Source organism: Nocardia sp. NPDC020380 (assembly GCF_044386975.1).
Taxonomy (GTDB): domain Bacteria; phylum Actinomycetota; class Actinomycetes; order Mycobacteriales; family Mycobacteriaceae; genus Nocardia.
In genome coordinates this window covers 172,034-227,733 of record NZ_JBIRVQ010000005.1, presented here as the reverse complement: position 1 = coordinate 227,733, position 55,700 = coordinate 172,034, and the positions used below count along the sequence as shown (strand labels likewise).

Annotated in this window: 58 protein-coding genes (2 of these 58 running past the window's edge); 32 read left to right on the top strand and 26 right to left on the bottom strand. The window is 67.6% G+C overall.

Annotation, left to right across the window (positions count from 1 at the left end):
- The 4 genes from cysS to carD form a co-directional block, all read right to left on the bottom strand.
- Positions 1 to 929 carry the 5' portion of a cysteine--tRNA ligase gene (gene cysS / locus ACH438_RS14985; RefSeq protein WP_397005296.1) on the bottom strand. The gene continues 472 nt to the left of window position 1, outside the view, so the window shows 929 of its 1,401 coding nt (coding positions 1–929); its start codon is at positions 927 to 929; its stop codon lies off the left edge, out of view.
- A gap of 110 nt (positions 930 to 1,039) precedes the next feature.
- Complete coding sequence (ispF, locus tag ACH438_RS14980) at positions 1,040 to 1,507, bottom strand: 2-C-methyl-D-erythritol 2,4-cyclodiphosphate synthase (RefSeq protein WP_397006005.1); 468 nt, start codon at positions 1,505 to 1,507, stop codon at positions 1,040 to 1,042.
- A 14-nt stretch (positions 1,508 to 1,521) separates the two neighbouring features.
- Positions 1,522 to 2,265, bottom strand: a complete 744-nt coding sequence (gene ispD, locus ACH438_RS14975; RefSeq protein WP_397005294.1) for a 2-C-methyl-D-erythritol 4-phosphate cytidylyltransferase — start codon at positions 2,263 to 2,265, stop codon at positions 1,522 to 1,524.
- A gap of 2 nt (positions 2,266 to 2,267) precedes the next feature.
- Positions 2,268 to 2,756, bottom strand: a complete 489-nt coding sequence (gene carD, locus ACH438_RS14970) for an RNA polymerase-binding transcription factor CarD (protein WP_019931623.1) — start codon at positions 2,754 to 2,756, stop codon at positions 2,268 to 2,270.
- Between the two features lie 463 nt (positions 2,757 to 3,219).
- On the opposite strand from carD, the gene ACH438_RS14965 reads away from it, so the two are divergent.
- The 3 genes from ACH438_RS14965 (at position 3,220) to disA (ending at position 6,673) form a co-directional block, all read left to right on the top strand.
- Positions 3,220 to 3,864: a hypothetical protein gene (locus ACH438_RS14965; protein ID WP_397005291.1), complete on the top strand. Its 645-nt coding sequence runs from the start codon at positions 3,220 to 3,222 to the stop codon at positions 3,862 to 3,864.
- Positions 3,865 to 4,139: 275 nt separating this feature from the next.
- On the top strand, positions 4,140 to 5,540 hold the full coding sequence (gene radA, locus ACH438_RS14960; RefSeq protein WP_397005289.1) for a DNA repair protein RadA: 1,401 nt from the start codon (positions 4,140 to 4,142) through the stop codon (positions 5,538 to 5,540).
- Between the two features lie 14 nt (positions 5,541 to 5,554).
- Positions 5,555 to 6,673: a DNA integrity scanning diadenylate cyclase DisA gene (gene disA / locus ACH438_RS14955; protein ID WP_397005287.1), complete on the top strand. Its 1,119-nt coding sequence runs from the start codon at positions 5,555 to 5,557 to the stop codon at positions 6,671 to 6,673.
- Positions 6,674 to 6,679: 6 nt separating this feature from the next.
- Here disA and ACH438_RS14950 read toward each other — a convergent pair whose 3' ends face one another.
- Both ACH438_RS14950 and ACH438_RS14945 read right to left on the bottom strand, forming a co-directional pair.
- Positions 6,680 to 7,345, bottom strand: coding sequence for a hypothetical protein (locus ACH438_RS14950; RefSeq protein ID WP_397005285.1), 666 nt, complete (start codon positions 7,343 to 7,345; stop codon positions 6,680 to 6,682).
- A 296-nt stretch (positions 7,346 to 7,641) separates the two neighbouring features.
- Entirely contained in the window at positions 7,642 to 8,265 is a 624-nt protein-coding gene (locus ACH438_RS14945; RefSeq protein WP_397005283.1) for a carbonic anhydrase, read from the bottom strand.
- Positions 8,266 to 8,457: 192 nt separating this feature from the next.
- On the opposite strand from ACH438_RS14945, the gene ACH438_RS14940 reads away from it, so the two are divergent.
- A complete protein-coding gene (locus tag ACH438_RS14940) occupies positions 8,458 to 9,324 on the top strand; it encodes an A/G-specific adenine glycosylase (RefSeq protein ID WP_397005281.1) in 867 nt (288 codons plus the stop codon).
- A 13-nt stretch (positions 9,325 to 9,337) separates the two neighbouring features.
- On the opposite strand, the gene ACH438_RS14935 is transcribed toward ACH438_RS14940, so the two are convergent.
- The 5 genes from ACH438_RS14935 to kstR all read right to left on the bottom strand — a co-directional run bounded on the left by ACH438_RS14935 (position 9,338) and on the right by kstR (position 15,638).
- Positions 9,338 to 10,216 (bottom strand): metal ABC transporter permease, encoded by an 879-nt coding sequence (locus ACH438_RS14935; protein WP_397005279.1) that lies wholly within the window; start codon positions 10,214 to 10,216, stop codon positions 9,338 to 9,340.
- Positions 10,213 to 11,079: a metal ABC transporter ATP-binding protein gene (locus ACH438_RS14930; RefSeq protein WP_397005277.1), complete on the bottom strand. Its 867-nt coding sequence runs from the start codon at positions 11,077 to 11,079 to the stop codon at positions 10,213 to 10,215. The genes ACH438_RS14935 and ACH438_RS14930 overlap by 4 nt, the downstream gene beginning before the upstream one ends.
- Positions 11,076 to 11,966 (bottom strand): metal ABC transporter solute-binding protein, Zn/Mn family, encoded by an 891-nt coding sequence (locus ACH438_RS14925; RefSeq protein WP_397005275.1) that lies wholly within the window; start codon positions 11,964 to 11,966, stop codon positions 11,076 to 11,078. Before ACH438_RS14925 ends, ACH438_RS14930 begins: the two co-directional genes overlap by 4 nt.
- Before the next feature lie 164 nt (positions 11,967 to 12,130).
- Complete coding sequence (gene otsB / locus ACH438_RS14920; protein ID WP_397005273.1) at positions 12,131 to 14,701, bottom strand: trehalose-phosphatase; 2,571 nt, start codon at positions 14,699 to 14,701, stop codon at positions 12,131 to 12,133.
- Between the two features lie 283 nt (positions 14,702 to 14,984).
- On the bottom strand, positions 14,985 to 15,638 hold the full coding sequence (kstR, locus tag ACH438_RS14915) for a cholesterol catabolism transcriptional regulator KstR (protein ID WP_397005270.1): 654 nt from the start codon (positions 15,636 to 15,638) through the stop codon (positions 14,985 to 14,987).
- A gap of 122 nt (positions 15,639 to 15,760) precedes the next feature.
- Here kstR and ACH438_RS14910 point away from each other — a divergent pair, with 122 nt between their 5' ends.
- Genes ACH438_RS14910 through ACH438_RS14880 form a run of 7 tightly spaced genes read left to right on the top strand, consistent with a single transcriptional unit; the run spans position 15,761 to position 23,135 of the window.
- Entirely contained in the window at positions 15,761 to 17,920 is a 2,160-nt protein-coding gene (locus ACH438_RS14910; protein ID WP_397005268.1) for an acyl-CoA dehydrogenase, read from the top strand.
- Between the two features lie 26 nt (positions 17,921 to 17,946).
- Entirely contained in the window at positions 17,947 to 19,032 is a 1,086-nt protein-coding gene (locus ACH438_RS14905; protein WP_397005266.1) for an acyl-CoA dehydrogenase family protein, read from the top strand.
- Positions 19,017 to 20,186, top strand: coding sequence for an acyl-CoA dehydrogenase family protein (locus tag ACH438_RS14900; protein ID WP_397005264.1), 1,170 nt, complete (start codon positions 19,017 to 19,019; stop codon positions 20,184 to 20,186). Before ACH438_RS14905 ends, ACH438_RS14900 begins: the two co-directional genes overlap by 16 nt.
- 9 nt (positions 20,187 to 20,195) lie before the next feature.
- A complete protein-coding gene (locus tag ACH438_RS14895; protein WP_397005262.1) occupies positions 20,196 to 21,143 on the top strand; it encodes a bifunctional MaoC family dehydratase N-terminal/OB-fold nucleic acid binding domain-containing protein in 948 nt (315 codons plus the stop codon).
- Complete coding sequence (locus ACH438_RS14890; protein WP_397005260.1) at positions 21,140 to 21,592, top strand: MaoC family dehydratase; 453 nt, start codon at positions 21,140 to 21,142, stop codon at positions 21,590 to 21,592. The genes ACH438_RS14895 and ACH438_RS14890 overlap by 4 nt, the downstream gene beginning before the upstream one ends.
- Positions 21,589 to 22,776, top strand: coding sequence for a lipid-transfer protein (locus ACH438_RS14885; RefSeq protein ID WP_397005258.1), 1,188 nt, complete (start codon positions 21,589 to 21,591; stop codon positions 22,774 to 22,776). Before ACH438_RS14890 ends, ACH438_RS14885 begins: the two co-directional genes overlap by 4 nt.
- Before the next feature lie 47 nt (positions 22,777 to 22,823).
- Complete coding sequence (locus ACH438_RS14880; protein WP_397005256.1) at positions 22,824 to 23,135, top strand: hypothetical protein; 312 nt, start codon at positions 22,824 to 22,826, stop codon at positions 23,133 to 23,135.
- Between the two features lie 241 nt (positions 23,136 to 23,376).
- Here the strand turns inward: ACH438_RS14880 and ACH438_RS14875 are convergent, their stop codons facing one another.
- Both ACH438_RS14875 and ACH438_RS14870 read right to left on the bottom strand, forming a co-directional pair.
- Positions 23,377 to 23,811 (bottom strand): PIN domain nuclease, encoded by a 435-nt coding sequence (locus ACH438_RS14875; protein ID WP_397005254.1) that lies wholly within the window; start codon positions 23,809 to 23,811, stop codon positions 23,377 to 23,379.
- A complete protein-coding gene (locus tag ACH438_RS14870; RefSeq protein WP_397005252.1) occupies positions 23,808 to 24,017 on the bottom strand; it encodes a type II toxin-antitoxin system VapB family antitoxin in 210 nt (69 codons plus the stop codon). Before ACH438_RS14870 ends, ACH438_RS14875 begins: the two co-directional genes overlap by 4 nt.
- A gap of 136 nt (positions 24,018 to 24,153) precedes the next feature.
- On the opposite strand from ACH438_RS14870, the gene zapE reads away from it, so the two are divergent.
- The 8 genes from zapE (at position 24,154) to ACH438_RS14830 (ending at position 31,989) form a co-directional block, all read left to right on the top strand.
- Entirely contained in the window at positions 24,154 to 24,648 is a 495-nt protein-coding gene (gene zapE / locus ACH438_RS14865) for an AFG1/ZapE family ATPase (protein ID WP_397006003.1), read from the top strand.
- A gap of 295 nt (positions 24,649 to 24,943) precedes the next feature.
- Entirely contained in the window at positions 24,944 to 26,047 is a 1,104-nt protein-coding gene (locus tag ACH438_RS14860) for a glycosyltransferase family 4 protein (protein WP_397005250.1), read from the top strand.
- Positions 26,047 to 27,525 (top strand): UDP-glucose dehydrogenase family protein, encoded by a 1,479-nt coding sequence (locus ACH438_RS14855; RefSeq protein WP_397005248.1) that lies wholly within the window; start codon positions 26,047 to 26,049, stop codon positions 27,523 to 27,525. The genes ACH438_RS14860 and ACH438_RS14855 overlap by 1 nt, the downstream gene beginning before the upstream one ends.
- Before the next feature lie 312 nt (positions 27,526 to 27,837).
- Positions 27,838 to 28,755, top strand: a complete 918-nt coding sequence (locus ACH438_RS14850; protein WP_397005246.1) for a DUF4129 domain-containing protein — start codon at positions 27,838 to 27,840, stop codon at positions 28,753 to 28,755.
- A gap of 49 nt (positions 28,756 to 28,804) precedes the next feature.
- The gene (locus ACH438_RS14845) at positions 28,805 to 29,308 is read left to right on the top strand and encodes a hypothetical protein (RefSeq protein ID WP_397005244.1); all 504 of its coding nucleotides are present in this window, start codon (positions 28,805 to 28,807) and stop codon (positions 29,306 to 29,308) included.
- A gap of 20 nt (positions 29,309 to 29,328) precedes the next feature.
- On the top strand, positions 29,329 to 30,291 hold the full coding sequence (locus tag ACH438_RS14840) for an AAA family ATPase (protein WP_397005242.1): 963 nt from the start codon (positions 29,329 to 29,331) through the stop codon (positions 30,289 to 30,291).
- A 7-nt stretch (positions 30,292 to 30,298) separates the two neighbouring features.
- Entirely contained in the window at positions 30,299 to 31,573 is a 1,275-nt protein-coding gene (locus ACH438_RS14835) for a DUF58 domain-containing protein (RefSeq protein WP_397005240.1), read from the top strand.
- Complete coding sequence (locus ACH438_RS14830) at positions 31,570 to 31,989, top strand: hypothetical protein (protein ID WP_397005238.1); 420 nt, start codon at positions 31,570 to 31,572, stop codon at positions 31,987 to 31,989. The genes ACH438_RS14835 and ACH438_RS14830 overlap by 4 nt, the downstream gene beginning before the upstream one ends.
- 445 nt (positions 31,990 to 32,434) lie before the next feature.
- Here the strand turns inward: ACH438_RS14830 and ACH438_RS14825 are convergent, their stop codons facing one another.
- Positions 32,435 to 32,806 carry a hypothetical protein gene (locus tag ACH438_RS14825; protein ID WP_397005236.1) on the bottom strand — a complete coding sequence of 124 codons (372 nt, stop codon included), beginning with the start codon at positions 32,804 to 32,806 and terminating at the stop codon, positions 32,435 to 32,437.
- 196 nt (positions 32,807 to 33,002) lie between these two features.
- On the opposite strand from ACH438_RS14825, the gene ACH438_RS14820 reads away from it, so the two are divergent.
- Positions 33,003 to 34,037 (top strand): AraC family transcriptional regulator, encoded by a 1,035-nt coding sequence (locus ACH438_RS14820; protein WP_397005234.1) that lies wholly within the window; start codon positions 33,003 to 33,005, stop codon positions 34,035 to 34,037.
- A gap of 158 nt (positions 34,038 to 34,195) precedes the next feature.
- Here ACH438_RS14820 and ACH438_RS14815 read toward each other — a convergent pair whose 3' ends face one another.
- Both ACH438_RS14815 and kstD read right to left on the bottom strand, forming a co-directional pair.
- Entirely contained in the window at positions 34,196 to 35,059 is an 864-nt protein-coding gene (locus tag ACH438_RS14815) for a MaoC/PaaZ C-terminal domain-containing protein (protein WP_397005232.1), read from the bottom strand.
- A gap of 372 nt (positions 35,060 to 35,431) precedes the next feature.
- Positions 35,432 to 37,123, bottom strand: coding sequence for a 3-oxosteroid 1-dehydrogenase (gene kstD / locus ACH438_RS14810; protein WP_397005230.1), 1,692 nt, complete (start codon positions 37,121 to 37,123; stop codon positions 35,432 to 35,434).
- Positions 37,124 to 37,290: 167 nt separating this feature from the next.
- Between kstD and ACH438_RS14805 the strand changes: the two genes are divergently transcribed.
- The 3 genes from ACH438_RS14805 to dmpG are packed head-to-tail and all read left to right on the top strand — an operon-like array spanning position 37,291 to position 40,097.
- Complete coding sequence (locus ACH438_RS14805) at positions 37,291 to 38,076, top strand: 2-keto-4-pentenoate hydratase (RefSeq protein WP_397005228.1); 786 nt, start codon at positions 37,291 to 37,293, stop codon at positions 38,074 to 38,076.
- A gap of 46 nt (positions 38,077 to 38,122) precedes the next feature.
- Complete coding sequence (locus tag ACH438_RS14800; RefSeq protein ID WP_397005226.1) at positions 38,123 to 39,031, top strand: acetaldehyde dehydrogenase (acetylating); 909 nt, start codon at positions 38,123 to 38,125, stop codon at positions 39,029 to 39,031.
- A gap of 13 nt (positions 39,032 to 39,044) precedes the next feature.
- Positions 39,045 to 40,097, top strand: coding sequence for a 4-hydroxy-2-oxovalerate aldolase (gene dmpG, locus ACH438_RS14795; protein ID WP_397005224.1), 1,053 nt, complete (start codon positions 39,045 to 39,047; stop codon positions 40,095 to 40,097).
- Here the strand turns inward: dmpG and ACH438_RS14790 are convergent.
- Entirely contained in the window at positions 40,087 to 40,377 is a 291-nt protein-coding gene (locus tag ACH438_RS14790; protein ID WP_397005222.1) for a DUF433 domain-containing protein, read from the bottom strand. The genes dmpG and ACH438_RS14790 overlap by 11 nt on opposite strands.
- An 81-nt stretch (positions 40,378 to 40,458) precedes the next feature.
- Here ACH438_RS14790 and ACH438_RS14785 point away from each other — a divergent pair, with 81 nt between their 5' ends.
- The 3 genes from ACH438_RS14785 (at position 40,459) to ACH438_RS14775 (ending at position 42,701) form a co-directional block, all read left to right on the top strand.
- Entirely contained in the window at positions 40,459 to 40,710 is a 252-nt protein-coding gene (locus tag ACH438_RS14785; RefSeq protein WP_397005220.1) for a glutaredoxin family protein, read from the top strand.
- 105 nt (positions 40,711 to 40,815) lie between these two features.
- Positions 40,816 to 41,742, top strand: coding sequence for an NADP-dependent oxidoreductase (locus ACH438_RS14780; RefSeq protein WP_397005218.1), 927 nt, complete (start codon positions 40,816 to 40,818; stop codon positions 41,740 to 41,742).
- A gap of 26 nt (positions 41,743 to 41,768) precedes the next feature.
- Positions 41,769 to 42,701, top strand: coding sequence for an AraC family transcriptional regulator (locus tag ACH438_RS14775; RefSeq protein WP_397005216.1), 933 nt, complete (start codon positions 41,769 to 41,771; stop codon positions 42,699 to 42,701).
- A gap of 2 nt (positions 42,702 to 42,703) precedes the next feature.
- Here ACH438_RS14775 and ACH438_RS14770 read toward each other — a convergent pair whose 3' ends face one another.
- The 5 genes from ACH438_RS14770 to hsaA all read right to left on the bottom strand — a co-directional run bounded on the left by ACH438_RS14770 (position 42,704) and on the right by hsaA (position 46,795).
- On the bottom strand, positions 42,704 to 43,087 hold the full coding sequence (locus ACH438_RS14770; RefSeq protein ID WP_397005214.1) for a hypothetical protein: 384 nt from the start codon (positions 43,085 to 43,087) through the stop codon (positions 42,704 to 42,706).
- A 175-nt stretch (positions 43,088 to 43,262) separates the two neighbouring features.
- Entirely contained in the window at positions 43,263 to 43,835 is a 573-nt protein-coding gene (hsaB, locus tag ACH438_RS14765; protein WP_397005212.1) for a 3-hydroxy-9,10-secoandrosta-1,3,5(10)-triene-9,17-dione monooxygenase reductase subunit, read from the bottom strand.
- Between the two features lie 6 nt (positions 43,836 to 43,841).
- Positions 43,842 to 44,741, bottom strand: a complete 900-nt coding sequence (gene hsaC, locus ACH438_RS14760; RefSeq protein ID WP_397005210.1) for an iron-dependent extradiol dioxygenase HsaC — start codon at positions 44,739 to 44,741, stop codon at positions 43,842 to 43,844.
- A 2-nt stretch (positions 44,742 to 44,743) separates the two neighbouring features.
- On the bottom strand, positions 44,744 to 45,622 hold the full coding sequence (gene hsaD, locus ACH438_RS14755; RefSeq protein ID WP_397005208.1) for a 4,5:9,10-diseco-3-hydroxy-5,9,17-trioxoandrosta-1(10),2-diene-4-oate hydrolase: 879 nt from the start codon (positions 45,620 to 45,622) through the stop codon (positions 44,744 to 44,746).
- Between the two features lie 3 nt (positions 45,623 to 45,625).
- Positions 45,626 to 46,795: a 3-hydroxy-9,10-secoandrosta-1,3,5(10)-triene-9,17-dione monooxygenase oxygenase subunit gene (hsaA, locus tag ACH438_RS14750; protein WP_397005206.1), complete on the bottom strand. Its 1,170-nt coding sequence runs from the start codon at positions 46,793 to 46,795 to the stop codon at positions 45,626 to 45,628.
- A gap of 211 nt (positions 46,796 to 47,006) precedes the next feature.
- On the opposite strand from hsaA, the gene ACH438_RS14745 reads away from it, so the two are divergent.
- The gene (locus ACH438_RS14745) at positions 47,007 to 48,218 is read left to right on the top strand and encodes a Rieske 2Fe-2S domain-containing protein (protein WP_397005204.1); all 1,212 of its coding nucleotides are present in this window, start codon (positions 47,007 to 47,009) and stop codon (positions 48,216 to 48,218) included.
- Positions 48,218 to 48,550, top strand: coding sequence for a hypothetical protein (locus ACH438_RS14740; RefSeq protein ID WP_397005202.1), 333 nt, complete (start codon positions 48,218 to 48,220; stop codon positions 48,548 to 48,550). Before ACH438_RS14745 ends, ACH438_RS14740 begins: the two co-directional genes overlap by 1 nt.
- Here the strand turns inward: ACH438_RS14740 and ACH438_RS14735 are convergent.
- On the bottom strand, positions 48,547 to 48,957 hold the full coding sequence (locus ACH438_RS14735; RefSeq protein ID WP_397005200.1) for a cupin domain-containing protein: 411 nt from the start codon (positions 48,955 to 48,957) through the stop codon (positions 48,547 to 48,549). The two genes, ACH438_RS14740 and ACH438_RS14735, sit on opposite strands and share 4 nt — an antisense overlap.
- 47 nt (positions 48,958 to 49,004) lie before the next feature.
- Here ACH438_RS14735 and ACH438_RS14730 point away from each other — a divergent pair, with 47 nt between their 5' ends.
- Together ACH438_RS14730 and ACH438_RS14725 are read left to right on the top strand one after the other, a co-directional pair.
- Positions 49,005 to 49,916 (top strand): AraC family transcriptional regulator, encoded by a 912-nt coding sequence (locus ACH438_RS14730; RefSeq protein ID WP_397005198.1) that lies wholly within the window; start codon positions 49,005 to 49,007, stop codon positions 49,914 to 49,916.
- Between the two features lie 51 nt (positions 49,917 to 49,967).
- Positions 49,968 to 50,708, top strand: a complete 741-nt coding sequence (locus ACH438_RS14725; RefSeq protein WP_397005196.1) for an SIR2 family NAD-dependent protein deacylase — start codon at positions 49,968 to 49,970, stop codon at positions 50,706 to 50,708.
- Positions 50,709 to 50,710: 2 nt separating this feature from the next.
- Here the strand turns inward: ACH438_RS14725 and ACH438_RS14720 are convergent, their stop codons facing one another.
- Positions 50,711 to 51,463, bottom strand: coding sequence for a DUF427 domain-containing protein (locus ACH438_RS14720; RefSeq protein WP_397005194.1), 753 nt, complete (start codon positions 51,461 to 51,463; stop codon positions 50,711 to 50,713).
- A 95-nt stretch (positions 51,464 to 51,558) separates the two neighbouring features.
- On the opposite strand from ACH438_RS14720, the gene ACH438_RS14715 reads away from it, so the two are divergent.
- Positions 51,559 to 52,956 (top strand): amino acid permease, encoded by a 1,398-nt coding sequence (locus tag ACH438_RS14715; protein ID WP_397005192.1) that lies wholly within the window; start codon positions 51,559 to 51,561, stop codon positions 52,954 to 52,956.
- 106 nt (positions 52,957 to 53,062) lie between these two features.
- The gene (locus ACH438_RS14710) at positions 53,063 to 53,929 is read left to right on the top strand and encodes a hypothetical protein (protein ID WP_397005190.1); all 867 of its coding nucleotides are present in this window, start codon (positions 53,063 to 53,065) and stop codon (positions 53,927 to 53,929) included.
- Positions 53,930 to 53,931: 2 nt separating this feature from the next.
- Here the strand turns inward: ACH438_RS14710 and ACH438_RS14705 are convergent, their stop codons facing one another.
- Both ACH438_RS14705 and ACH438_RS14700 read right to left on the bottom strand, forming a co-directional pair.
- The gene (locus ACH438_RS14705; RefSeq protein ID WP_397006001.1) at positions 53,932 to 54,255 is read right to left on the bottom strand and encodes a YbjQ family protein; all 324 of its coding nucleotides are present in this window, start codon (positions 54,253 to 54,255) and stop codon (positions 53,932 to 53,934) included.
- 200 nt (positions 54,256 to 54,455) lie between these two features.
- On the bottom strand, positions 54,456 to 55,700 hold the 3' portion of the coding sequence (locus tag ACH438_RS14700) for an MFS transporter (protein ID WP_397005188.1). Its footprint extends 12 nt past the window's final position; only the last 1,245 of its 1,257 coding nucleotides appear in the window; the start codon falls outside the window, past its right edge; the stop codon is at positions 54,456 to 54,458.

Below are 55,700 nucleotides of genomic sequence, written 5' to 3'. Positions count from 1 at the left end.
TCGGTGAGCGCCTGATCCGAGTACTCCAGCATGGAGCCGTACTGGGCGCTGCCCAGGTAGTAGCGCAGTTCGACCGGCCGCACGCCGACGCGTTCCAGCACGGCGGGGACGGACAGCGTATTGCCCAGCGACTTGGACATCTTCTCGCCGCTCAGCGTCACCCAGCCGTTGTGCAGCCAGTAGCGGGCGAACCCGTCCCCGGCCGCGCGTGACTGCGCGATCTCGTTCTCGTGGTGCGGGAAGACGAGATCCATTCCGCCGCAATGAATGTCGAATTCCGGTCCGAGATAGAACTCGGCCATGGCGGAGCATTCCAGATGCCAGCCGGGCCGGCCGGGTCCCCACGGCGACGGCCAGTTGGGTTCGCCCGGCTTGGCGGCCTTCCACAGCGTGAAGTCGCGCGGATCCTTCTTGCCCTGCCCGGCGCTCTCGCCCTGATGCACGTCGTCGAGCTTGTGCCCGGACAACTTGCCGTAGTCGGGGAAGCTGAGCACATCGAAGTAGACATTGCCCTCGGACGGGTACGCGTGCCCGCGTTCGATGAGCCGTTCCATCATGTCGACCATCTGCGTGATGTGCCCGGTGGCCCGCGGTTCCGCGGACGGCGGCAGCACGCCGAGGGTGCCGTAGGCGCGGTCGAAGGCCCGCTCGTGGGTGGCGGCCCACTCCCACCACGGGCGTCCGTGCTCGGCCGCCTTGTGCAGGATCTTGTCGTCGATATCGGTGACATTGCGGATGAACGCGACGTCGAAACCGTTGGCGCCCAGCCACCTTCGCAGCACGTCGAAGGCGACGCCACTGCGCAGATGCCCGATATGAGGTTCGCCCTGCACCGTGGCGCCACACAGGTACACCGAAGCGTGGCCGGGGACCAGCGGCGTGAAGTCACGCAGGGTCCGCGTCTCGGTGTCGAAAAGGCGCAGAGTCACGACAGAGCATCCTAGTTGTCGATAAATGTGGGTTTACGGGCGGATACGGCTTCGGGAAGGGCCGTCGCACAATCGGTGTTGCGGACGCGCCGCGGAACGATCGTGAATTGTCAGGAACGACAACACAGCAGGGCGGTGGCGACCGCCGCCACGCCTTCGCCGCGACCGGTGAGTCCGAGGCCGTCGGTGGTGGTGCCGGACACGGAAACCGGCGCCCCCAGAATTTCACCCAGTACGTTTTGCGCTTCGGCGCGTCGCGGTCCCATCTTGGGCCGATTACCGATCACCTGCACGGCGGCGTTCACGATCGCGTACCCGGCCTCGTCGAGCAGCCGCCGGACTTCCTTGAGCATGGCCGCCCCGGAGACGCCTTCCCACTCGGGCCGCCCGGTGCCGAAAACCGCGCCGACATCGCCGAGTCCGGCGGCGGAGAGCAGGGCATCGCAGAGCGCGTGCGCGGCGACGTCACCGTCGGAGTGCCCGGCGCAACCGCTGTCGCCGTCGAACAGGAGTCCGGCCATCCAGCAGGGCCGGCCGGGTTCGATGGGGTGTACATCGCTGCCGATTCCGGTGCGCAGAGCCATCGGATCGATCACGGAGCCGTCACCGCCTCGCGTGTCGTGTCCAGTCCCCCGGCAATGTCGGCGGGGTCACGCTGGGCGGCAAGCGTATTCGCGAGGACCAGATCCAGCGGTGTGGTGATCTTGAAAGCCAGGGCGTCGCCCGCGACGGTCCGCACGGTCGTGCCGAGCATTTCCACCAGCCCGGCGTCATCGGTCGCCCGGGTGCCGGTGGCGTAGGCCGAGCGCAGCAATCGCGCGTCGAAGCCCTGCGGAGTTTGAATGGCGCGCAGCCCGGATCGATCGGGGGTGCCGGTGACCGCGCCCGTCGCGTCCACGGACTTGATGGTGTCGGAGACGGGCAGGGCGGGTACCACGGCCCGCGCGCCCGCGCGCAGTTCGGCGACGACACGGGAGATGAGGGCGGGCGGGGTGAGGGCGCGCGCGGCATCGTGCACGAGCACGAAATCGGCGTCCGGCGCGGCGTCGAGCCCCGCGCGAACCGAATCGGTGCGCTCGGCGCCGCCCGTCACGACATGTACCGGGACGGCGGACGCCGGCAGCAGTGCGCGGGTCGCGTCGACGAGTTCGGCGGGCACCATAACCACAACCTCGTCGACCGACCCGGAGGCGATCAAACCCTGGATCGCCCAGGTGAGCATGGGACTGCCGCCGACGTGGACGAACGCTTTCGGCTTGTTTTCACCGAGGCGAACTCCCATGCCGGCGGCAGGAACCAGCGCGACGACACGATCGTCGCCGGTTGATCTGTTCACGGTCAGGACGCCGCGGCGAGAACCTCGTCCAGCAAGGTCTCGGCCTTGACGTCGTCGGTACCTTCGGCGAGCGCGAGCTCACCGACGAGGATCTGACGGGCCTTGGCCAGCATCCGCTTCTCACCGGCGGACAGGCCGCGGTCCTGCTCCCGACGCCACAGGTCGCGGACGACCTCGGCCACCTTGTTCACATCGCCGGAGGCGAGCTTCTCGAGGTTGGCCTTGTAACGGCGAGACCAGTTTGTCGGCTCTTCGGTGTGCGGAGCCCGCAGCACCTGGAAGACTCGGTCCAAGCCTTCCTGTCCGACAACATCGCGGACGCCGACGTACTCGGCATTCTCCGCGGGAACCCGAACGGTCAGGTCGCCTTGTGCGACCTTCAGGACCAGATACTCCTTTTGTACACCCTTGATGGTGCGGGTTTCGATAGCTTCGATCAGCGCCGCTCCGTGGTGGGGGTAAACGACGGTGTCTCCGACCTTAAAAATCATGTGTCCCGTGCCCCTTTCGATGTTCACAGTTTAACATGCGACTCGGTAACGGCGCGATCAACGGCGCAGGTCAGGGCCACAACGGACCGGCGGCGGGGGTTGACAGAACGCGAATCGTGTGCATCTTGTTGTGGCATAAGGGGATACCGCTCAGTTCTGTCGGGACGCATATGCGACTGCGCACTCTGCATACGCAACTGCGCACCGCCCATAAACGGCAATGCATCCGATTGCGGCGACGCGCGAGGGCTCATCGATTTCGAGATCACTTGACAAGCCCCCCGGAATCCGGAGCCCTCCGGAAGACATCCGCCGGTGTGTCGGGTCCGGGCGCGTCTCCCACGGCTCGCTCCGGCGCTCACTTCCGACACACCGCCCGCGTGTAGGGGGCCGGGAGACACGGATTACTCTCTTTGACTACTACTCTCCATAGTGGAGTGAGCCGGTCGACATGGAGGACCCCGTGACTGCCCTGAAAGCCACCACAGCGTCGCAGGCGCCGCGGCGAGCCGCGATGAAGATGCAGCGGCGTGCTCTTGCAGGTTTCGCGCTCGCCGCGGGCGCCGTGATCGCCCTGACGGGGTGCGGCGCCGGTCAGGTTTCACAGACCGCGAGCCAGGTCGCGGCGGTCAACGGCAATGCCGCGAATGTCGGCCAGGTGGCGCTGCGTGACGTGCGCTTCCTGCTGCCGCAGAGCGAGCAGTACGACAACGCGAAGGGCGGCACCGCGGTGCTGGCCTTCAGCGCCGTGAACTTCAGCGATGTCAAGAACGACGAGCTGGTCAGCATCAGCACCGATCTGGGCCAGGTGAAGTTCACCGGCGACAAGACCATCAAGACCCACCAGACGCTGGTCGCGAACCTGCCCAAGAAGGGTGATGCCGCGCAGGGCAGCGCCGAGGCGGTCAGCGACCAGGCCAACGACCCGAACGCGGCCCCGCTGCTCATCGAGGTCACCGGCCTGACCCGGGACGTCACCCCGGGCCTGACCTACCCGCTCACCTTCAACTTCAAAGAGGCCGGCACGGTCGTCGTGAACGTCCCGGTCGACGCCGGGCCCGAGGCCCAGCGCGCCGAGCCCTCGCAGTCGGCGAGCGCCCAGCACTGAGCCGGACCGAATCCCGCACTCCCGCACCCGCTTCGGATTCTCCGAGGCGGGTGCGGTGTTTTTTGCCCCCTCCGCTTCGCTCCGGGGGCGGGTTCGCGGCCTGGAAGTCTCGATTCTTCCCTCCCTCCGCTCCTCCGCTTCGCTCCCCCGCTCCAGTCAGTCCAGAATCGAGACGGCCGCGAACCTTTGGGGTTGCGGTCTCTTGGGGTGGGTGGTTCTGGGGGAGGGCGGGGTGGCACGGGGTTTCTGTCACTGCTCGTGGATAGGCTGCCCGCGTGGCCAAGGTGAAGTCGTTGTACCGGTGTGCGGACTGTCAGCACGAGGTCGCCAAATGGGTTGGGCGGTGCCCGGATTGTGGGGGTTGGGGCACCATCGAGGAGGTGTCGGCGTCGGCGTCGGCGGTGTCCGCGGGGCGGCGGGCGATGTTGCCGAGTACGGCGGCGGCGCCGATCTCGAGCATCGACTCGAATACGACGCAGGCGCGGGGGACTGGGGTGTCGGAGCTCGATCGGGTGCTGGGGGGCGGCATCATTCCGGGGTCCGTGGTGCTGTTGTCGGGGGAGCCGGGTGTCGGGAAGTCGACGTTGCTGCTCGAGGTGGCGCATCGGTGGGCGCGGGCGCGGGACGAGATCGCGCTGTACGTGACCGCGGAGGAATCGGCGGGCCAGGTGCGGCTGCGCGCCGACCGTACGGGCGCCGTGCACGAAAAGGTCTATCTGGCCGCGGAATCGGATCTGGCGACGATTCTGGGGCACGTGGAGCAGGTGCAACCCTCACTGCTGGTGGTGGACTCGGTGCAGACCATGCTGGCGGGGGATGTGGACGGCGTCATCGGCGGTGTCACGCAGGTGCGTTCGGTGACGGCGGCGCTCACCTCGCTGGCCAAGGCGAGCGGGATCGCGGTGCTGCTGGTCGGGCACGTCACCAAGGACGGCGCGGTGGCGGGCCCGCGCACGCTGGAGCATCTGGTGGACGTGGTGCTGCAGTTCGAGGGCGACAAGCACTCCACGCTGCGCATGGTGCGCGGCATCAAGAACCGTTTCGGCAGCACCGACGAGGTGGGCTGTTTCGAGATGCGGGAGGCCGGAATCGTCTGTGTGGACGATCCTTCCGGGCTGTTCCTGCATCACCGGGGAACCTCGGTGCCGGGCACCGCGGTCACGGTCGCCATGGACGGTAAGCGGCCCATGCTGGGCGAGGTACAGGGCCTGACGGTGGACACCCAGGCGCCGGCCCCGCGCCGCGCGGTGAGCGGCCTGGACTACAACCGGGTGTCGATGGTGCTGGCCGTGCTGCAGAGCCGCGGCGGCATCTACGTCGGCAAACAGGATGTGTACGCGGCCACGGTGGGCGGTATGCGCCTGACCGAACCGGCCGCCGATCTGGCTGTGGCGCTTGCCATCGCGAGCGCCAGCGCGGATCAGGCGCTGCCGCCCGGCATGGTGGTGCTGGGCGAGGTGGGCCTGGCCGGCGAGGTGCGGCAGGTGACGGGCCTGACGCGCCGGCTGGCGGAGGCGGAGCGGCTCGGGTTCACCGAGGCGCTGGTGCCGACGGGCGTGGAGCGCGCGGGCCGCAAGATGACCCTGCGCGAGGTGCCGGATCTGCGTGCGGCGCTGGCCGTCACGGGGCTGCGGCAGCGTCGCCGGGCGCACACACCGGTGGAGGCTGCGGAGTAGTGGCGGGGAAATGGATGACGGGACTGCTGGGACGTTCCGTCGCTGGTGCGGGGCGTGATTCCGATATTGCCGGAGCGCAGGAGAATTCGCCCGCGGCGGTGCGCGCGGTGATCGCGCGACTTGTTCCCGGAACGCAATTGCGGGACGGTGTGGATCGCATTCTGCGTGCGGGTGGCGGCGGTCTCGTGGTGCTCGGTTATGACGCGCGCGTGGAACACATCTGCGACGGCGGATTCGAATTGGATGTCGAATTCGCACCGACCCGATTGCGCGAATTATCGAAAATGGATGGCGCCGTGGTGCTTTCCACGGACGGTTCCCGTATTGTGCGCGCGAATGTGCATCTGGTCCCCGATCCGGCGTTGCCGACGGTGGAATCCGGGACCCGGCACAAGGCCGCCGAACGCACCGCGGCGCATACCGGTTATCCGGTGATTTCGGTGAGCCGATCGACGGGTTTGGTGACCGTCTATGTGAACGGCGCGCGACATCTGGTGCAGGATTCGCCGACAATTCTTTCCCGCGCGAATCAGGCGATGGCGACGTTGCAGCGCTACCGGTTCCGGCTGGACGAGGTGACCCGGCGGCTCTCCGAGCTGGAGGTCGACGACTTCGCGACGCTGCGCGAGGTGCTGACGGTGCTGCACTGCCTGGAGCTCATGCGCCGCACGGCGGGTGAGATCGAGGAGGACGTGCTCGAGCTCGGTACGGACGGGCGGCAGCTGGCCTTGCAGCTGACCGAATCGACCGCGGACACCGAGAATCTGCGCCGGCTGCTGGTGCGCGACTATCTGGTCGCCGAGGTCGCGGGGGAGCCGGAGGCGGATCGCGCGCTGGCGCGGTCGGACGCGCTGGCCGACGCGGAACTGCTGGAGCTGGCGAATCTGGCTCCCGCCCTGGGGTATCCGGCCACGGTGGAGGCTCTGGATACGCCGGTCGCGCCGCGCGGCTACCGTCTGCTGGCCCAGATTCCCCGTGTGCCCTTCCGCAAGGTCGAGCCGCTGGTGCATGCCTTCGGCGGCCTGCGCGCCCTGCTGGAGGCGACACAGGCCGATCTGGAGGCGGTGGACGGCATGAATGCCCAACTGGCCCGCCGCATTCGGGAAGGCTTGGCGGGCTTCAGTCGATGGTGACCGGCGTCAGGCGATATTGAAGGGCTCGGGCGCGCTGCGGACCGAACCCAGCTGTGCCACAACGGTGTACGGGCCGGGAGTGACCGGGACCCGCTCGCCCGCGCAGTTGGGCTGGGAGGTGGCGCCGGACCAGGTGACGGTGAAGGCCGCCTGCTGGCCGGGGTTCAGGGCGCGGACGTCGGGGGTCCCGTCCGGGAAGCAGTCGGTGCTGGACCACAGCCGCCGGGTGCCGTCGAGGGATTGCACCGCGACCTGCTGCAGCCCGGAGCCCATATCGCGCTGGCAGGCGGCGCTGGAGATATTGGTGATGACGATGCCGAACACGGGCTGGTCGCCGGCCTTGTAGGTGGGCTGTCCGACAGTCACTTTCACGGCCAGTGACTGGTCGGGGCACTGCCCCTGGGCCGCGACGGGTGCCGCGCTGCCGCTGACACTACTGCCCGCGGGGTTGCTCGATTCCGGTGCGCCCGTGGAGCTTCCGGCGGGCTTGTTCGTGGGCCCGTTCGCGGACGTGGAGGGTTTGGCGGCGGCCTTGTTGTCGCTGCCACCGCCCTTCAGCAGTGCGAAGGCCGCCCAGATCACCAGCGCGAGGGCGACCACGAGGACGCCGATCGCCAGCAGGCGACGGCGCCAGTAGATTTCCGGCGGCAGTGGTCCATTCGGTTCCAGCACGCTGACAACGGTAAGGGCACGGTCGGTATCACCCCGAGCAGGGTCTCGGCGTGTCGGCGTCGGAACAGCCCGGCCGCCGGGTACATTTCGCCGCTTTGCCGGCCTGCGAAGTGTCCCAGCGACAGATATGCCCTGGCCCACTGCAGTCCGCAGTGGGCCAGGAGCACTTGCATGGTTCGCGGCCGGCTCGATTCTGGACTGAGTGGAGCGGGGGAGCGAAGCGGAGGAGCGGAGGGAGGGAAGAATCGAGACTTAGGGCCGCGAACCCGCCCGGAGCGAAGCGGAGGGCAGAAAATTCACGCCAGTTCGCCGATGTTGCCGATGACGCGGTGCAGGCGGATTTCGCCTTCGCCGAGGTTGTAGGTGACGCAGGCGATGGCGCACTCGCCGGTGGCGACGCGCTGGGAGATGATCATGGACCGCTGCATGAGGAGGCGGGCGGTCTCTTCGACGTGGCGGGCCTCGAGTTCGTCGACGGATTCCAGGCCCTCGCGGCGGCCGATGAGGATGGACGGGGTGACGCGTTCGACGACCGAGCGGATGAAGCCGCCGGGGACATTGCCGCCGTCGAGGGCGTCGATGGTGGCGCGGACCGCGCCGCAGCTGTCGTGGCCGAGGACGACGATGAGCGGCACGCTCAGTACCTGCACGCCGTATTCGATGGAGCCGAGCACCGAGGAGTCGACCACGTGGCCGGCGGTGCGGACCACGAACATGTCGCCCAGGCCCTGGTCGAAGATGATCTCGGCGGCGACGCGGGAGTCGCCGCAGCCGAACAGGATTGCCGAAGGCTGCTGGCCACCGACCAATTTGGCCCGGTCGACGGCGCCCTGGCTAGGGTGCTGCAACGTACCGTTGACGAAGCGCTCGTTGCCTTCACGCAGGGATTTCCAGGCACTGATCGGGGTGGAATGCGGCATGTGTCCCATTTTCCATAGCGAATCGGTTACCGGCCAGTCTGTTGCGTTACGGTCCGGCAAAGTCGTTCCGACGGCCCGTCGGCGCAGTCCGGTGAGCTCGCCCGGCACGGGGACCGTCTCACCGCATGGATACCATCGCCGATAATACGGCGGGGGATTTCCCGGCGTTCCGGCCGCCGGGAGGGAGGCGAAGTGGACAGCGACGTACTCATCGACTGGTATCGCGAGGCCGCGCGTGATCTGCCGTGGCGCAAGCCCGGCGTGAGCGCCTGGCAGATCCTGATGAGCGAGATCATGTTGCAGCAGACCCCGGTGGTCCGGGTCGAGCCCATCTGGCGGGAGTGGGTGGCGCGCTGGCCGGTGCCCTCGGCCATGGCCGCCGCCCCGCAGGGCGAGGTGCTGCGCGCGTGGGGCAAGCTCGGCTACCCGCGCCGCGCGCTACGGCTGCACGAGTGTGCCCAGGTTTTGGCGGCGGAACACGGCGATGTGGTTCCCACCGATGTCGACATACTGCTGAGCCTGCCCGGAATCGGCGCGTACACGGCGCGCGCCGTCGCCTGTTTCGCTTACGGCCAGCGAGTTCCCGTGGTGGACACCAACGTTCGCCGCGTGGTCGCCCGCGCTGTGCACGGTCGCGCGGAGGCGGGTAATCCGGCCGCCCGCGATCTGGGTGAGACCGAGGCGCTGCTGCCGGCCAAGGTGGATCGTGCGGCGGTCTTCTCCGCCGCGCTCATGGAGTTGGGTGCGATGGTCTGCACGGCCCGCAATCCCGACTGCGGCAACTGCCCATTGCCGAAGTGCGCCTGGGTCACCGCGGGCCGTCCGCCGTCGGATGTGGTCCGCCGCGTCCAGAAGTACGAGGGCACCGATCGTCAGGCGCGCGGCCGTCTCCTGGACGTGCTGCGCGGCGCCTCCGGCCCGGTGGAGCGAGTTCGCTTGGACCTGGCCTGGACTCGCGATCCGGGCCAGCGCGATCGCGCCCTCGACTCCCTGCTGGTGGACGGCCTCATCGAGCAGACCACCGACGGCCTGTTCGCCTTGGCGGGCGAAGGTAACTGACTGCGCCCGGAAGTCAGGCCGCGACCGGCGTTCTGCGCCGGTTGCGGGTGCGGGAGCCGACGAGGCGGCAGATCACGTAGATCGAGAACGAGATCGTGGTGACGAACGTCGAGATCGGCACGCCGGGCGCCAGCGACAGCAGAATGCCTCCGACGGCGGCGGTTTCGGCGAACACGATGGACAGCACCGCGACCTTGACCGGGCTGGCGGTGAGCTGCGCGGCCGCCGCCGCGGGCGTGATCAACAGGGACAGCACCAGCAGCGCGCCCACGATCTGCACGCCGAAGGCGGCGGTGACGCCGAGTAGCACCGCGAAGACGATCGACAGGGTGCGCACCGGAACTCCGCGCGCCACCGCCACTTCCGGGTCGGAGCTGGCGAACAGCAGCGGCCGGTAGATGACGGCCAGCACGATCAGGACGGCCGCGGTGCAGGTGGCGAGTAGTCCGAGCCCGGTATTGCCGACGCTCACCACCTGGCCGGTGAGCAGGGAGAATTTGGAGCCGGCGCGTTCGGGGCCGAGCCACAGGAACAGCACGGACAGGCCGAGGCCGAAGGACAGCACCACGGCGATGACCGAATCCCGTTCGCGGGCACGGGAACCCAGCAGTCCGAAGAGCACGGCCGCGACCACGGAACCGATGATGGCGCCGACGCCCACGCCGATACCGGCCAGCAGCGCGGCGGCCGCGCCGGTGAGGGAGAGTTCGCTGGTGCCGTGCACGGCGAAGGACATCTGCCGGCTGATGATGAGCGGCCCGATGGCGCCCGCCAGCAGGCCCAGCAGGGCAGCGGCGAGCACCGCCTGCTGCACGAAGTCGTAGGACAGCAGGTTCACGGTGGTCGACACGTCGAACATCTGCGTGAAGAGCGTGGACAGTTTGTCTATCATGCCTGCGCCCCTTCGTGTTTCGCACCGAGTGCATCGCCGGTGCCGACCACGACCAGCTGCCCGCGCACGCGCAATACGTCGACCTCGGTGCGGTACAGCTCGGAGAGGGTTTCGGAGGTCATCACCTCGTCGGGCGTGCCGATCCGGAACTGCCCGTCGACCAGGTACAGCACCCGATCCACCAGCGGCAGTACGGGATTGATCTCGTGGGTCACGAACAGCACGGCGGTGTCGTGGGTGCGGCGGCGCCGGTCGATGAGTTCGGCGACCAGCCGCTGATTGGCGAGATCGAGGGAGAGCAGCGGTTCATCGCACAGCAGCACCTTCGGATCGCCGACGAGTGCCTGCGCGACCCGCATCCGTTGCTGCTCGCCGCCGGACAGGGCGTCCAGCGGGGCGTACGCGAATTTCTCCGCGCCCACATCGGCGATGGCGGCGGCGACCTTGCGCTGCCGTTCCTTGCGCCCGCGGAAGCCGAATCCCCAGCGGTGCCCGTCCACGCCCAGCCCGACCAGGTCGATGCCGCGCAGCTGCGCGCCGCCCTCGATGGTCTTCTGTTGCGGCACATAGCCGATGGCCGGATTCCCGAGCCGGGTGGGCGCGCCGTCGATTTCGGCCGTGCCCGCGGAGAGCGCGAGCTGTCCGAGCAGCATGCGCATGAGCGAGGTCTTACCGGATCCGTTGGGTCCGAGCACCGCGATGAATTCGCCGGGCGCGATCTCCAGATCCAGTCCCTGCCACAGGGTTCGGTCGCCGAAGGACAACCGGGCGCCGGACAGCCGTACGGCCGGGGTGGTCACCCCGGCCGCCGGACTCTCGGCATTCGATGAAAGCGGTTCGACCGCAGCGGAATCCACACTCATGACTGGGACAACGCTCGAGACAGCGAGTTGGCGTTCTGCGTCATCCAGTGCAGGAAGTCGACGCCCTGCGGCAGGGTCTCGGTGACCTCGACGACGGTGACGCCGGCGCTCTTGGCGATATTGCGGAGTTCCTGGGTGGTCTTGTCCTCGGTCTGGATGTTGTAGACGAGGGCGCGAACCTGCTTCTTGCTCAGCATGTCCCGCACGACGGCGACATCGGCGGGGGCCGGATCGGTGCCCTGTTCGATGGCTTCCTCGAAGGCGTGCGGGGTCTTGTCGTCGGCCTTGGCGGCCATCAGCATGTACGCGGCCAGCGGTTCGGTCTGCAGGACCGGCTGGTTCGGGTGGTCGGTGGCGATCTGCTGCAGTGCGGTCTTGATCGGCTGCAGCGAATTGGTGAAGGCGCCGGCCCGGTCGAGGTAGGCCTGCTTGTGGGCCGGGTCGAGCTCGCCCAGGGTGTCGGCGACGCGGGTGGCGACGTTGCCGACGGCGGTCATGTTGTACCAGATGTGCTCGTTCGCGTGCGGCTGCCCGCCGGAGACATCGAAGGCGTTGACGGTCTTCTTGTTCTTGCCGGCGATGGCCTTGTCGATGAATTCGTCGTAGTCGCCGCCGTTGTAGACGACCAGGGAGGCGTCACTGATCTTGGCGGCGTCGGCGGGGGAGACCTCGAAGGAGTGCGGGTCGACCTTGGGATCGTCGATGATCGAGGTGACCTTGGCATCGCCGCCGGCGACGGCAGCGGCGACATCGCCCCAGACATTGGTGGAGGCGACGATGGTGATGCCGTCGGAATTCTTACTGTTGCCGCAGGCGGTCAGGGTGGCCACGGTGGCGAGTCCTGCGGCAAGAACTGCGAATCCTCGGGCAAAGCTTCTGCTGGTCACTCGGTGGTACTCCTGGCACTTACGACGCTTAAAACGATAACGATTACCATTTGAATGTAGCGCAAGCGTCCAGTTGCTACCTCATCGCTGCCCAAGATGTGGTGTGCAACACGAAGGGCCCGGGGAGCATTCCGCTCCCCGGGCCCTTCGCTTTCGATGAACCGCTACGCCAGTGCGGCGACCGGCTGGCTGAGCAGCTGGGCGCAGCGCAGCAGGCCGAGGTGGCTGTAGGCCTGCGGGTGGTTGCCGAGGGAGCGTTCGGCGACCGGGTCGTACTCCTCCGACAGCAGGCCGGTGGGCCCGGCCACGTCGACGAGCTGGGCGAAGAGCGCTTCCGCGTCCTCCCGCTTGCCGATGAGCAGGTACGCCTCCACCAGCCAGGCGGCGCACAGGTGGAAGCCGCCCTCACCGCCGGGCAGGCCGTCGTCGTGGTGGTACCGGTAGACGGTGGAACCGCTGCGCAGTTCCGCCTCGGTCGCCACGACGGTGGCCGCGAACCGCGGGTCGGAGGGGTCGATGAGCCCGCTGAGCCCGATGTGCAGGGTGGCCGCGTCGAGGTCGGTCCCGTCGTAGGCGGCGGTGTAGGACTGGACCTCTTCGTTCCAGCCCTGCACCTTCACCTCGTCGGAGATGGTGTCGCGCAACGCTTCCCAGTCCGGATCGATGGGCCGCCCGAACTGCCGGGCCAGGGTGATGGCCCGGTCGACGGTGAGCCAGCCCATGACCTTGGAGTACACGTGGTGCCGCGGGTTGCCGCGGATCTCCCAGATGCCGTGGTCGGGTTCGCGCCAGCGCCGCTGCACGGCGGACACCATGGCGTGCACGAGCTCCCAATCCGGGTCCGGCAGTGCCTTTTTCGCATCGGTCATGCCCTTGCGCTCACGGGCGTGCGCGAGCTGGGAGATGAGGTCCACGATGGGACCGAACACGTCCAGCTGCACCTGCATGTTCGCCGCGTTGCCGACGCGGACCGGCCGGGAGCCGGCGTAGCCGGGCAGCTGGTCGATGACGGCCTCGGGCGGCAGGGTTTCGCCGTAGAGGGTGTAGAGCGGGTGCAGGCGTTCGGGTCCCGGCAGGGTCTCGAGCACGCGGTGCACCCAGGCGAGCAGATCCTCGGCCTCGGCGAGTGAACCCAGCGACACCAGCGCGGAGGCGGTGAGCGAGGCGTCGCGCAGCCAGCAGTACCGGTAGTCCCAGTTGCGCACGCCGCCGATGTCCTCGGGCAGTGAGGTGGTGGCGGCGGCCAGGATGGACCCGGAGGGTGCGTGCACCAGCCCGCGCAGGGTGAGCGCGGACCGCTTCATGAGATCGGGCTTGAGCGGCGGCAGTTCGAGCCGGCTCGACCATTCCGCCCAGTACCGTTCGGCTTCCCGCCGCCGGTCCAGTTCGGGGGTCATGCAGGGTGCGAGATCGGAGGTGCCGCACCGCATTTCCAGCACGATCGGGCCCTGTGAGGGGTCCACGATGGCGCGCGCGGTGTGGTGGTTGCCCTCGTCGATGATCTCCCAGTCGACGCCGGGGGAGCGCAGCACGATCGGGTCGTTGGTGCCCTGCACCTCGAGCCCGCCCGCGCGGTAGACCAGGCGCACCGGCACCTGACCGAATTCCGGCCGGGGTGCGAAGGTGACCACGGCCTTGACGTCGCCGATGATGACACGTGTCAGGTCGGTCCGTTCCGGCACCACGTCGTGCGCCAGATAGTCGACAACCTGCAAACTGGCCCACCGGGTTTCGACGGTCATGGTGCCGTCGACATACCGCTGCGAGAGCGGCAGGCCCGGTCGTTCGGGATGGATGGTGAAGTGGCCGGCGCCGGGACCACCGAGCAGGTGTGCGAACACTGCCGCGGAGTCGGGTTCGGGGTGGCACAGCCAGGTGATGGTGCCGTCGGGGGTGACCAGGGCCTTGGATCGCGGGCTGGCCAGCATGGTCAGCCGTTCGATTCGGGGGGCGCTGGCGCCCGCCAGCCAGGTGCGGCGTTCCTCGAGGAGGAAGGCCAGGCATTTGGAGACCTCTTCGGTGCTGCAAACCCGGTATTCGGCAAGGCTTTCGCCGTCGCCGACCTTGATGCCGACGTCCGGACCGGACAGTCGTTTGAAGGCCTTCTCATCGGTCACGTCGTCACCGATGAACACGGCGGCCGAGGCGCCCTGCTGATGCCGGACGATGTCGAGTGCCGCGCCCTTGTCGGTCTCGACGACCGCGAGTTCGATGACCTCTTTGCCCTCGGTGACCTGGATGCCGACCCAGCTGCCCGGACCCTGCCGCACCTGAACCAGTGCGCGGCGGCCTATTTCGGGACTGGCATTGCGGACATGCAGGGCCACGCTGGCGGGTTTGATCTCGATGCCCACGCCCGGGTTGTCCTGGGCGATTTGCGAGAGGGTGGTCTGCACCTCCTGCAGCAATTGTTTGGCGTCGTTGTCGATCGCGTGCACGAAGCCGACGTCGAATTCCGAACCGTGGCTTCCGATCAGCTGCACCTCGACGGGCAGCCGGGACAGCGCCGCGAGATCTCGCAGGGCACGCCCCGAGATCACGGCGGCCGTCGTACCGGTGAGACCGGCGAGAGCGCGCAAGGCGCTCACCGACTCCCGGTGGGGATAGGCCTTGGTCGGGTCGGAGACGATGGGCGCGATCGTCCCGTCGTAATCCGATGCGACCAGCAGCCGTGGCACGCGGGCGATCGCCGACAACGCCCGGCGAAGTTCCAGTGGCAAATCCTGTGCGCTCACGCATCCAACCTAGTGATCGGAGGAGATTTTTCAGGGCGCGAGTGATGCTACTGGGTGCTGGTTGCCCCCTTGTGTGTGCGGTGATACATAGCGTTTACAAAGTCACCCCGTGTCGTTCACCGAATGCCCGTTCTACGCGCGGGTAATCATCGACTTTGCGGCGCTGACCTGCACTTATTCAGCAAATGACGAGGGAGGCCTGCCCGGCTCTCCGGCCCGGGCAGGCCTCCCTCGAATTGCGAACGCACGGCGTGCGTTCTACGTCCTGCCTCGTACGAGGCGGCTACTCGCTGCCTCCGATGAGGAGGTCGACGGTGAGCTCCAGGCGCTCGGTCACATCGGTGGCCGAGGCGCGACGGGTCAGCCACGCAACCAGATTCGACAGCCACACGTCGCTGATGACGCGGGCGATGGCGAGCTGCCGGTCGGTGGGCGTCTCCTCGGCCAGGGCGCGGGCGAAGAAGCGGTCCATCACCTTGCCGACCCGATCGACCTCGGCGGCCGCGGAGGCGTCGGCGAACATGAAGGCGCGCGTCATGGCCTCGGTGAGCAGCGGGTCGCGCTGCATGGCCCGGGTGACCTGGGTGAGCAGCAGGTGCATGCGTTCCTGCGGGGTGACACCGGGGAGCGGTTTGCGCCGGCCTTCGAACTGCTCGAATTCGCGGGCGAGGGCGGACACCAGCAGGTGCACCTTGGACGGGAAGTACCGGTACAGGGTGCCGACGGCGACATCCGCGCGTTCGGCGACGGCGCGCATCTGGACCGCGTCGTAGCCGCCCTTGGAGGCCAGGGCGAGGGTGGCGTCGAGGATGCGTTTGCGCCGGTCGCGCTGCGCCGCCGAGCTCAGGTCCTCCTCGCTGAGGGTGGTGACGGGTACGGCGGCACCGCGTGCGGCGCCCGCCCCGTCGGCGGCCTGCGATCGGGAGGGACTGGCCATCGGTAGAGAGTCCTTTCCTGCACGAGTAGGTACCGCGTCGGGACGGCGCTTGACTTCCGCCCGGCTCGAACATTAGAACATGTTCTAGGAGTGGAAGTCACGCCGGAAAGGCGGTATGGAGTGTGACCATAGCCACCACTGACGAGCATAAAGCCGTTCAGGACTCTATGCGTGGATGGGCCGCCGCGGTGCGGCCAATTGCAACAATGCGAACCGGAGCGCCGGATTATTGGCGCGAATACTGGTCGCGCCTGGCCGATCTCGGAATTTTCCGAGTCGCCGTCGCCGAGGAGGCGGGCGGCGCGGGAGGTACCGTCGGCGATCTCGCTGTCCTGGTGGAGCAGGCGGCGCACGATCTGGTTGGCGGACCGGTGCTCTCGACGGCGCTGGCGGGACTCGTTGCCGGCGAGATGCTCGACGAGAATACGCCATGCGGTATCGCCCTCGAGGGCGAAATCGCGGTATCCGCCGGGGAATCCGTGATCCGGGTGTCCGGCACCTGGGAGGCGGTGCTCGGCGCCGCGCCCGGTACCGCCGTGCTGGTGCCCGTCCGGGACGGTGACCGGCAGCTCTGGTGCCTGATCGAACCCGATGCCGACGGCTTGCGGGTGGAGCCGCTACCGGCGCTGGACCTGAGTTCGCCACTGGCGCGGGTCGAGTGCGCGGAAGTTGCTGTGTCCCAGGATCACGTCTTCGAACCGGCGCTGCCGGTGCTCGATCTGGCCGCGGTGCTGATTGCCGCGGAGGCCGCCGGACTGGCCGGTTGGTGCCTGGAAACCGCGACCGAATACGCCAAGGTGCGTGAACAATTCGGGCGCAAGATCGGTGAATTCCAAGCGATCAAACATATTTGCGCCTGGATGCTGTGCCGGACCGAGCAGATTCGCGCCGTGGCCGCCGATGCGGCCGCCGCGGTCGACACTGGTGGTGCGGAACTGCAGTTGGCCGCGGCCATCGGCCTGACCGTCGCGCTGGACGCGGCGGTGGAGACCGCGAAGGACTGTATTCAGGTTCTGGGTGGAATCGGTTTCACTTGGGAGCACGACGCCCACCTGTACCTGCGCCGGGCCACCGCCCTGCGTCAGCTGGTGGGCGGCAGCGCCCGCTGGCGGGCCCGGGTGGCCGAGCTGACCCTGCGGGGTCACCGGCGCACCGTGGGCCTCGACCTGGGCGAATCCGGTGCCGAGGGCGATTCGGCCTGGGAAGAGCTGGGCCTGGACGCCGCCGAGGCCGCCGTGCTGGCGGCCGAGCTGGCCAAGATCGGGGCGCTGCCGAAGTCCGAGCAGCGCACCGCGCTGGCCGGGGCGGGCCTGCTGGCCTCGCACTGGCCCGCGCCCTACGGCCGGGGCGCGGGACCGATCCTGCGTACCCAGCTGGACGACCAGGTGCGCAAGGCGGGCATCGAGCTGCCGGAGCTGGCCATCGCCAACTGGGCCATACCGACGCTGCTGCAATGGGGTACCCCGGAGCAGATCGAGCGGTTCGCCCTGCCGACCCTCACCGGGGAGGTGATCTGGTGCCAGCTGTTCTCCGAGCCGGAGGCCGGGTCGGATCTGGCGGCCCTGCGCACGGTGGCCGAGCGGGTCGAGGGCGGCTGGAAGCTGCAGGGGCAGAAGGTCTGGACCTCACTGGCGGACAAGGCCACGTGGGGAATCTGCCTGGCGCGCACGGATACCGGGGCGCCGAAGCATCGGGGCATCAGTTATTTCCTGGTGCGCATGGACAGTCCGGGCCTGGACATCCGTCCGCTGGTGGAGATCACCGGTGAGGCGCGGTTCAACGAGGTGTTCCTGGATCAGGTCTTCGTTCCGGACGAATGCTTGGTCGGTCAGCTCGGCAATGGCTGGAAGATCGCGCGGTCGACCTTGTCGGCGGAGCGGGTGGCCATGGGCGGCAAGGGAATCGGGGACGAGCTGGAGGCGCTCATCGCGGCGGCTCCGACCTCCGGGCCGGGCGCCGAAGTGGTGGCCGATCGTCTGGGCGGGCTCATTTCAGAATCTGTAGCCGGAACTTTGCTGGAAGCTCGTGCGGCAAAAAAGATGCTGGCCGGCGAAGATCCCGCCGCGCAGAGCAGCGTACGCAAACTGGTCGGTGTGCGACACCGGCAGGCGGTAGCCGAATTTGCCGTCGAATTGTCCGGTGCGGCGGGCGCTCTCGAAACCGATGTGGTGAAAGAATTCCTGCTCACACGCTGTTTGTCGATTGCGGGCGGTACCGAGCAGATTCTGTTGACCGTCGCCGGTGAACGGATCCTCGGACTGCCGCGCGAGTCGCACGGCTAGCCCACACCTCTACCGGGAGCATGGAATTGGACTTCACCAGGGACGAGAGCCAGGACGCTGTCGCCGAGGTTGTTGTAAGTTTGCTGGAACGTGAAAGCGCGCGTGATAGTGCGTTATGGCCGATTTTCGCCCAGAGTGGTTTGCTGGCCGTACCCCTACCGGAGCGCTTCGGCGGCGACGAGATGGGCCTGCTCGAGGTCTCGGCCATGCTCACCGAGCTGGCCACCGACGCGGTGCAGATCCCGGCGCTGAGCACGCTCGGCTTCGGCGTACTGCCGCTGCTGGCCGTGGGCGTGCCGGATGCGGTGGCCGAGAAGGTGTTTCCCGCCGTCGCGGAGGGCGCGGTGCTGACCGCCGCCCTGCACGAGACGGGCGCGCCCTTCACCGTCAAGCCGGAGACGACGGCCGTCAGTGACGGTTCCATCGTCCGCATCACCGGCCACAAGATCGCGGTGCCGTACGCCGACACCGCGCGCTGGATCCTGGTGCCGACCGATTCCGGCATCGCCCTGGTGGACGGGGACGCGGCGGGCATCACCCGCACCGCGAGCCCGACTTCCGATGGCGTGCCGGAGTTTTCGCTGCAGTTCGATCAGGTGCAGATTCCGGCCGGGCAGTTGCTGCCCGGCGGGCTGGCCGAACTGCACCGGCTGGCGCTGGCCTCGATCGGCTCGGTTGCCGACGGTCTGCTGAAGGGTGTCATCGCCCTGACGGCCGAACACGTCCGCACCCGGCAGCAGTTCGGCCGCCCGCTGGCCGAATTCCAGGCCGTGGCCCAGCAGATCGCCGATGTGTACGTGGTCTCGCGCACGCTGCACGCCGCCGCCCTGTCGGCCAACTGGGCGCTCGCGCAAGAGCTCTCGGCCGACGGCGGGAACGTTTCCGCGGAGCACCGGGAGCGCACGGACGACGACCTCGACGTGCTCGCCTACACGGTCGCCTCGGAACTGCCCGCGGCCCTGCAGAAGTGTCATCACCTGCACGGCGGCATCGGCGTCGACATGACCCACCCGCTGCACCGCTACTACTCACAGGCCAAGGACATCGCCCGCTGGCTGGGCGGCGAATCGTTCCGGCTGGATCGTTTGGGAGCCAGATGTTCATCGATCTAACCCCTGAGCAGCGACAGCTCCGGGACGAATTGCGTTCGTACTTCGCCGGTCTCGTGACTCCCGAAGAGGAGGCCGCGATGCTGGACAACCGGCACGGTGACGCCTACCGTGCCGTGGTCAAGCGGATGGGCTCCGACGGCCGGCTCGGCGTGGGCTGGCCGAAGGAGTACGGCGGGCAGGGTTTCGGGCCCGTCGAACAGCAGATCTTCTACAACGAGGCGGTGCGCGCCGACGTGCCGGTGCCGCTGGTCACCCTGCTGACCGTCGGCCCGGCACTGCAGTCCTTCGGGACGCCGGCCCAGAAGCGGAAGTTCCTGCCCGGAATTCTCACGGGCGACATCCATTTCGCCATCGGTTACTCCGAGCCCGAGGCCGGTACCGATCTCGCGGCGCTGCGCACCAGCGCGGTCAAGGACGCCAACGGCGACTGGATCGTCAACGGCCAGAAGATCTTCACCACCGGCGCGCACGAGGCCGACTACATCTGGCTCGCGGTCCGCACCGGCACGGTCGAATCCCGGCACCGCGGCATCACGATCCTCATCGTGGACACCACGGATCCCGGCTTCTCGTGGACGCCGATCATCACCGCGGACGGCGCGCACCACACCAATGCCACCTACTTCGACAATGTCCGGGTGCCCGCCGACATGATCGTCGGCGAGGAGAACGGCGGCTGGAAGCTCATCACCACCCAGCTCAATCACGAGCGGGTCAGCCTGGGCCCGTCCGGCAAGATCGAGCAGCTCTACGAGCGGGTGCGGGACTGGGCGCAACGCCAGGGCGTGCTGGGCGAGACCGATGTGCGCCGCTCGCTGGGCCGCCTGCACGCCATGGTGCGCTTGAACGAACTGCTGAACTGGCAGGTCGCCTCGAATATGGAGCGGCCGGACGTTTCTCAGTTCGAGGTCGTGGCGGACGCCTCGGCGACCAAGGTGTACTCCACCGAGGCGCTGCAGGAGGCCGGCCGGCTGGCCGAGGAGATCGTGGGCCGCTTCGGCGATCCCGCCGATCCCAAGACCGCGGAACTGCTGGTCTGGCTGGACCGCCGCACCAAGCAGAACCTGGTGGTCACCTTCGGCGGTGGCGTCAATGAAGTCATGCGCGAGCTGATCGCCCAAATGGGCCTGCGGCTGCCGCGCGTCCCCAGATAGGAGTCACCTGTGACGCAGAGCTTCACGGCCGACGAGATTCGGGCGGCCGTCGAGAAGATCAAGGCCGCGGGCGAATCCGCGGCGCGGGTGGCCCGGGATCCGGTCAACCAGCCCATGATCAACAACTGGGTCGAGGCGATCGGCGACGCCAATCCGATCTACGTGGATGCCGAGGCCGCCCGTGCGGCCGGGCATCCCGGCATCGTGGCGCCGCCTGCCATGGCACAGGTGTGGACCATGCCCGGATTGCACGGCGCGCGTGCCGAGGACGATCCGATGACCCGCACCAACGAACTGTTCGACGCGGCCGGTTTCACCTCGGTGGTCGCCACCAACTGCGAGCAGATCTACCACCGCTACCTGCAGCTCGGCGAGCAGGTGACGGTGCGGTCCACGGTGGACGAGCTGGTCGGGCCCAAGCGGACCGGGCTGGGCGAGGGCTGGTTCACCACCTACCGCACCAACTACTACGTGGGCGAGGAACTCGTCACCGAGATGCTGTTCCGGATGCTGAAGTTCGCACCCGGCACGGCAGCCCAGAAGCCTGCTTCCGCAGACGATCTCAGCAAGCGGGTGAAGCCGACCGTCTCCAAGGACACCGAATTCTTCTGGGACGGCGTCAAACTCGGCGAACTGCGCATCCAGCGCAAGCCCGACGGGACCCTGCAGCATCCGCCGATCCCGGCCATCTGGCAGGACAAGGCGCAGCAGAGCGACTACGCGGTGGCCTCCGGCCGCGGCACGGTTTTCAGCTTCGTGGTGCACCACGCGCCCAAGGTGCCGGGCCGTCAGGTGCCGTACGTGATCGCGCTCGTCGAGCTGGAGGAGGGCGTGCGCATGCTCGGTGAGCTGCGTGGCGTCGATCCCGCCGCGGTCGAGGTCGGGCTGGCCGTCGAGGCCGGATTCGAGGCGCTCGACGAGGACAACACCGTGCCCTATTGGAAGGTTGTCAAATGACCGCCACTGTCGAGCCTGCCGCCGCGCAGGTCGGAACGACCCTGCCGGAGTTGGTGATTCACGCCGACCCGACCTTCGTGATCAGCTCGGCGCTGGCCACCCGCGACTTCCAGGACGTGCACCACGACCGCGACAAGGCGGTGCAGCGCGGGTCCAAGGACATCTTCGTCAATATCCTCACCGACACCGGCCTGGTGCAGCGCTTCGTCACCGACTGGGCGGGCCCGCGCGCCATCGTGAAGTCCATCGCCCTGCGCCTGGGCGTGCCGCTCTACGCCGGGGACACGCTGACCCTGTCGGGCACGGTGACCGCCGTCGACGCCACCGCCGAGGGCGTGGACGTCACCGTCGAGGGCGTGGACGTCACCGTCGAGGTGGTCGGCAAGGACAGCCTCGGCGACCACATCACCGCGAAAGCCGTTCTCTCCCTGCAGGAGGCCCGCCAGTGAGCGCCCCCAGCTCCCCGCTCAGCCGCCGTGCCGCCATCGTGGGCATCGGCGCCACCGACTTCTCCAAGGACTCCGGCCGCAGCGAACTGCGGCTGGCGGCTGAGGCGGTCACCGCCGCCCTCGCCGACGCGGGCCTCACGCCCGCCGACGTGGACGGTCTGACCACCTTCACCATGGACACCAATACCCAGGCCGCGGTGGCCCGGGCGGCGGGCATCCCGAGCCTGAAGTTCTTCTCCAACATCCCCTTCGGCGGTGGCGCCGCCGCCGCGACGGTCCAGCAGGCCGCCATGGCGGTGGCGACGGGCGTCGCGGATGTGGTTGTCGCGTACCGGGCGTTCAACGAGCGGTCCGGTAATCGCTACGGCCAGTTCGCGACTCACCTCGCTACCGGCAATCCGTCCTCCTCGGGTGTCGACAATGCCTTCTCCTACACCCACGGACTCGGTACCCCGGCGGCTCAGGTGGCCATGGTGGCTCGCCGGTACATGCACGTATACGGCGCGCGCAGTGAGGATTTCGGCCGGGTGGCGGTGGCCGACCGCAAGCATGCGGCGGTGAATCCGGCCGCCCATTTCTACGGCAAGCCGATCACCCTCGAGGAGCACCAGGCTTCCCGCTGGATCGCCGAGCCGCTGCACCTGCTGGACTGCTGCCAGGAGACCGACGGTGGCGTGGCGCTCGTCATCACGAGTGTGGACCGGGCGAAAGATCTGCCGCAGAAGGCGGCCGTGATCGCCGGTGCCGCACAAGGTTCCGGTGCGGATCAGTACGTGATGACCAGCTACTACCGTGATGCCATGACGGGCCTGCCCGAAATGGGTCTGGTGGGTGACCAGCTCTGGTCGCAGTCCGGTCTCCGTCCCGAGGACATGCAGGCCGCCATCCTCTACGACCACTTCACCCCCTTCGTGCTGATGCAGCTCGAGGAACTGGGTTTCTGTGGCCGTGGCGAAGCCAAGGACTTCATCAAGGACGGCGCCATCGAACTGGGTGGCCGCCTGCCCCTGAACACCCACGGCGGTCAGCTGGGCGAGGCCTACATCCACGGCATGAACGGCATTGCCGAGGGTGTGCGCCAGCTTCGCGGTACCTCGGTGAACCAGGTCGCGGGCCTGGAGAACATCGTCGTCACCGCCGGAACGGGCGTTCCGACATCGGGTCTGGTCCTCACCGCGAACTGACGCCGGGCGCGTAGATTGGTTCCGGTCCGACTGGGGAAGGGACCGGAATGACACTGCTCGACAAACTGAACGATCTGCCCGGCATGAGCGCGCTGATCGTCTACGGGGAGCCGCACACCACGCCGGACGGGTCGACCGTCATCACGGTCACCAATTACGCCACGGTGCTCGGCCCCCGCCCGATGGGCGTGTTCGTCGTGCACGGTGGCGAGGTGAAGTGGGAGCCGGCCGTGGATGCCGGGCGCATCGCGATCCTCGGTGTGCTGACCGGTCTGGTCGCGGCCACGCTGGCCACGGCCGCGGTGCTGCGCCGGCCGCCGTGGCCGGACACCGTGATCAGGATCTGGAAGCACTCCTGAGCTGAACGGCCAGGATACCGGCGAGCTGTCGCACGCTCGCCGGTGTGCCGGGTGCGAGATCCGTTCTGGCCCCGGCGAATCGGTCGAAGACCAGACCTTCGATCACCGCGATGAAGTCGGCCGCCGCCGTCGAGCGGGTCGACGATCAGTGTGCGTGGAGTGAGATCAACTGGCTACAGTGTTGCGCCAGTTGGCGATATCGGGCGCGACGCCTTCCTGGTCCGTAGTCCTTATCGCGAAATCAGTCGATGCTGCCCTGCGGAACTACCCAAATGTGTGGCTGGCGAGTGACAGCGGCGATGTGGTCGAAATCAGCGTCGTAGTGAACGATCACCGCGCCGTGGAATTCGGCGACCGCGGCCGTCATCAAGTCGACGATGCCGGCGGCGCGGTGCATGCCTTGCCGGGCCATCAGTTGCTGTACCTCGCGGGCGCGGTCTGCGATGGATTCGTTCATCGGCAGATTCACATACAAGGCCCGGCGTCGTTGCATGATGTTCTGTACATCGGCTAGGTTGCGGCCCGAGTAGCCCGCCTCGAGATCTACGGTCACACACGTGGCTGCTGCGCGGTCGGCGATCAACCCGGTGATCACATTCCGGACAGCCCCCTGACGAATTCGGGAGGCGGCCGATGTGTCGATCAGATGCAGCCGCAGGGGCGTGGCCGAGCTCAACGGCGCGCCCGGTTCATCACCTCCGGGTCACCGATATCAGCCCCGACGCCTATTCCGTAAGGGTCGTTGAGCACTTGCTCGATTCGTCGCCGACGCTCGGCGACGAACTCCAGTGCGGCGTTCACGGTGTCCTTCTTGGTGGCCGTCCCGAGTTCCTTGGCGGCAAGGGCGAGCGCCTCGTCGTTCAGGTCGATCATCGTCTTCATGTGTCCCACGGTATGTCTCCTGATATTCCTTCAGCAATATTGCGAGGTATTCGATGCGTGAACCGTTATGGATTGCGCGTCTTCTCCGGGAGCTGTCGGTCCGGGCGACGGTGAGATTGTCGGCTGAACCTGTGTCCTGAACGGATCCTCGAGCCTGCCGACGTCGCCGCTGGTGCACAACCCGCTGGACCGTCGCACATCGGCTGGCGCCACACCGGATTCAGCAGTCGGGCAGTACGTGATCGGCGATGCGGAAACCACCGGCCGCGTGGACATTCCGGTCGCGTACCGGCTCATGCACGCCCGCGCGGCCGGGAGCGGCGCGCTGACAGTCGATTTCGCGGAGCTGTGCGGGATCCCGGTGTCGGCGGCCGATTTTTTCGAACTCGCGGCCGAGTTCCGGCGCTGGACGGTCTGCCGCGTGCCGGCCATGGACACCGTCCCGCCGGACTGGGTGATGCGTTTCGTGAACCTGGTGGACGTTCTCCACGACGCCGATCTGGAGCTTTCGGTCTACGCCGAAGTCCCGTTGCCGGAATTGGGCGCGGAGCTCGCGCGGGTCCCTGACCTGTACCGGACCCTCAGCCGGCTCGGGGAACTGCGTGCTGCGGAGGCTGCGATCACTGGTTGAACCTGCCGCCCGGGACGGTTGTGCGACGGGACGGCGACGCCTCGGTGAACACGCCGACTTGATCGACGCGGAGCATTCACGCGCCGTCTACGCGGAGGGGGGCCTGCGTTGCAAGCCACTTCTTACCGTGCAATCAGGAGCAGCACCGAACCGGAGGGGACCGATGCGAATCCGCGAGCAGGCAAGGGATTCCGAGCCGCGGAACCCGAGCATACCGAGTAACCCTGGCATCCGGAAAAGTCCCCGGTTGCGTGTCCTGGTCGTCGCCGAGTCCTTTCTTCCCCAGGTCAACGGCGTGACCAATTCCGTTCGGCGAGTGCTGGACCATCTGGCGGCCAAGGGCCACGAGGCGGTGCTACTGGCGCCTACCGGGCCGGAGAAGTATGCCGGGTTCCGCGTCCATGTGGTGCGCGGGGCCCGGCTTCCTTTCTATCGGGATTTCCGTATCGGCCTGGAGACCCGGCGTCGTTTGCGCAAGATCATCCGGGAGTTCCAGCCGGATGTCGTGCACATCGCTTCCCCGGCGACGCTGGGTTACCAGGCGGCGAAGGTCGCCAACGAGCTGGGCATCCCGACCGTCGCCATCTATCAGACCGATCTGGTGGGTTTCGCCGAGCGCTACGACCTGCCCGGCGGCGTCCGCACCATGACCGCGCTCACCCGCCGCATCCATCTGCGGGTGGACCGCACGCTCGCGCCCTCCACGGCGAGCCTGCGGCAGCTGGAGCTCATGGGCATTCCGGGGCTGGCACGCTGGCCGCGCGGCGTGGATCTGCAGCAGTTCGGGCCGTTCCGGCGGTCGGAGGAACTGCACCGGCGGCTCGCCCCCAATGGCGAACTGCTGGTGGGCTATATCGGCCGGCTCGCCCCGGAGAAGGAACTCGAACTGCTCACCCACGTGCAGGCGCTGCCCGGGGTGCGCTTGATCATCGTCGGCGGCGGGCCCGAGGAGAAGCACCTGCGGAAGCTGCTGCCGCAGGCCGAATTCCTGGGCGTGCTGCACGGTGACGAACTCGGCGCGGCGTACGCCACGCTGGACGTCTTCGTGCACACCGGCCGGCACGAAACCTATTGCCAGGCAGCGCAGGAGGCCATGGCCTCCGGCGTGCCCGTGGTCGCGCCCCGCGCGGGCGGCCCGATCGACGTGGTCTCGCCCGGCGCCGGCTTCCTCTACCCGCCCGGCGACGCGGAGGCCATGACCGGCCTGGTGCGCCGCCTGGTGGACGACGCGGAACTGCGCGAGCAGACCGCGGCGACCGCGCAACGCAGCGTCAAGGACCGCTCCTGGGCGGCCGTCAACGACCTTCTGATTCGCCACTACCGCGAGGTCATCGCGGAGCGACTGCTGCCGGAAGCGTCCGGCGAGCTCCGTGAGCCGCTCACCAAGGAGGCCTCCTGATGCTCCGCATCTCCGTCATCGGCACCGGCTATCTGGGCGCCACGCATGCCGCGGGCATGGCCGAACTCGGCTTCGAAACCCTGGGCGTGGACAACAATCCGGCCAAGGCGGCGGCACTGTCCGCCGGCCGGGTGCCGTTCCACGAGCCTGGACTGCCCGAGCTGCTGTCCGGCCACGTGGCGGCCGGGCGGCTGCGTTTCGGCACCTCGCTGGTCGAGGCCGCGCGGTTCGCGGACATCCACTTCCTGTGCGTGGGAACACCGCCCGGCGCGAACGGCGCGGCCGATCTGTCGCAGCTGTACTCCGCGCTGGACGGGCTGGTGCCGCACCTGACCCGCAACTGCCTGATCGTCGGCAAGTCCACGGTGCCGGTGGGTACCGCGGAGGCGCTGACCGAGCGGATCGCCGAGCTTGCGCCCGAGGGTATTTCGGTGGATCTGGCCTGGAACCCGGAGTTCCTGCGCGAGGGGCACGCCGTCTACGACACCCTGCACCCGAACCGCCTGGTCTTCGGCGTCACCACGCCGGACGCGGAATGGGCGCTGCGCCAGGTCTATTCGACGCCGATCGCCGGGGGCGCCCCCGTGGTGATCACGAATATGCCGACCGCCGAACTGATCAAGGTGTCGGCCAACGCCTTCCTGGCCACCAAGATCTCCTTCATCAATGCCATGGCCGAACTGTGCGAGCTGACCGGCGCGGATGTGACGCTGCTGGCCGAGGCGCTCGGCCACGACGACCGCATCGGCCGCAAGTTCCTCGGCGCCGGACTGGGTTACGGCGGCGGCTGTCTGCCCAAGGATATCCGCGCGCTCATCGCCCGCGCCACCGAACTCGGGGCGGGGGAGTCGGTGGACTTCCTGCGCGATATCGACGCGGTGAACCTGCGCCGCCGCGAGCGGGTGGTCACCGACACCCTGGACATCCTGCGCGGCAGCGCTTCCCGCTGGGGTCGCGCGGTGGGTGTGCTGGGGCGGGTCGGGGTGCTGGGCGCGGCCTTCAAGCCGCTGTCCGACGATGTCCGTGATTCGCCGGCGCTGGATGTCGCGGCCCGCCTGCACGCCGCGGGCGCGGAGGTGACCGTATTCGATCCGGCCGCAACGGTTCCCGCGCGGGCGGTGGCCCCGCAGCTGGTGTACGCGCCGAACGCGGCGGCGGCGCTGCACGGGGCCGATGTGGTGCTGCACCTGACCGAGTGGAGCGAATTCCGCGAGCTGGACCCGGCTTTCCTGCGGTCGGTGGCGCGCGGCCGCACCATCATCGATGCCCGCAATACCCTCGATCCGGCGCCGTGGCTGGCGGCGGGCTGGGATTTCCGTTCGCTCGGCCGCCTGGTGGAACCACGTCCGGCGCCGGCGCGCATCGAATCCGCTCCGGCGCGTATCGACCGGGTCGTGCCGATCACCCAGACGGTGCAGGAGCCCTGGACCACTTCGGCGTTGACGCGACTGCGTGCCCGGGTGCGCCGGACCGCTTGATCGATTCCAGTACCGCGTGGCACGAACGGTCCGTACGGAAACTCCGTACGGACCGTTCGTGCCGGTGGCCCCATGCCGTCTCTTCTGTCATGAATCGGCGTGAAATCATCGGACGTCTGATCGGCGAATTGTCGGTGGTCACAGGTGAATCCGGGTAGATTTGGTTTCCCTCATGACCGGTGCCGATATATGTTCGAAGTGTATGTGAGCCGTGTTCGTCGTTTTCGACCTGAGAAACCGCTTGGCATGTAACTATGTGCCTGATTTAGGCGGAACTCTGGTTGGGGGTGCTCGGTGACTGGGGTCGGGACGGTGGCATCGCGCGCGGTCGGGCTGATCGCCCTGCTGGTGCTGGCCGTCGTCGCCCTGCGCGGCTACATCCCCGGCACCGGCGGTCCGAAAGCCCCCCATACGCCTTCCGCGGTGAGCCTCGCGCTCATGCCGGTGCTGTTCCTGGTGTCGATCGTGATCCTGGCCGCCGGCGTCATCAACAGTCAGCATCGGCTGCCGCTGTCCATGCCCGAACCGGATCGCAAACCCGATCGCCGCTCCTGGCGGCTGGGCGGCCTCGGCCTGCTGGTGCTCATCGGCATCGCCGCGGTGGGACTGCTGGCGGCCTCGATCCTCTCCGTGTACGTCGCCGGACCCGGCAAGCACACGCAGGCCGCGACCACGCAGGCCCCGGCGACCGGTACCGCGAATCCGGCGGAAACCGTTCCGCCGGCGCCGGATACGAATCAGCAGCCCCCGCTGGGCGGAACCGCGCTGCTGATCGTGGGCATCAGCGCGGGGGTGCTGGTGCTGGTGGCGATGTCCGGGCTGGTGGTCGTCGCGCTCGGCACCACCCGGCGACCGGCACCGCAGCCCGGCGTGTTCACCCCCGCCGCGGAGACCGAGATGGTGTCGCTGGCGAAGGTCGCGGAGATGGGCCTGGCGGCCATGATCGCGCCCGGCCAGGACCCGCGCACCGCCATCATCGCCTGCTACGTGGCCATGGAAAGCGGTCTGGGACAGGCACGGGAGGTGGCGCCGCTGGCCTCGGACACCCCGTCCGAGGTGCTGGCCCGCGCCTTCGATCGCGGCTTCCTGCACGACGCGTCGGCGCGGGAACTGGTGGCGCTGTTCGAGGAGGCCCGCTTCAGCCCGCACTCCATGCTGGAGTGGCAGCGCATGCGGGCCGAGCAACTGCTGCGAATCGTATTGGCCGATCTGCAAGGGCAGCCGGTATGAGAACCGTTGCCACAGTACTTCTTCGGCCGGAACGGATAGGAGTCCGCCGATGAACCGGATCGCGATCGTGATCGGTGCGGTGGTGCTGGCCGCGCTCTTCGAATTCCTCGCCTTCGGCAATCAGCGCGACACCCTGCTCCCGGTGGCGGGCCTGCCGGTGGCGGGCGGGCTCGGCCTGCTGGTCTGGTCGCTGGTGCAGCGTTCGCGCCGGATCGCCCCGCAGGGCCCGGCCGATCACGAGATCGACAACGGCCCGGCGGAGATGCTGCGCCGCTGGGAGGCGCGCGCCAGCATGCTGGCGGACCGGTCCGAGGGTTCGCGCGCCGAATGGGACCGCCATCTGCGCCCCCTGCTCGCCAAGGAATTCGAGCTGACCAGCGGGCATCGCATGGCCAAGAACCGGCGGGCGCTGGAGACCGCCGGTCAGCTGCAATTCGGCCCCGAACTGTGGCGCTGGGTGGATCCGGCGAATTCGGCGCTGAGGGACCAGGAGGGCAAGGCCCCCGGCCGCGCCGCCCTGGACGAGATCCTGCGCCGCCTACAGACCATGTGAGACGAGATGCGAGACATGCGATGACATCACCGATGGATCTGACCATCAAGCGCACCGACGCCGTACTGCGCGAAATGTCCCGGGTCGTGGTCGGCAAGCGGGACGAACTGCAGCTGATCATGATCGCGGTACTGGCCGGTGGGCACATCCTCATCGAGGATCTGCCCGGACTGGGCAAAACCCTCATCGCGCGGTCGTTCGCGGCGGCGCTGGGGCTGAACTTCACCCGGGTGCAGTTCACGCCGGATCTGCTGCCCGCGGACCTGATCGGCTCCACCATCTACGACATGCATTCCGGCCGCTTCAGTTTCCGCCGCGGCCCGGTCTTCACGAACATGCTGCTGGCCGACGAGGTCAACCGCACCCCGCCCAAGACACAGGCCGCGCTGCTGGAGGCCATGGCCGAGGGGCAGGTGTCCATCGACGGCGAAACCTTCCCGCTGCCGGATCCTTTCATCGTCATGGCCACCGACAACCCCATCGAATACGAGGGCACCTACCCGCTGCCCGAGGCCCAGCTGGATCGCTTCGCCATGCAGTTGCGGCTCGGCTACCTGTCCGAATCCGATGAGATGAGCATGATCCGCCGGCGCCTGGAACGCGGTTCGCAACCGGCCCAGATCGGCCAGGTGGTGGATGCCACCGGCCTGCTGGAGATGCGGCAGGCCGTCGAATACGTGACCGTGCATCCCGATGTGGTCGGCTATGTGGTCTCGCTGGCCGCCGCCACCCGGGGACACCCGCAGGTGGAGGTCGGCGCCAGCCCCCGCGCCGAACTCGACCTGGTCCAGATGGCCCGGGCCCGGGCGCTGCTCAACAATCGCGACTTCGTGGTCCCGGAAGATGTGAAGGCGCTGGCGGTTCCGGCCATGGCGCACCGCATCACGCTGCGCCCGGAGATGTGGGTCCGCCGCATCCGCGGCGAGGACGTGATCGCCGAACTGCTGCGCCGTCTGCCCGTCCCGCGCGCCACCTCGGCGTGAGGCGCGCATGAAGCATCGCGATACCACCGCCACCTCCGAGACCGAATTGCGCTGGCGGCCCGCGCCACTGGTGTTCATGCTGGCGGTGGCGTCGATCCCCGCGCTGGTGCTGGCGATCGTGCTGGGCCGGTGGCAGCTGGTGGTGTTCGCCGCGCCCATGCTGGGCGTGCTCGCCACGGCGCCACTCCAGTTGTCGCGCACCAGGATTCAGGTGGACGGCGCGGGCGTGCTGCGCTGCTTCGAGACGGAGGAGGTGGTGCTCACCGCGGCCGCCTTCGTGGAGACCGGGCACGCACTGCTGCGCCTGCACTCGGAAGCGGTGCCGGGCATGGAATCCCAGGTGGAGGAGACCGTCGACTCCGGGACCGCGCCGGCCGGTCTGCGGCTGGCGCTGTCCGCGCCGCGCTGGGGCCGGTATCCGGTGCCCATGCGGGTGACGGCGCTGAGCCCGGCCGGGCTGGCGGTGGCGTCGGTGCAACTGCCCGCGGGCGAGGTCTACGTGTACCCGATCACCGATCCACAGCGGATGCGGTTGCCGCGCACCGAACTTCCCGAGCGCATGGGCACGCACCTGACCCGGCGGCACGGACCGGGCGTGGAATACGCGGATATCCGGGCCTATACGCCGGGTGATCAACTGCGCACGGTGAACTGGCCGGTGAGCGCGCGCCGCGGGCAGCTGTTCGTGACCGAGCGGTTCACCAACCGGGCGGCGGATGTCGTTGTGCTGGTGGACACTTCGCTGCAGGCGCCCGGACCGGCCTCGGAATCGCTGGAGCTGTCGGTGCGCGGAGCGGCGCAGGTGGCGCAGTCGGCGCTGCAGGCCGGTGACCGCACCGCCGTTGTCGCCCTGGGCCGTTCGCCGCGCTGGCTGCGGCCGGACATCGGCCGCCGGCAGTTCTATCGCATCGTCGACACGGTGCTGGATGTGGGCGACGAGCACATCATGACCGAGGGCACCCTGGCGCCGCACGCGGCGGTGCCGATCGGCGCGGTGGTGGTGGCGTTCTCCACGCTGCTGGACACCCAGTTCGCGCTGTCGCTCATCGATCTGCGCAAGCGCGGGCACGTGGTCGTGGTGGTGGACGTGCTGCGCGGGCCGCCGTTCCATCAGGGCCTGGATTCCACGCTGGCGCGCATGTGGCAGCTGGAGCGCACGGCGATGTACCGCGATATGGGCACCGTCGGCGTGGACATCGTGCCGTGGCCGGAGGGCACCCGGCTGGATCAGGTCATGCGGCTGCTGCCCGAGCATCGGCGGACCGTGCGGGTACGCCGATGACCAGATTCCTCGCGGTGCTGTCCGGACTGCTGCTGACCCTCGCGGTCGGGCTGGTGCAGCCGTGGGCGGTGGCGCCCGCGCTGGTGCTGGTGGTGGCCGGCTGGCGCTGGCGGGTGAGCGCGGTGGCGGCGGTGCTGGTGGCCGTGGGCGTGCTGGCCTTCGATGGGCCCGGCGCCCTGGTGGCGGGTGCGATCGGACTGGTGGCGACCACATATCTGCTGAATACGGCCACCGTCTCGGCGCCGGTCGGGGTGGTGCCGACGACGATTCCGTCGGTGGCGGGCGCCCTGGTCTTCACCGTCGCCGCGGGGGCCGCGACCCTGCTGCCCACGGGTGTGGCATGGATCCCCATCGCCGCGCCGATCGCGGTAATCCTGTTGTACGGCTTGATCGTCCGTGGCCTAGTGGACGGATGATGCAAGCGAACCCGATACCGACGGGTTCAAATACATCGAGCAGGATCTGCGGATAGGCGGCGCTCGGGGGACCTACCGGCGGGTTTCGCGCGGCAGGACCGCGTTGCTCGCTCACACCGACCTCATGAGATGGTCGCCGGAAACAACAAGCGGTGCTTCGAGTTCGATGAAGTGCGCAGCCTTAATGGTTCGCGGCCGTCTCGATTCTGGACTGAGTGGAGCGGGGGAGCGAAGCGGAGGAGCGGAGGGAGGGAAGAATCGAGACTTCAGGGCCGCGAACCCGCCCGGAGCGAAGCGGAGGGCAGAAAGTAGAGCCCGTGGTGCTGACCGTGGACGCGGCCGCCATGCGGCGCGCTGGGCACGAGTTCCGGGTCAGCACCAACGGGGTCTGGTTGGTCGCCGCCGTCCCGCCCACATTCCTCGGTGGGTTGTGAGCGGGATTCGCCTATTGCATGGCCGGGGGCATGCGGGTCGGCTTGATGCGGCCCGCCTCGACGAGCGCCCGGAAGGCCGCGGCCTTGCGCGCACATTCGGCCACCGGGCAGCGGCGGTGCTGCTGCATGGCGCGGTGGGCTTCCGAGACGTCGAGCGGGTGGTCGGGAGCGAGATGCGACCATGCCGAGGTGGCTGACAGGGTCTTCGCGGTATCGGTCCCGGCCTTCACGGGTAACGCACTGCGCTCATTGCTGATTCGTTCCCGTATCCGGTCGACGGACAGTCTGTCGGGATCTTGATGGGGGTGATGCAGACTCACGATGGCGATCGCCATGATCGTGAGGGTTGCGAGAGTGGCCGTGAACACCTGCCAGGCGGCCATTGGTTCACCTTCTCCGTATCAATCGGTAGTAGAGACCCAAGATATTCAGTTGGTTAGCTAGATATTCACCGTATGTCCTGAGACGTTACTTCTGCCAGTGTCTGCTGGGTCAGAAACAACCGAATTTCGGCCTCTTTCAGCAACTTACCGACCGGTTCCGGATACGGACACGCTGAAAGTTTGCGACCATTCGCAGGTGACGGACGGTCAGGGTCAACTGCGCTCCATCACCAGTGCGGCACTGCTGGTCGAGTTCTCGACGGCCCGCGGTCTGGCGCTGCCCCGCTTATTGCGGGACACCGGGATTCGCGAGAAGGACCTGGTGGACTCGACCGCGGAGATCACCCTCGGACAGGAACTGGCCCTCATGCGCAATGTGGTGGCCGGTGTCGGCGACGAGCCCGGTATGGGGCTGATGGCCGGATTGCTCTGTCATCCACCGAGTCTCGGCGTGCTGGGCTTCGCGCTCATGAGCTGCCCGACGGTGCGCGACGCGGTCGATCTGGCCCTGCGCTACGCCGATCTGTCCTTCACCGTCGCCCGGCATCACCTCGTCATCAATGGCGGGGAGGTGTCGATCGTGCGGGACGACAGCGGCGTCCCGCCGGAGGTGCGGCGCTTCGCGGTGGAGCGAGATGTGGCCGCCATCTGGACGATTCAGCAGGACGTCATGCCCATGCGGCCGCCGATCACCCGGGTGGCGGTGGCCTTCCCGCCGCATCCGGTCTACGAGATGTTCGGCGCCATGCTGGGTGTGGAAGAGGTGGTCTTCAATGCGCAGCGCTCGGTGGTGACCGGACCGTCCGGTATGCAGACTTTGCCACTGCCGCAAGCGAATGCGGCCACCGCCCGCTTCTACGAGCAGCAGTGCGCCGACCTCATGCAGCGCCGCAAGCGCCGCCGGGGCATCAGCGGTCAGGTGCGGCAGTTGCTGATCTCCCGCGGCGGGGTCGCCGATCAGGCGCGCATCGCGGCCGAACTGGACATCAGTGTGCGCACCCTGCGCCGCCGGCTCGCCGATGAGGGCACGACTTTCCGGGAGCTCTCCACCGAGACCGTCGGCCTGCTGGCCGAAGAGTTGCTGGTGGCCGGAATGACGGTGGAACAGGCCGCGATCCGCCTGGGATACGCGAGCGTCTCGGCCTTCACCTCCGCCTTCCGATCCTGGAAGGGACAGAGCCCGGGACTTTTCGCCCGGGAGAACCGCGGGCGCGTTTCCATTCGTGTCTGAGCGGACGCACCAGGGATTGTGCATTCGTGCGGCGGGCTTCCCGAGGTTTGCCCGAGTCGGCGCACGGTCCGCAAGCGGGCCCCGGAGGCTGACCGAATACCGAAGGGCCGCGACCGAAATCCGATCGCGGCCCGCCTGATTCGGCAAGTTTGTCTTGTTTATCCGGTGTAACTGAGCACCACATCGCCGAGGACGGGCGCGTCGTCGCGCTCGACCACGGTTGCCGCAATGGTCAATTCGCCCTCCGACTGCCAGATTCGGCTGCGAATGGTCTCGCCCGGGTAGAGCACGCCGGCGAAGCGGGCGCGGAAACCGGTCACCCGGGTCGCGTCCGAATTCAGCACGGCGTCGGTGGCCGCCTTGCACACCAGGCCGTAGGTGCACAGGCCGTGCAGGATCGGATCGGGGAATCCGGCATTCCGGGCGAATTCCGGATCCGAATGCAGCGGATTGCGGTCACCGCACATGCGGTACAGCAGCGCCTGCTGCGGCAGCGTGGGCGTCAGCACCTCGAAATCCGGTGCACGATCCGGCAATTCGGTCTTGGCGGACGGCCCGCGCTCGCCGCCGAACCCGCCCTCGCCCTTGGCGAAGATGGAAGACCGTGCGGTCCACAGCAATTCGCCGTCATCGCTGGTGGCGGTGTGCTCCTGCCAGATGACGGCCGCCGAGCCCTTGTCCCAGATCTCGGTGATGCGCCGCTCGAAGGTCGCCTTGCCGGACGCCGGAATCGGCCGGTGCACCACGATCTCCTGGCTGCCGTGCACCACCTTCGCGAGGTCGATATCGATGCCCGGGAACTTCACCTGCGGCGGCTCGGTCTCGTGGAAGAACGGCGCCACCGTCGCGAACGTCGGCAGCACCTGCGGCGCACGGTCGTCCAGGTAGCGCAGCTCGGCCGGATCGGTCCAGCGCGCGCCCGCGCCCAGCGCCAGGTGGTAGAGCTGCGGCTCGGCCGGCGACCAGCTGAACACCACCGTCGGCAACTGCGCGCCGAGCGCGATGTTCGGATCGATAGGCATGAAGTTCTCCTCGTATTCGGCGGGCGCCCGCCCACCAGCGGCGAGCCCCACTCTGCTCCGATAGTGCGGCCGCGGACCGCGCCGCGGCAAGAGCCACGCCCGCTCGGCGGGACAGCCGATCGCGGGGCATCCGGCGGTGCGGCCGACTCGGATCGGACGTGACGGCCCGCGGCGGGGTTCCGCTTCCGGCGCGCCGAGTGTGAGAGAGCGCGCCGGAAGCGGCGGTGTTCAGTTGTGCGGGGCCGCCGCGCCGCCGGGATAGAGCGTTCCGGCGGCGCGGCGGACGGGTCGGGCGCGGGTTCGATGTGACCCGGTACCGCGCCCGGACCCGGTCCCGAACCGGGTTGGGACGGTTCGGGACGACTGGGTGGCCTAGCTGCCGGACTTCGCCTTCGCGGCGGCGTCCAGGGCGGCCAGGTAGCCGAAGGTGATGGCCGGGCCGATGGTGGCGCCGGGGCCCGCGTAGGTGTGGCCCATCACCGGGGTGGAGCTGTTGCCGGCGGCGTAGAGGCCCTCGATGATCGAGCCGTCCTCGCGCAGCACCCGGGCCTCGTTGTCGGTGACCAGACCGCCCTTGGTGCCGAGGTCGCCGGGGACCATCTTCACCGCGTAGAACGGGCCGACCTCGAGCTTGTTCAGGCACGGGTTCGGCTTGATGGTCGGGTCGCCGTAGTAGCGGTCGTAGGCGCTGTCGCCGCGGTGGTAGTCCTCGTCCTTGCCGGTCTCGGCGAAGCCGTTGAAGCGCTGCACGGTATCGGCCAGGGTCTCGGCGGAGACGCCGATCTTCTCGGCCAGCTCGGACAGCGTCGGGGCGATGACGATCAGGTCGTTTTCCATCCAGCGGGACGGAATCCGCTGGCCAGGCTGCAAACCGGCGAAGATGTAGCGACTCCGGTAGCGATTGTCGAACACCAGCCAGCACGGCACGTTCTCGCCCGGGCCCTCACCCTGTCCATATTCGCCGCCGTACATGGTGTGCACGGCCTCGACGTAAGGAGCGGACTCATTTCCGAATCGCTTGCCGTCGTTGTTCACCATGATGCTGCCGGGCAGATTGCGTTCGGCCAGTGCGAACCACGGCTTGCCCGTGCCCTTGAACGTGGTCGGACCCCACCAGGCGTCCTCCATGAAATCGATGGCGCCGCCCGCCTCCATGCCCGCGCGGATGCCGTCGCCCTCATTGGCTTTGGCGCCGGTGGTCCATTCGGTGGTGATGGGCTCACGCTGGTACTTGTGCCGCATATCGTCGTTGTGCTCGAAGCCGCCGCTGGCCAGGATCACACCGAATTTGGCGTTGAACCGGACGGTTTCGCCGTGCTGCTCGGCCTCGACGCCGGTGACCACGCCGTTCTCGATGACCAGGGACTTCAGCGGAGTGTCCAGCAGCACCGGCACATTCGCGTCGATGAGCCCCTTGCGCATGCCCGCGATGATGGCCTGGCCCATGCCGACCAGCGCCTTGCCGGTGGCCTTGCCCCACGCCCAGCGCGCGCCGACCCGCATGACGCGGGCGATGCCGGAGGGGTGACGGCGAATCAGGTTGAGCTTCTTGAAGTCCGCCTGGGTGACGACCACGTTCAGCGGCGCCTTGCTGTAGGGCGGCTCCAGCTTGAAGCGCTCCTCGCCCAGGATCTTGGTGTCGAACGGCTTGGGCTCGCAGGAGCGGCCGTCCGCCTTGCCGCCCGGTGCCTCCGGGTAGTAGTCGGAGTAGCCGGGGACCCAGGTCATCTTCAGCGGCGAGTGGTCGAGCACGAAGTCGAAGGCCTCGGCGCCGCGGGCCAGGTAGGTGTCGATCTTCTCCTTGGGCACCACGTCGCCGATGATGCTGTACAGGTACGTCCGCGCCTCTTCGAGGTCGTCGCCGCGGCCCGCGGCCTTCAGCACCTTGTTGCCGGGAATCCAGACGCCGCCGCCGGAACGTGCGGTCGAGCCGCCGTAGTGCGCGGCCTTCTCGATGAGCACCGTGCGCAGACCGTGGTGTGCTGCGGTGAGGGCGGCGGTCATGCCGGCGGCACCGCTGCCGACCACCACGACGTCATAATCCCGATCAGTCATGTAGAACACGTTATAGAATCAATCCTGGTTTGGTCTATCTTGGTCTGGCAGATGGGACGGCTGAAGCGATGTTCTTCACAAAAACTCGTTTCAGTTTCTAGTCTCGTAACCGCGACCTGGAAGCTAACGCCCGGGTCTTGGCCACCGGCCGGCCCATCCAACTGGAAGGACAAAGCGTGCTGACCGACGCGCTACGGAGTGAACTGGCAGAAGAGCTCGCTGTCGCCGAGCGGGATCGCGTCGCGATCGACCCGCTGGTCGCGCGGTATCCGGATATCGACGTGGTCGATGCCTACGAGATCCAGCTGCGCAATATTCGCGGGCGGGTCGACGGTGGCGCCCGCGTCATCGGGCACAAGGTCGGACTCTCGTCCAAGGCCATGCAGCAGATGATGGGCGTCGACGAACCCGACTACGGGCATCTGCTCGCGGAAATGGAAGTCTTCGAAGACGTTTCGGTGGAATCGGCCAAGTACCTCTACCCGCGGGTGGAGGTCGAGGTCGCCTTCATTCTCGGCGCGGATCTGCCGGGCGAGGACTGCACCGAGGAGGACGTGCTCGCCGCGACCGTCGCCTACGCGCCCTCGCTCGAGCTCATCGACACCCGCATCAAGAACTGGAAGATCGCCCTGTGCGACACCATCGCCGACAATGCCTCGTCGGCGGGCTGGGTGCTCGGACCGGAACGGGTCGCGCCGGGTGAGCTGGACATCAAGAAGATCGACGCGACCCTGACCCGCAATGGCGAGGTGGTGGCCGAGGGCCGCTCCGACGCCGTGCTGGGTGATCCCACCATTGCCGTGGCGTGGCTGGCCCGCAAGGTCGCCTCGTTCGGGGTGCGCCTGAAGAAGGGCGACATCGTCCTTCCGGGTTCCTGCACCCGCGCCATCGACGCCCGACCGGGCGACGACTTCACCGCCGAGTTCGCTGGACTCGGTTCCGTCCACCTGCGTTTCGTCTAGCGCAGCCGTTTCAGCTGAGATAGAGACTTTCGAGTAGGAGAATGCCGTGACGGCAAGCAAAGTCACCGCCGCGATCGTCGGCTCCGGCAATATCAGCACCGACCTGCTGTACAAGCTGCTGCGCTCGGAGAAGATCGAGCCGCGCTGGATGATCGGCATCGACCCGGATTCCGAGGGCCTCAAGCGTGCTCGCGGCCTGGGCCTGGAAACCTCCGCGGAGGGCGCCGATTGGCTGCTCGCGCTGCCGGAGAAGCCGGACCTGCTGTTCGAGGCCACCTCGGCCTACGTGCACCGCGCGTACGCGCCGAAGTACGAGGCCGCGGGCATCCGTGCCGTCGACCTCACCCCGGCCGCGGTCGGCCCGGCCGTGATTCCGCCGGTGAACCTCGATTCGCTGCGGGATGCCCCGAACGTCAACATGATCACCTGTGGTGGTCAGGCGACCATTCCCATGGTGGCCGCGGTGTCGCGGGTCGTTCCCGTCGCGTACGCCGAGATCGTGGCCTCGGTGTCCTCGGTGTCGGCCGGGCCCGGAACCCGCGCCAATATCGACGAATTCACCAAGACCACCTCTAAGGGCGTCGAAACCATCGGCGGCGCACAGCGTGGCAAGGCCATCATCATCCTGAACCCGGCCGAGCCGCCGATGATCATGCGCGACACCATCTTCTGCGCCATCCCCGAGGACGCGGACCGCGATGCCATCGCCGCCTCCATCCACGAGATGGAGAAGTCCATCCAGGAATACGTGCCCGGCTATCGCCTGCTCAACGAGCCGCAGTTCGACGAGCCGTCGCTGGTTTCCGGTGGCATGGCGAAGGTTTCGATCTTCGTGGAGGTCGAGGGCGCGGGCGACTTCCTGCCGCCTTACGCGGGCAACCTCGACATCATGACGGCCGCCGCCACCCGCGTGGGTGACGTGCTGGCCGACCAGATCATTTCGGCTCGGGTGTAAGGAGTTTCATCTAATGAGCAATGTCCTGAAGCCCTACTCGGGCGAACTCGATGTGCGGGTCACCGACACCTCGCTGCGCGACGGTTCGCACCACAAGCGCCACCAGTTCACCGTCCAGGAGGTCCGCGATATCGTCGGCGCCCTGGACGCGGCCGGCGTGCCCGTCCTGGAGGTCACCCACGGTGACGGCCTCGGCGGTTCCTCGTTCAACTACGGTTTCTCCAAAACCCCTGAGCAGGAACTGATCAAGGCCGCCGCGGAGACCGCCAAGCAGGCCAAGATCGCCTTCCTGATGCTGCCCGGCGTGGGCGTCAAGGAAGACATCAAGATCTCGCAGGACAATGGCGCGAGCATCTGCCGCATCGCCACCCATTGCACCGAGGCCGACGTCTCCATCCAGCACTTCGGCCTGGCCCGCGAACTCGGCCTGGAGACCGTGGGCTTCCTGATGATGGCGCACAGCACCACTCCGGAGAACCTCGCCAAACAGGCCCGCATCATGGCCGACGCGGGCTGCGAATGCGTCTACGTCGTCGACTCCGCGGGTGCCCTTGTGCTGGACCAGGTCACGGACCGTGTCTCGGCCCTGGTCGCCGAACTCGGCAATGACGCGCAGGTAGGCTTCCACGGCCACGAGAACTTGGGCCTGGCCGTCGCCAACTCGGTGTACGCGGTCCGCGCCGGCGCCACCCAGATCGACGGCAGCGCACGGCGTTTCGGCGCGGGCGCGGGCAACCTCCCCGTCGAGGCCTTCATCGGCGTCTGCGACAAGCTCGGCATCAAGACCGGCGTCGACTTCTACGCCGTCACGGACGCCGCGGAAGACGTTGTGCGCCCGGCCATGCCGAGCGAATGCCTCCTCGACCGCCAGGCCCTGATGATGGGCTACGCCGGCGTCTACTCCTCCTTCCTCCGGCACGCCGAACGCCAGGCCGAACGCTACGGCGTCTCCGCCGCCGAGATGCTCGTCCGCGCGGGCAAGCGCAAGCTCGTCGGCGGCCAGGAGGACCAGCTCATCGATATCGCCCTGGAACTCCAGCGCGAAAAGGCAGCCGTCACCGCCTGACCTCCGAAGCAGCACCGATCCCCGCGGGATCAGTCGCCGGGCCGCAACCGAATTCGGTTGCGGCCCGGTGTTTTTCCGGCGTCGTGAGCAGTGTCGCGCACATCATGGCCGCCACCAGATCCTCGCGGGTCAGGCCGGGACAGTCGGTGAGGACCTCGTCGGCGCTCACTCCGGCGCGGAGCAGGTCCACGATGAGGGTGACGGGGTAGCGGGTGCCCTGAATGATGGGCTGTCCGTGGCAGACGCCCGGCTCGAGGGTGATGCGATGGAGGAAGGACATCCCCGAAGCCTAGGGACGGACCGTAATCGAACTCTGAGGTAGCGGTGACCCCGCTCTGTGAGGTTGGCCTAGGGTCGATGCATGGACGAGATCGTGATGTACGGGGCGGACTGGTGTGGCGACTGCCGGCGCGCGAAGGTCTGGTTCCGGGAGCACGGGGTGGCGTTCACCGAGGTGGATGTCGAGCAGGACGACGCGGCCCGGGATCGCGCGATCGAGCTGGCCGGTGGGCGGCAGAACATTCCGGTCGTCGTGTTCCCCGACGGCGCGGTGCTGGTGGAGCCGACCAATGCGCAATTGGCCGCACGTCTCACCGGCGATACGCCTGGATAAAAACACGAGATTTTCAGCCATTCAGAGTCTTGCCGCTGCTGCCTAACGTTGTCCTCGTTCGGTTCGCCGGAAACCCCCGGCGGACAAGCGGCAGAGGAGAAGACAATGCGCGCGGTGATCCAGCAGACCTTCGGCGGCCCCGAGGTACTGGAAGTGGTCGAGGTCGAGAAGCCGGCTCTGTTGTCGGGCGAGGTGCTGGTGCGGGTGCATGCCAGCGCGATCAATCCGGTGGATCTGGCGGTGCGGTCGGGGGCGTTCCCGCTGTTGGGGCAGCCGCCGTTCGGGGTCGGCTGGGATATCTCCGGTGTGGTCGAGGCGACGGGGCCGGGGGCGCGGTACGAGATCGGGGAAGAGGTCTACGGCATGCCGTTCTTCCCGCGGGCCGCCAACGCTTACGCCGAATACATTGCGGCGCCGTCCCGGCAGCTGGCGCGGAAGCCGAAGTCGATCGACCATGTCGAGGCCGCCGCACTGCCGCTGGCCGCGCTCACCGCCTGGCAGGGACTCGTGGACAAGGCCGGGGTCGGGGCAGGCGATCGGGTGCTGATCCACCGGGCCGCCGGCGGGGTCGGGCACCTGGCCGTCCAGATCGCCAAGGCGCGCGGCGCGTATGTGATCGCGCTGGCCAGTGCGGGTAAGCACGATTTCGTGAAGTCGCTCGGCGCCGACGAGGTGATCGATTACCGCACAACGGATTTCACCGAAGTAGTGAAGGATGTCGATATCGTCTTCGACTCCGTCGCGGACGGTGCGCGGTCGCTGTCGGTGCTGAAGCCGGGCGGAACACTGGTGACCATTCTCGAGCACGTGAACCCGGAGCTGGAGGCCACCGTGAAGGCGTCGGGCCGTCGCTTCGTCGGCATCTCGGTGGAACCGGACTACGCGGGGCTGGAGGCCATCGCGGAACTGGTCGACGCCGGTAAACTGCGTCCGGTCATCGCCGCCACACTGCCGCTGGAAGACGCGGGCAAGGCGCATGAGCTGGTCGCCGCGGGCGATACCGTCGGCAAGGTCGTGCTGACCGTCGGCTGACCCGCCGCACCGGAGAGGAGACCGGGATGGACGTTCTCAGTGAGGCATTGGCCTCGATGCGGACCGGTGCGCCCAATTCGGTGCGCACCGACGGGCGGGCGCCCTGGGGACTGCGGCTGCCGGCCACCGCGGGCGCCGGATTCCACGTGGTGCTGCACGGCACCTGCTGGATCTACCCGACGGAGCAGACCACCGCGCCGATCGCGCTCGGCCCCGGCGATGTGGTCTTCGTGCGGGACGGTTCCGGCCACCTCCTGGTGGACCATCCGGACACCCCGGCGCAGCTTCCGCAGCCGGAGCAGTACACCGCGCGCCCGCCGGTGGGCGCGCTGCAGATCGGCGGTGACGGCCCCGCCACCAGCCTGCTCTGCGGCAACTACCATCTCGACGGGCAGCGCCCGCATCCCTTGCTGCGGCAGCTGCCCGAGGTGGTCCATCTGCCCGCCCGGCACGGCCGCCATCCGGAACTGGCCGCCGCGATCCAGTTGCTGAGCGCGGAACTCGACAGCCCGCGCATCGGTTCCTACGGCATCGTGCCCGCGCTCATCGACTCGCTCCTGCTCTACATCCTGCGCGCCTGGGTGGAGGAGCAGCCGCAGTCGGAGGCGGCGGGATGGGCTGCGGCGCTGCGGGATCCGGCCGTCGCGCCGGCCCTGGAGGCCATGCACGAGGATCCGTCCGCGGGCTGGACCGTGCAGTCGCTGGCGGATCGGTCGGGTCTGTCCCGCGCCGCGTTCGCCCGCAAGTTCACGAGCATGGTCGGTGAGCCCCCGCTGGCCTATCTGACCCGCTGGCGGCTGACCACCGCGGCCCGGCTGTTGCGCGAGGACGATATTCCGGTCGGCGCCGTCGCCACCCGCGCGGGCTACAGCTCCGAATTCGCCTTCGGTAAGGCGTTCAAACGCGAATACGGCCTGGCGCCGGGACAATACCGGCGCCAGGCTCGTACGGCGGCCTGAAATCAGGCGGCGGAGTAGGGGCGCTGCGGCAGCCGCGACACCAGGGCGTCGAGTTCGGTGCGCCAGCGGCGGTGCACATTGAGGCGCTCCGGCTCCGCGGTATTCGGCAGCCGGTAGTACACCTTGGACCAGATCGAATTGATCTGCATATCGGCGAACTGCGCGGTCGAGAAGTGTTCGGCGGAAATGAAATTCGTGGGACGCCCGGTCCACTTGCTGCATTCGACGATGACCACGGACGTCTGGGTCAGCACGACGAAGTAGTACTTGCGCAGGAAGATCATGACGAGACGCACGTAGGGCAGATCGTCCACCCACGGGCTCGGTCCGGTGATGGCCTGGAAGGCGACCTGCATCTGCTCGCCGGGCGGCGCGAATTCGGTCATTTTCTCGGCGATTTGCTTCTGAATGGTAGATTTGCGGAATGCCATGATGGCCAACCCCCGTGGAAGAGAACACAATTCCGGCGCCACGGTGGCGGCGGAACGCACCGACCCTAACCAAAGGGCCCGAGCGGATCAAATCATCCGCTCGGGCCCTTTTCGATTGCTAGCGTTTCGCTTACAGCCAGGTGTCCAATGTGGTGGTCGTGAGGAAATGCTCGAGGTCGGCGCGCCACGGGGCGGGCGTCGACTTCTCCGGTTCGATGGCGGTGTACTGCCCGCGATAGAAGAGCAGGGGCCTGCCGGAGTCCTTGGACTCCGACAGGGCCTGTACTCGGCCGATCACGATGTAGTGATCGCCGCCGTCGACGACCCTGTCCACAGTGCACTGGATCGTGGCCAGGGCGTCGTCGAGGATCGGGACGTTCAATTCGCCTGTGCGCCAGCTGACTCCGGCGAACTTGTCCGGTTCCCGGGAGCCGAACCGCGCGCACACCGGCTGCTGTTCCTCGGCCAGCATGTTCACGCAGAACTTGCCGTTCTTCTCGATCGCCGCCCAGGAACGCGATTCCTTGGTGGGGCAGAAGAGAATCAGCGGCGGATCGAGGGACAGCGCCGCGAACGACTGGCACGCGAAGCCGATCGGGTTGCCGTCACCGTCGAGCGTGGTGATGACGGTGATGCCGGTGCAGAACGAGCCCAGCGCATTCCGGAAGGCGCGAGGGTCGATCACGGGATCCGTCGTTGTCATGGCCGCCTACTTGAACCCGACCGTGAAGTCGTGACCCCACAGCGAGACCGCGGTGGATTCCCGCGCGATCCACGAGTGATCGTCGACTTCCAAACCCTCGCAGCCGAATTCGATATCGAATCCGCCCGGCGTCTTCATGTAGAACGACAGCATCTTGTCGTTGATGTGCCGGCCCAGCGTGGCCGACATCTTCACCTTCTTGCGAATGGCGCGGTCCAGGCAGAGCCCGACATCGTCGGAGTTCTCCACCTCGACCATCAGGTGCACGATGCCGGTCGGATTGGGCAGCGGCAGGAACGCCAGCGCGTGATGCCGCGGATTGCAGCCGTAGAACCGCAGCCAGGCCGGATCGCCGTCGGCCGGGCGGCCCACCAGCTGCGGGGGCAGCCGCATGGAGTCACGCAGCCGGAAGCCCAGCACATCCTGGTAGAACGCCTGCGCCGCGGCATCATCCGTGCAGGTGAGCACCACGTGGCCCAGGCCCTGCTCGGCGGTCACGAACTTGTGGCCGTAGGGGCTGACGAACCGGCGGCCCAGGTACTGCGCGCCGTAGAAGGCCTCCAGCGTGTTGTCGGAGGGATCCTGGAATCGGATCATGCCCTCCACGCGGCGCTCGTCGAGCTCCTCCTTGGTGCCCTCGGTGAACGCCACCCCGTTCTTGGACAACGTCTCCCGCAGCCGCTGCAGCGCGGGCGCGTCGGTGACCTCCCAGCCCGAGACCAGCAGCCGGTCCTTCTCACCGGGCACGATCACCAGGCGCGCGGCGAAATCGTCCATACGCAGGTAGAGCGCATCCGGGTTGGCCCCGCTGCCCTCCATCATGCCGAGCACCTTGAGCCCGTACTCGCGCCAGGCCGCCATATCGGTGGCCTCGATGCGCATGTACCCGAGCGCCTTGATACCCATCGTCACTTCTCCTTGACGCCGAGCAGGAAGTCCGTTGCCAGGCGGTTGAATTCGTCGAACTTCTCCAGTTGCGCCCAGTGCCCGCAGCCGCCGAAGACGTGCAGCTGCACCCGCGGCACCATCTTCAGTGCTACGAGAGCACCGTCGATCGGGTTCACCCGGTCCTCGCGACCCCAGATCATGAGTACAGGTTGCCGCAACTTGAAGGCGTCGCGCCAGATCATGCCCTTGGCGAAATCCGGTCCGGCGAAGGATTTGCCCATGGCACGGGTGGCGGCCAGGGACTCCGGCTGCGAGGCCGACGCGAAACGCTCCTCGACGAGTTCCGGCGTGATCAGCTTCTGGTCGAAGACCATGATGCGCAGGAACGCCTCCAGGTTCTCCTTCGTGGGTTCGAAGTTGAACTTGGACAGCAGTTTCACGCCCTCGGTGGGGTCCGGCGCGAACAGGTTGGTGCTGAGCCCGCCCGGGCCCATGAGCACCAGCTTGCCGGCCCGCTCCGGGTAGTCCAGCGCGAACCGGGTGGCCGCTCCGCCGCCGAGCGAATTGCCCAGCAGGTGCACGCGTTCGGTGATGCCGAGGGTGTCGAGCAGATCGTTCAGGGCCGAGGCCGAGTGCACGAAGTACTGCGGGTGCTCGGTCGGCTTGTCGGACAGCCCGAAACCGGGCTGGTCGACGGCGAGGACGTGAAAGTCCTTGGCCAGCACCGGAATGTTCCTGGCGAAGTTGGACCAGGACGACGCGCCCGGTCCGCCGCCGTGCAGCAGCACGATGGTGGGGCCGTTGCCGACCCCGGCCTCGTGGTAGTGCAGCTTCAGGTCCGGCCGCACCTGTGCGTAGCGCGAGGTGGATTCGAAGGTGATCTCTCCGACAGAGGTCATCGGCTACACCATCGTGTCGGTGATCGGCAGGCCGAAGGCGTGCGTGCCGTACATGACGTAGGCGCGCTCCGGATCCTGCGAGGCGTGCACGCGACCGGCGTGCGCGTCACGCCAGAACCGCTGCAGCGGAGTGCCGTTGGCGAGCGCGGTCGCGCCGGAGGCCTCGAAGAGCCGGTCGATCGAGGCGATCACCCGGCCGGTGGCGCGGACCTGGTCGCGGCGGGCGGCGGCGCGCAGATCGAACGGCACGTCCTTGCCCGCGACCAGCAACGCGTACTCGTCGGCCACATTGCCCGACACCTGACGCCAGGCGGCGTCGATATCGCTGGCGGCCTCCGCGATCCGGACCTTGCCGAACGGATCGTCCTTGGCCTTCTCACCGGCGTAGGCGGCGCGCACGCGCTTGCCCTGATGCTCGACGTGCGCCTCGTACGCGCCGTAGCCCATGCCGATGATGGGCGTGGTGATGGTCGCGGGATGGATGGTGCCCCACGGCATTTTGTACAGCGGATCCGTATTCTGCTCCAGGCCGGGCGCTTTCAGCTCGCTCATGGCATTGAAGCTGAGGAAGCGGTGCCGGGGCACGTAGACGTTCTCGACCACGACGGTGTTCGAGCCGGTGCCGCGCAGGCCGACCACGTGCCACACATCGTTGATCTTGTATTCGCTGCGGGGGATGAGGAACGAGCCGAAGTCGACCGGCTTGCCGTTCTTGATCACCGGACCGCCGACGAACACCCAGTCGGCGTGATCGGAGCCGGAGGACCAGGCCCACGATCCGTTCACGGTGTAGCCGCTGCCGTCCTCGGTCACCACGCCGGCGCCCATGGGGGCGTACGAGGAGGAGATGCGGACCTCGGGGTCCTCACCCCAGACCTCTTCCTGCGCGCGCTGGTCGAACAGCGCCAGGTGCCAGTTGTGGATGCCGAGGATGCCGGCGCACCAGCCGGTCGAGCCGCACGCGCTCGCGATCTTGCGGACGGTGTCGTAGAAGACGACCGGATCCGCGGCATAGCCGCCCCACTGGCGCGGCTGGACGAGCTTGAAGAATCCGGTCGCCTGCAGGTCCTTGACGGTCTGCTCGGGCAGACGGCGCAGGTCCTCGGTCTCCTGGGCCCGCTCGCGCAGGGTGGGCAGCAGCGCCTCGACCCGCTCAATTACTTCTTGCGTCATCTCGCCAGTTGCTCCTGCCTGGTGCATGTGTTCATGAACGTTCGGGAAGCGGTTCACGTTTGTCCCTGAGAGTAGAACACGTTCCTATTCCTGTCGAGAACGGTGTTCAAACCCAGCTCAGAGTGCCCCCATCCTGGTCGTCGGGCGTATCGCTGGCGTTCGCGAACGCAATTTTGTAACGTGTTCTAGTAATCCCAGAGGAGGAACAACGATGGCGACAACCCCCCAGGGGCCCCGCGGGAAGGTCCGCGAGATCGACGTGGGCTCCATGCCCACCCGGTATGCCCGGGGCTGGCACTGCCTGGGCCTGTCCAAGGACTTCCGCGACGGTAAGCCGCACGCGGTCAACATCTTCGGCACCAAGCTGGTCGTATTCACCGACAGCAAGGGCGAACTGAAGGTTCTCGACTCCTACTGCCGCCACCTCGGCGGTGACCTCTCCATGGGTGAGGTGAAGGGCGACTCCATCGCCTGCCCGTTCCACGACTGGCGCTGGGGCGGCGACGGCAAGTGCACGGGCATCCCCTACGCCCGGCGCGTGCCCCCGCTGGCCCGCACCCGGGCCTGGACCACCCTGGAACGGAACGGCCAGCTGTTCGTCTGGCACGACCACGAGGGCAACCAGCCCCCGGCCGAGGTGACCATCCCGTACATCGAGGGCCCGTTCACCAATGCCGACGGCAGCAGCTCCGAGTCGCTCAACGACGGCTGGACCGACTGGACCTGGCACTCGCTGCTGATCGAGGGCTCCAACTGCCGCGAGATCATCGACAACGTCGTGGATATGGCGCACTTCTTCTATATCCACTACGCCTTCCCGACGTACTTCAAGAACGTCCTGGAAGGGCACATCGCGACCCAGTACCTGGAGACCAAGGGCCGCCCCGACATCGGCCAGGCCGCCGAGAACGGCATCGATGTGCTGCTCAAGTCCGAGGCCTCGTACTTCGGGCCGTCGTACATGATCAACCCGCTGCTCAATGTCTACAGCGGCTACGAGGTCAAGACCGTCCTCATCAACTGCCACTACCCCGTCACGCAGAACTCCTTCGTGCTGCAGTGGGGCGTCTCGCTGGAGAAGCCGAAGGGCCTGCCCGACGAGCAGGCGCAGAGCTTCGCCGCCAAGATGACCGAGGGCGTCAGCCAGGGCTTCCTGCAGGACGTCGAGATCTGGAAGCACAAGTCCAAGATCGACAACCCGCTCCTCACCGAGGAGGACGGCCCGGTCTACCAGCTGCGCCGCTGGTACGACCAGTTCTACGTGGACGTCGCTGAGGTCGATCCGAAGTCGGTGCAGCGCTTCGAATTCGAGGTGGACACCTCCAAGGCCAACGAGGCCTGGGAGAAGGAGGTCGCCGAGAACCTGCGCAAGCGCGCCGAAGCCGAAGCCGCCAAGACCGCTTCCGAGGAGGCGAGCGTCTGATGACCACCTGGGCGAAAGCACCCGATTTCGCGGACCGTCCGGACCAGCAGGCTCTGGTGCGCGCCCAGACGGTTCTCGACAAAGAGCACTACATGGAGTCCGGCATGACTCCCATCGCGTGCCGCACCTGCGGCACCGAAGTGCTCGTGCGCAAGCACAGCAGCAATCAGAAAACCGTGCAGTGGACGGTCAACCCGGCCGAAGCCTGCCCGGTCTTCCGCAAGATGACGGAGGAGGGCCACCCCGTTTTCGGGAAGCCCGACACCTGCCCCAACCTCGAGAAGACCATCGACCACGCGGTGGCCGAGGGTCTCCTCGGGATCGACGATTAGTCGAGACGGAAGTCCGCGAAGTCGAAACCCGGTGCGACGATGCAGCTCACGAGCGCGTAGTCATCGCCCGCCGGCCGGGCAGCTTGACTGATCCCGCCCGGAACGATCGCTTGCGGCCGGTGCCCCTGCTCCACGTCGGGACCGAGGACGATCTCCTCACCCCCGATATTCAAGAGCAGGGGCCCACCCCGATGCCACAACCAGATCTCGTCCGACTGCACGGTGTGCGGCGCGGACTTCTCGCCAGGCAATAACAGGAAGTAGATAGCGGTAGCGCTCGCGCGTGGACCCTTGTAGCCCTCCGGCTCGAATTCGATCCCGCTCCGCCAGGTTTCGCGATACCAGCCCCCCTCGGGATGCGGCAGTAGATCCAGTTCCTCAGCCAGCTTCGGACGATCTTCGCTCATCACTTCACTGTATTTCACGCGCGCCAGGCGCTGGCTACCGTGAATTCGTGGACATCCTGAGTGAGACCATCGCGGCTATCCGCACGGGTAATCCGACGTCCGGCATGTTCGTGCGGCGTGCGCCTTGGGGGCGGCGGTATCCGGTGGTGCCGGGTGGGGGATTTCATGTGATTCTGCACGGTTCTTGCTGGTTGTTGCCGCCGGGTGGGGAAGCGGTCGCACTGGGGGTCGGCGATGTGCTGCTCATGCCGCGCGGCGCCGACCACGACCTCGCGGACAGCTTGGACAGTGCGATCGTCGAGACGGCGCGGCCGGGTGAACCCCGGGACATCCCCGGCCCGGGCGCCCGCACCGTATTGCTGTGCGGCGCTTATGAACTCGGGAGGCAGCGGAGTCATCCGATTCTCGACGAGTTGCCGGAGTTCATTCATCTGCCGGCGCGGCCGGGGCGGCATCCGGGGTTGCACGCGGTGGTGGAGTTGCTTGCCGGTGAGGTCGCGGAACCGCGGCCGGGTACCGATGCGGCTATTCCGGGTCTGCTGGATACGTTGCTGTTGTATGCGTTGCGCGCCTGGTTCGAGGAGCAGGCGGATGGGTCCGGCTGGGCGGGGGCCTTCACCGATCCGGCGGTGGCGGCGGTGTTGCGCATCATTCACGAGTTTCCGGAGCGGGCGTGGACGGTGCCGGAACTGGCTGCGGCGGCGGGGGTTTCCCGGGCCACGCTGGCGCGTCGTTTCACGGCGACGGTGGGGGAGCCGCCGTTGTCGTATGTCACGCGCTGGCGCATGCTCACCGCCGCGCGGTTGCTGCGGGAGTCGGACGTTTCGCTGGCGAGTCTGGCGCGCCGGGTCGGCTACCAGTCGGAGTTCGCGTTCGCGAAGGCGTTCAAACGCGAATACGGCCTGGCGCCGGGGCAATACCGTCGCGCCGAGGAGAAACCGGCGGTGATCGCGGTGTGAAGAATATGCGGTGCGCGCGGTGGGACGGCGGTTCGGCCTAGGCTGGGCGAAATGACGGACTGGCGTGCACGCAGAGGGCCGATCGGGGTGCTGACCGGGGCGGGCATCTCCACGGACTCCGGAATCCCGGATTTCCGTGGACCGCGCGGGGTTTGGACCGAGAACCCGATAGCCGAACTGCTCTCCACCTATCAGAACTATGTGGCCGATCCCGCACTACGGGTGCGCGCGTGGCAGGCCCGGCGCGACAATCCGGCCTGGCAGGCCACCCCGAATCCGGCGCATCTGGCACTGGTCCGGCTGGCGGAATCGGGCCGGCAGGTCGGGATCATCACCCAGAACATCGACCGGCTGCATCAGCGCGCCGGCTCGGGCACGGTGGTGGAGATCCACGGCAATATGTTCGAAGTCGTCTGTATCGACTGCGAATTCACCACCTCCATGGCCACCACGCTGGGCCGCGTCGCCGCCGGTGAACCGGATCCGGCGTGCCCCGACTGCGGCGGCATCCTGAAGGCGGCCACCGTCATGTTCGGCCAGCAGTTGGATTCGGATGCCATCCGCGAGGCGGTGCACATTGCCGAGACCGCCGAAGTCTTCCTCGCCGTGGGTAGTTCGCTGCAGGTGGAACCGGCCGCGTCCATGTGCGCGGTGGCCGTGGACGCGGGCGCCGACCTGGTCATCGTGAATGCCGAGCAGACGCCTTACGACGACTACGCCGCCGAGATCATCCGCGAGCCCATCGGCGACGCGCTACCGCGGCTGGTGTCGGAAATTCTGGGCGACAGCTGATTTCAGGAGAAGGGCGTCTTCGGCCGCGGCTGTAGTTCGCCGTCGATCCAGATGTCGACCTTCTCGTTGTAGAACGACGCGAATCCGGCGATCTTCTGGCTCTCCGGCAGCGGGGCACGGTAGATCCAGACCAGGTCCCGGAATTCGTTCTCGCCGAGCTTGACGTTCCAGTATTCGGCGGTGCCCTTGTACGGGCAGTGCGTCTTGGTGTCCGACGGGGTCAGCAGATCCATGCGGATATCGGTGAGCGGCAGGTAGTACCGCGCGGGGAGGCCCGTCTCGAACAAGATGCGCGGACTGTGGGATTCGGCCAGCGTCTGCCCGTCCAGCGCCACCCGCACGTGCCGGGAGCTGCCGAGGATGTCCACGCGCGTGTAGGGGTCGCGCGGGTGCACGTAGATCGGCTCGTCTTCTTCGAACCATTCGGTCATGGCCTGGAAGTCCAGCCGGATCAGGTCGTGCAGTTCCGCGATGGGTGAATCCAGGTAGTGGATGGCCGCGCCCGGCGCGGTCGCGGACTCGGTGATGACATCGAATTCGGTGCCGTCGCCGCGGCTCGGCGAGTGGCGGGTCTTCCCGGAGGGTTCGAGCTTGGCCCGCACATCGGCGGCGGGCAGGTAGTACGTCGGGTAGTGCGGGGATTCCCATACCAGCGTCGGGTGCACGGTGTCGGCCACCAGATGCCCGCCGAGATAGGCGCGCACCCGCTTGGCACTGGTTTCGACCCGAATCCGACCACGCTGTGTCTCGGTCATACCTCCCGACGGTACCCGCGGGCGGGGACGATCGGCGGCGGCCCGAACGATAAGGTGATCAGGCAAAATTTTGGCAACATGAAGGTGGCGGTCGGATGTCGGAGACGGTGAGCACGGAGCAGCAGGGTCTGCGGACGGGCCTACGACGCCGGCACATGACCATGATCGCGATCGGCGGCGCGATCGGCGCCGGGCTGTTCGTCGGCAGCGGCTCGGTCATCAAGACCGCCGGGCCCGCCGCGATCCTCTCCTACGCGGCCGCCGGCCTGCTGGTGCTGTGCGTGCTGCGGGCGCTCGGTGAAATGGTGGTGGCGCGTCCCGTCGCCGGTTCGCTGGCCGAGTACGCGCGCATGGCCATGGGCCCGTTCGCGGGCTTCACCATCGGCTGGCTGTACTGGTACCTCTACGTCATCCTGGTCGGCGCCGAGGCCACCGCGGGCGCGGCCATCCTCGCGAACTGGATCGACCTCGATCCCTGGGTGCTCTCGGCCGGGCTGCTGATCATCATGACGGCCGTGAACCTGGTCTCGGTGAAGTCGTTCGGCGAGTTCGAATTCTGGTTCGCGTCGATCAAAGTCGTTGCCATCGTGCTGTTCCTGGTGATCGGCCTGGCCTGGATCTTCGGTCTCTGGCCCGGCGCGGAATCCGGCTTCCACAACCTGGCCGGGAACGGTGGTTTCGCCCCCAACGGGATAGCGGGCATCTTCTCGGCAATCGTGGTGGTCATGTTCGCCTTCGGCGGCACCGAGATCGTCACGGTGGCGGCCGCCGAGTCGAAGGAACCCGGCCAGGCGGTGGCCCGCGCCACCAACAATGTGCTCTGGCGAGTGGGCCTGTTCTACGTGGCCTCGATCTTCCTGGTGGTCACGATCCTCCCCTGGAACGACGCCAAGGTCCTGCAGAGCCCCTTCGTGAGCGCCCTCGACCACATGGGCATCCCCGCCGCGGGCACGATCATGCAGGTGGTCATCCTGACCGCGGTGCTCTCGGTCCTGAACTCCGCCATCTACGTGTCGTCCCGCATGCTCTACGTCCTCACCCGGGACGGCGACGCCCCCGCCGCCCTGACCAAGGTCAACAAGCGCGGCGTCCCCGCCCGTGCCGTGCTGCTCGGCACCATCGCGGCGTGGGCCGCGGTGGTCGCCTCCTACATCTCCCCCGACAAGGTCTTCACCTTCCTGGTGAACTCCATCGGCGTGGTGCTGGCCTTCGTCTATATCGCGATCATGTTCTCCCAGTTGCGACTTCGCGCCCGCCTCCGCCGGGAAGACCCCTCCGCCTTGACCTTCCGAATGTGGGGTTACCCGTACATCAGCTGGGCGGTGGTCGTCGCAATCCTGGCCGTCTTCGTTGCCATGGCCCGCAATCCGGATCAGCGCAACCAGCTCATCGCCTCCACCATCAGCCTCCTGGTGGTGGCCGCCATTTACCCCCTCCGCGCCCGCTTCGGCCGCAAGCCCCCGGTTCGTGAGGTAGAAGTCCTCCACCACTGACCAGATCGCTTGCGGCACACCGAAAGCCGCTATCAAATTGGGCGATTCCGGGCAGTCCGCAATTGATTTCGAACAAAATTTCGATCGCAGAATTACTGTGTTGTGCATGGTCGGCTCCAAACATGAAGCGATGCACCGGCTTTTTCAAAGTCATCCGGAAGTATTCGGGCGCGCTTTCGCTGCTCTGGGATTGCCGTTCCCCGACCCGACTGCGGTGAGCCTGCTACCGAACGATCTGACCGAAATCGATCCGATCGAGCGCCGGGTCGATACCCTGCTTCGGCTCGATACCGATGAGGGCCCTTTCCTTCTGCTGGTCGAGGCACAGGGGAAGGGCGACCCCAAGAAGCCTGCCGCGTGGGCGCACTACATCTCTCATGTGCACGCGAAGTACAAACTGCCGCCGGTCCTCCTCATTGTGTGCCAGGACGTCGCAACTGCCGATTGGGCGACGGGCCCGCTGTGCATCGGACCACGTCAGTGGGCGAGCCTGGTGGTTTACCCGCTGGTGCTCGGCCCGCACAATGTGCCCGCGGTGACAGACGTGTGCATCGCAGAAAACGACATCCCGCTGGCAACTCTTTCGGCGATCACCCACGCCAACGACTCCGGCATCGGTGCGATACTGAAGACGCTGGCCACCGCGTTGCAGAGCATCGACGAGGATGACGCCCTGATCTTCGCCGAACTCACCGAACTCGGTTTGGGCAAAGGCCCGGCCGCAAAGACCTGGAGGCAGTTGATGTCCGTGGACCTCTCGTTCTTCCGCTCCGAAACCTCCCAGCGTCTCCGTGCCGAGGGGGAGGCCCAAGGACTGATCCGGGCAATCCTCAAGAGCTTGCAAGCAAGAGGCATCGATGTGGGGCCCGAGACGCGGGAACGAATTGTCGGTTGTTCCGACCCTGAGGTGCTCGACGCCTGGCTCGACCGCTCTTTCACAGTGAACTCTGCCGTGGACCTCTTCGGACCGTAGTGCTATTCGGCGGGTTCGATGCGGACGGCGGTGCCGTAGGCGGCCACCTCGCTCATGGTGTTGGCGATCTCGTTGCAGTCGAAGCGCATGGCGATCACGGCATTGGCGCCGAAAGCCATGGCGTGCTGGCACATTCGCATGACGGCCTCGTGCCGCGAGTGGTAGAGCAGCTGGGTGTATTCGTGAATCTCGCCGCCGCCGAGGGCGCGGAAGCCGGCGGCGAAGTTGGCGCCGAGGCCGCGGCTGCGGACGGTCAGGCCGGCGACCTCGCCGAAGACCTGGGTGATCTGGTGGCCGGGAACGTCGTTCATGGTGGAGACCAGGATCGGGAACTGCGGGGCCGGCTGCTGCGGCTGCTGGGCCTGAGGCGGGTACGGCTGGCCGCCCTGGGGGTACTGCTGGCCTTGCTGAGGGTAGGGCTGGCCTTGTTGCGGAGGGAACGGTTGGTTCATGACGCGGATCGTACGGGTGAGGCATTACAGAAAAGGCGCCCGCGGGAGGCGGGCGCCTTTCGTGTCGGATGCGGTCAGTCTTCGCCGTAGGTGATGGCCGCGGCTTCGGCGGGAGTGTGGTTGGCCGGGGCGTGGTCGTCCATGCGGGCCAGCAGCTTCCGGCCGGAGAAGAGGACCAGGACGGCGGCGGCGGTGCAGGCGGCGCCCACCCAGAAGGGCAGTGACGCCTGGTGTTCGCCCAGCTTGCCGGCCAGGTAGGGGGCCGCGGCGCCGCCGGTGAAGCGGACGAAGCTGTAGGCCGCCGAGGCGGTGGAGCGTTCCACGGGCGCCGATTCCATGACGGCCTCGGTGATGAGGGTGTTGTTCACGCCGAGGAAGAGACCCGAGAGGACGGTGCCGATGATCAGCACCGGACGGTGATCGGTGAACACGGCCATGACCGCCAGATCCGCCGCGAACAGGGCGAGGGCGAGCGCCATCATCGGCACGGTTCCGAAGCGCCGCTGCAACTTCGGCGCGAAGACCACCGAGGACAGGGCGAGCAGCAGGCCCCAGCCGAAGAAGATGAAGCCGATCGCGTAGGTGCCCATGTTCAGCGGGAACGGGGTGTAGGCGAGCAGGGTGAAGAAGCCGTAGTTGTAGAGCAGCGCGGTCGCGCTCACCAGCAGCAGTCCGGGGAAGGCCAGCGCCTTGAAGGGCGCGGTGATGGAAGCGCGCTCGGTGGGCTTGGGAGCCTCCGGAAGCATCAGAACCAAGGCGGCGAAGGCCACGGCCATCAGCACCGAGACGCCGAAGAACGGTGCGCGCCAGCTGAAGTGGCCGAGGAAGCCGCCCACCAGCGGACCGGCGGCGATGCCGATCCCCAGCGCGGCCTCGTACATGATGATGGCCCGCGCGGTGCCGCCGGTGGCCGCACCCACGATGGTGGCCAGCGCGGTCGCGATGAACAGCGCATTGCCCAGACCCCAGCCGGCGCGGAAGCCGACGATCTGCCCGACGGTGCCGGAACTGCCTGCGAGAGCGGCGAACAGCACGATGATGGCCAGCCCGGCGAGCAGTGTCTTCTTGGCCCCGAACCGGCTGGACACCACACCGGTGATCAGCATGGCCACGCCCGTGACCAGCATGTAGCTGGTGAACAGCAGTGTCACCTGAGAAGGCGAGGCGTGCAGCTGCTCGCCGATCGGCTTCAGGATCGGGTCGACCAGTCCGATGCCCATGAACGCGATGACCGACGCGAAGGCGACGGCCCAGACGGCCTTGGGCTGCTTGGTTTTCGCGGGTTCGCCGACGGCGGTTGGCCGGGCGACCGAGATGGT

What these genes read in the sequence shown, in the direction of transcription:
- carD (WP_019931623.1), bottom strand. Translation starts at nt 2,756, where the DNA reads ATGATTTTTAAGGTCGGAGACACCGTCGTTTACCCCCACCACGGAGCG.
- disA (WP_397005287.1), top strand. Translation starts at nt 5,555, where the DNA reads ATGACGGGACTGCTGGGACGTTCCGTCGCTGGTGCGGGGCGTGATTCC.
- ACH438_RS14945 (WP_397005283.1), bottom strand. Translation starts at nt 8,265, where the DNA reads ATGCCGCATTCCACCCCGATCAGTGCCTGGAAATCCCTGCGTGAAGGC.
- ACH438_RS14935 (WP_397005279.1), bottom strand. Translation starts at nt 10,216, where the DNA reads ATGATAGACAAACTGTCCACGCTCTTCACGCAGATGTTCGACGTGTCG.
- ACH438_RS14930 (WP_397005277.1), bottom strand. Translation starts at nt 11,079, where the DNA reads ATGAGTGTGGATTCCGCTGCGGTCGAACCGCTTTCATCGAATGCCGAG.
- kstR (WP_397005270.1), bottom strand. Translation starts at nt 15,638, where the DNA reads ATGGCCAGTCCCTCCCGATCGCAGGCCGCCGACGGGGCGGGCGCCGCA.
- ACH438_RS14900 (WP_397005264.1), top strand. Translation starts at nt 19,017, where the DNA reads ATGTTCATCGATCTAACCCCTGAGCAGCGACAGCTCCGGGACGAATTG.
- ACH438_RS14890 (WP_397005260.1), top strand. Translation starts at nt 21,140, where the DNA reads ATGACCGCCACTGTCGAGCCTGCCGCCGCGCAGGTCGGAACGACCCTG.
- ACH438_RS14880 (WP_397005256.1), top strand. Translation starts at nt 22,824, where the DNA reads ATGACACTGCTCGACAAACTGAACGATCTGCCCGGCATGAGCGCGCTG.
- ACH438_RS14870 (WP_397005252.1), bottom strand. Translation starts at nt 24,017, where the DNA reads ATGAAGACGATGATCGACCTGAACGACGAGGCGCTCGCCCTTGCCGCC.
- ACH438_RS14855 (WP_397005248.1), top strand. Translation starts at nt 26,047, where the DNA reads ATGCTCCGCATCTCCGTCATCGGCACCGGCTATCTGGGCGCCACGCAT.
- ACH438_RS14845 (WP_397005244.1), top strand. Translation starts at nt 28,805, where the DNA reads ATGAACCGGATCGCGATCGTGATCGGTGCGGTGGTGCTGGCCGCGCTC.
- ACH438_RS14840 (WP_397005242.1), top strand. Translation starts at nt 29,329, where the DNA reads ATGACATCACCGATGGATCTGACCATCAAGCGCACCGACGCCGTACTG.
- ACH438_RS14835 (WP_397005240.1), top strand. Translation starts at nt 30,299, where the DNA reads ATGAAGCATCGCGATACCACCGCCACCTCCGAGACCGAATTGCGCTGG.
- ACH438_RS14830 (WP_397005238.1), top strand. Translation starts at nt 31,570, where the DNA reads ATGACCAGATTCCTCGCGGTGCTGTCCGGACTGCTGCTGACCCTCGCG.
- ACH438_RS14825 (WP_397005236.1), bottom strand. Translation starts at nt 32,806, where the DNA reads ATGGCCGCCTGGCAGGTGTTCACGGCCACTCTCGCAACCCTCACGATC.
- ACH438_RS14815 (WP_397005232.1), bottom strand. Translation starts at nt 35,059, where the DNA reads ATGCCTATCGATCCGAACATCGCGCTCGGCGCGCAGTTGCCGACGGTG.
- dmpG (WP_397005224.1), top strand. Translation starts at nt 39,045, where the DNA reads ATGAGCAATGTCCTGAAGCCCTACTCGGGCGAACTCGATGTGCGGGTC.
- ACH438_RS14790 (WP_397005222.1), bottom strand. Translation starts at nt 40,377, where the DNA reads ATGTCCTTCCTCCATCGCATCACCCTCGAGCCGGGCGTCTGCCACGGA.
- ACH438_RS14785 (WP_397005220.1), top strand. Translation starts at nt 40,459, where the DNA reads ATGGACGAGATCGTGATGTACGGGGCGGACTGGTGTGGCGACTGCCGG.
- ACH438_RS14780 (WP_397005218.1), top strand. Translation starts at nt 40,816, where the DNA reads ATGCGCGCGGTGATCCAGCAGACCTTCGGCGGCCCCGAGGTACTGGAA.
- ACH438_RS14775 (WP_397005216.1), top strand. Translation starts at nt 41,769, where the DNA reads ATGGACGTTCTCAGTGAGGCATTGGCCTCGATGCGGACCGGTGCGCCC.
- ACH438_RS14770 (WP_397005214.1), bottom strand. Translation starts at nt 43,087, where the DNA reads ATGACCGAATTCGCGCCGCCCGGCGAGCAGATGCAGGTCGCCTTCCAG.
- hsaB (WP_397005212.1), bottom strand. Translation starts at nt 43,835, where the DNA reads ATGACAACGACGGATCCCGTGATCGACCCTCGCGCCTTCCGGAATGCG.
- hsaC (WP_397005210.1), bottom strand. Translation starts at nt 44,741, where the DNA reads ATGGGTATCAAGGCGCTCGGGTACATGCGCATCGAGGCCACCGATATG.
- hsaD (WP_397005208.1), bottom strand. Translation starts at nt 45,622, where the DNA reads ATGACCTCTGTCGGAGAGATCACCTTCGAATCCACCTCGCGCTACGCA.
- hsaA (WP_397005206.1), bottom strand. Translation starts at nt 46,795, where the DNA reads ATGACGCAAGAAGTAATTGAGCGGGTCGAGGCGCTGCTGCCCACCCTG.
- ACH438_RS14745 (WP_397005204.1), top strand. Translation starts at nt 47,007, where the DNA reads ATGGCGACAACCCCCCAGGGGCCCCGCGGGAAGGTCCGCGAGATCGAC.
- ACH438_RS14740 (WP_397005202.1), top strand. Translation starts at nt 48,218, where the DNA reads ATGACCACCTGGGCGAAAGCACCCGATTTCGCGGACCGTCCGGACCAG.
- ACH438_RS14735 (WP_397005200.1), bottom strand. Translation starts at nt 48,957, where the DNA reads ATGAGCGAAGATCGTCCGAAGCTGGCTGAGGAACTGGATCTACTGCCG.
- ACH438_RS14725 (WP_397005196.1), top strand. Translation starts at nt 49,968, where the DNA reads ATGACGGACTGGCGTGCACGCAGAGGGCCGATCGGGGTGCTGACCGGG.
- ACH438_RS14720 (WP_397005194.1), bottom strand. Translation starts at nt 51,463, where the DNA reads ATGACCGAGACACAGCGTGGTCGGATTCGGGTCGAAACCAGTGCCAAG.
- ACH438_RS14715 (WP_397005192.1), top strand. Translation starts at nt 51,559, where the DNA reads ATGTCGGAGACGGTGAGCACGGAGCAGCAGGGTCTGCGGACGGGCCTA.
- ACH438_RS14710 (WP_397005190.1), top strand. Translation starts at nt 53,063, where the DNA reads ATGGTCGGCTCCAAACATGAAGCGATGCACCGGCTTTTTCAAAGTCAT.